Below are 53,582 nucleotides of genomic sequence, written 5' to 3'. Positions count from 1 at the left end.
AAAAGTCGTCTGGCAATGGAAGAGGCAGGCGGCTTTGTTTTTTTAAACGTGTTAAAAAAAGCGTTTTTTATTGAATAAAAAATAATAAATGGACCATACTGACGGATACAGGTGGTGAAACGATGATAACAAACAGCCGCATGATGCTGTCCGGGCACATTATGTTAATTGAAATTTTAAACCGTCCGTTTTACCGTTTTGCCATTGTGGCAGAACAAAGAGACCGGGATCAGCCTTTTATCAAGCCAGTGCCTATTTATGGGACTATTACATTTAATAAAAATAAACGTGAAGTTGTCGCAGATAGTTTAAACACTTCATTTGGCAATCTAGAGAGCAGCACCCGGCAATGGATTGAAAAAAAGCTCATGAAAGAAATTGATGAATACCATGAGCGGCAGCTGCTCGTTCAGCAGAAGCACTCGTAATAAAAAGAGCATCCATTCGGATGCTCTTGCTCTCAGCCTGCCTTCTAACTTTGCCTATACAAGCTTGAAGCTTCCTTATAAAAAAGGAAGCTTTTTTGTGCGGCTGATCGGCTTTATTACTGGTTATTAAAAGCGGAAATGAAACATTAAGTGATAGAGAAAGTGAAAAACAATGAAACAAAAGGAGGGGTTGATCCGTAGAAAAAAATGAAACAAAGAGAAGGAGACTGGTTATTATGCAATCAGGAAAATCATTAATTACGTCTCATGTGCTGCCGAGGTTTTTCAGTACGCTTTTGCTTTCGTTTATCGGTACATTAGTTGGCGGGATGTTTATTCCAGAAACAGTAGCACTTGCTTTAGGCCTGGTTCCGATCCTTGTACTGCTGCTACTTTTAATAAAATCATTTTCAGCGGGAAGAAAAAGAAAGAAAGGACTCAGTACGTATGGATTAAGGCTTCCTATGTGGCTCGTGTACGTGTTTACGCTGCTGGTTGGAATTTCTATTTATCCGGCTATCGATCTATATGTCGATGCGATGGGGATGGCGCTCGTCGTAGCAGCGTTCGGTATTGCTTCCGCTTTATTCGGCGGGTTGTTTGTTTACACATACTTTACGAAAAAAGATTTCTCCTTTTTAGGCGGTATGCTCTTTTTTGCACTGCTTACACTGATCCTGCTTAGCATTGCCAACATTTTTATTGGTTCCAGCTTTATGGACCTTGGTCTTGCTTTTGCTGGAATCCTTATTTTCTCCGGATATATGCTATATGATATTTCCCGGATGAAGGAGTCAGGGTTTAAAGAAGCGGACGTGCCAGCAGCAGTCTTTGATTTATATTTGAATTTTATTAATATCTTCCTGGATATTTTGCGGGTGCTGAACTTTTTCACTTCAAGAGACTAAGACACCCTTTGGAAAAAGAAAATCCCGGCCGCATACAGGCCGGGACTTTTTATGTTATTGATTGTTTTCCGTTGGATCATTTTCAGGGTCCAGCTGGTCATCTTTTGTTCCATCATCAATACCGTTATCCTGATCTTTTCCGTTATTGATATCGTTAGCATCCTCTGGGTTATTTTCAGGGTCCAGCTGGTCATCTTTTGTTCCATCATCGATACCGTTATCCTGATCTTTTCCGTCATTGATACCGTTAGCATCTTCGTTGTTGCCGCCGCTTTCTTGATCCGTCCCATCATTGACGCCATTTCCTTTGTCGTTTTCATCTCTTAGTTCGGTATCTAAATCGCCTTCTGTTTCATCTTGTTCAGTTTGATTTTGGGTATCGGTATTGTTTTGTTCTTCCATTTGATCCTGCTCATTATTGGTGTCGTCGTTTTGTCCGCCGCCGCAGCCAGCCAGCCCGAGTATGAGCAAAGCCGTTAGTCCGCTGACAAGAAGTTCTTTTGTGCCGGTCAATTTCATGTGTGCATTCTCCTTTAAGTAAGGTTGTCGTCAATGGTAGCATGCCCAGTGTATGAAGAAGTAAACAAAAAGAGCAGGGCGACCAAAAAATTTTTGGCAGGCAAAACGAATCCGCTATTTATCGCTAACCAGAACAGGTTAAGGCAGACGGCGATTGAGTCAAAAGGTTGAATAGTATATAGGTATAAAAAGCTAATCGGGTTTGGGATATAGTTCATTTCGGCTTGACTTGACATAATTCGACATGATTTAATGGGACTAAAGATAAAGGCAAACTTCTCCGAAAGGGAAGGACGCAAAGCCACGGGTCTACTTTTCAGCCAGTGAAAAACGACAGCCGGGTTGCCAAATAGGGAAGTTTCTCCGTATTTGGTTGAATAGCTGTTTAAAGCAGGAGGAAACATGCGGAGAAAATCGAACGACGTAAAAGCACATGTAGAAAAATTTTTTGTTTTATTGAAAAACTATCCGGACAGTACAGATTCAGCTTTAGTTTTTGTGCGGTTTTTACGCTCTTTTTTAAGGGATCGCTCCCAGCCGGAAGTACTGCCTACGATTGAAATTATGACACTTTTAAAAGAACATAAGCCGATCGCGTTTCACTCTATGAGAAAGCTTTCAGAACGGGATGACCTATTGGCTTTTTTAACGGGTTTATCGATGAGTCCCCAGGAAGCCGAAAATAAGCTTCAAGCCATATATGAAAGCCGGGAATATAAAACAAAGAAAAGCTCCTGATGAAGGGAGCTTTTTTTGTTTAAAAGCGGGGGTTTTCCTTTAATTGTAGAAATATGTGGTTGGATTTTATTTGAAAAAGAAACGCTTGTTCGTTACAATAAAAAAGGAGGAGATTAAGCAGATTATATAACCATGTATCGCTTTACATTTTAAGAAGTAAAAACATTTTTGTCCTGCTATTTGAGTGTCAGCCGAAGAAATCCTGCGAAAAGGAGGAAAAACCATATGCTTAATCAGCTTTCCGTCCGCCAGCAGAAAATGCTTCTTTATATAAATGAGTTTGTCCGCACGAAAAATTATCCGCCTACGATACGTGAGATTGGCGAAGCGGTAGAACTAAAATCTGCTTCAACTGTAAAAGGTCATTTAGACCGCTTGAAAGAATCTGGCTATGTAACCTGGGAAGATAGAAAGCCACGAACCCTGCGTGTAACCGAAAAATTTGTTCAGTAAAGGATATCACCAGGACGGCAAACCAAAAGCGAACCGGGAATGATCGGTCCGCTTTTATAAAAATGCAGATGATACAAGCCACGTGTGAGCTTCAAGGATTCTTTGAAGGCTGATTTTCCGATAACCACCAGTCAATATGATTTAAGTCAAAGATCATCGCCCCGTTCATCAGCTTTCGGTGAGGAAATTGTCTTTTTCGGATTAAATCCTCAACCTCTTCATGTGTGAGCGAATAATGATGGGTATTAAGATATGTGAGTAAGCTGGGAATGCCTTGAACTCTCCTCATATGATCACCTCCCACCCTTTATTCTCTGTTATCTGAAAAAGTGGAGAAATGTGTTGGAAAAAGCAGATAAGAGAATGTATATCCAGCGTACCCGTTTTTTGAAAGACGCAAACGACTTAATTGGAAGAAGGCATCGGCCGTCCGTTGGGCAGATGGTCTGCTTTCTAGTTTTGTTTCTCTGGTGCATTTAATTTGCTGTTTGGGCTGAAGCCTTCATAAAAAAGCGGGCCGATCATGGTGATAGCGGCCGCAAAATAAACAAACGCAGTTATACATGCAGGATGACCTTTTGAAAGAAGTTTATACACAATCGAACCAAAAAACCTGAAAGTGTCCAGTTTCAGGTTTTTTGGTTCGATTGTGCCATGCTGAAAGAAATAATATGCGGATATCGAATGTGATGGTGAACATCATTGATGGTTAACTGAAGATGATCAATGGCCACTCCAGTCAGCTTTCCGGTCAATAACCCGCCGGTTGTGGCTACTTGAATCGTTTTACCGCTATGCATTAGAAGGTGGTCGAGAAAGACGGGTTCTGCTGTCACGGTATAAACCGGTGATAATTGCTGCATAATGGCTGGAAATTGGGGAGAATACAAATAATGTCCTGGCGGCAACAGCGAGTGTTGAGGCGGATTTGGATATTCCTGTACCATCGATTTCACTCCTTTATATAGTTACAGTATGCGTTCATTGGCGGAGTGACACTTTGCCTCCGTGTACTTTCCGGCTTAGCTCGCTCATAATGTTAGGACAAGCAGAAAAAAGGAGGATGCTGTAATGAAAAAATGGATCGCAGCGGCTTCAGCGGCTATCGTATTAAGTGCCTGTTCAGCAGAAGAAGAAATGGTTCAAAGCACGTTTTCAGAAGGGACGGAATCAATTATTGAAGAGCCGTCAGAGGAAGAGCTGGCCGAACAGATGAAAGAGGAAGCCGTGCCGGCGAAATTTACGGAGTTAACTGCTGACGAGCCGCCAGTCGGTAAAAAAGTGGCTGCGACAGGACGCGTTACGGAAGTGATCGAACCCGGCTTAACGGGCTCATTTTTCCTTCAGGCATCGGATGGCACATATGTGATTATGAATGCCACGCAGACGGAAATCGAAATAAATGAGAGCGTTACGGTGTATGGAACAGTGGCAGTGGAAAAAGCGAAAGATGGGACACCGGCTATCAATGCAGTGATTATTGAGAAGTAGAAAACGCTTTTAAAAAGCAGTTGCAGTTCCAGCGAAGGATCGATTATTCTTAAAGAAATAACATGAATGAGCCGATTTTATACATTCAAGAATGGTCGGTGCCTTGATGGAGCTTATCATAAAAGATTTACTCATTAATTTTTTATTTGTTCTTCTTCCGATCTTTTTTATGCAAATGCTTTACCTCGTTTCCTACTTATACCGTTTTGAAAAAGTAAAGGCATCATGGTTTGTTGTGTTTCCGATTATATCTTTTGTTTTATGTATGCTGTTTCCTTTTTCATTTGGAGACGGATTTAACTTTGACTTGCGCCGGGTTCCTTTTCTGCTGGGGATTTTATATGGAGGGCCGGGATTCGCTGCATGGCTGCTTCCGGCTCTGCTTGCTGCCCGCTTTTTTATAGGAGGATCCGGCTTTTTTATAACCCTTTTTACCTTTACGCCTATTGCCGTGCTGGCGATGTTTTTCTCGAAGTACTATTTAAAGATGCCGTTAAAACAAAAACTCCCTTCAGTGGGCGTGCTTACTCTTTTTTCTTTGCTGCTTACAACGTACGTGGCCGGGCAAATATATGATATGCATATGACGGTAAGTATGTGGGTGATTTTTTACATGCTTAATATTGTTTGTATCCTGATTGCTGCCGTTTTGTTAGAGGTGATTAAAACCAATTTTGATGTATTGCAAAAGCTGATGAAAGCAGAGAAATTAGAGATTGTCAGCAACCTTGCCGCCAGCATTTCACATGAAGTGCGAAATCCGCTGACGGCCAGCCGGGGATTTATGCAGCTTTCCTATGAAAGTGACATACCATCGGAAACAAAAGAGCAAATTCTGATTTCCATTCAGGAACTGGACCGGGCTACTGGCATTATTAATGATTATTTAACATTTGCAAAACCCGCTCCCGATGAGGCAGAAGCCATTATTCTTCACGAAACAATAAATCATGCTGTGAACGTGTTAATGCCGCTGGCCAATATGAACAGTATAGAGCTCGACGTGTCTGTAGAAAAAAAAGAGCACTGTTATATTCTTGGCGAACGAAAAAAGCTCGAGCAGGCTTTAATCAATATCATTAAAAATGCCATCGAAGCCATGCCGAACGGCGGTAAAATAAGGATCAAAACAACATATGAACATCATCTTGCTAAAATCCGTATTTGCGATCAGGGAAAAGGAATGACACAAAAGCAAATAGATCGTCTTGGTGAACCGTACTTTACAACGAAAGAAAATGGAACCGGTCTCGGGACGATGGTTTCTTTTAGCATTATTCAAAGTTTAGGCGGAAGAACCCAGGTTACAAGTAAAGTCAATAAAGGAACGTGTTTTGTAATCGAGCTTCCGACCGTCCATGAATAACAAATGAACATCACCTGAAAAAGCCTGGCTTACAAGCCGGGCTTTTTCAGTTCAGTATCCTAAGGCCGAATGGATACAGGAGTCCCGATAGGAATCGTCCGGGACAGCTCTTCCACATCCTTATTGTGCATTCGAACACAGCCTCTAGAAACATACTTTCCGATAGAAGAAGGATCATTTGTACCGTGAATGCCATAACTTTTCTTCGACAAACTCATCCACATCGTTCCGTACGGCCCCCCCGGGTTGGGTGCTTTATTAATAATGATAAAATCTCCTACAGGTGTTTCATGCAGCATTCTGCCAACACCAATCGGGTATACTTTTCTGACTTGGTCCCGGTAAAATAACGTTAAAGTCCGATTCGAAAGAGAGACCACAATGGAAAAAGGAAGGCTTGCGGGAGAAGGAAAGCCTGGAATGGTAATGCGCTGTCCCACATAAATCAAATTGGGCGTAATACCCGGATTGCTGGCAATGAGAGCAGCTAATGAAATCCGGTAGTCTCCTGCAATTGAGGAAAGTGTTTCCCCGCGTTTTACAGTATGAATCACGTGATTCCTCCTTTTTTGCTTTGACCCTTTAGTTTATTCAAGGCCGCTGCAAAATGGGAGAAATCGTACTAATATTCATACTAATATAAGTAACAGTATGAACATCAGCTGGCGCTCAGCCCTTTTTCCAAATGTTGAATCAGCCGGCTGACTGCTTTTTCTCCTGCTTCTTCCCATTTATTTTTTTGATTGATGGGCGCGTCAGAAGAAACGGGATCTTGAAATTGGTTCCAGCCGGATGCTGTCAGTAAAGAATGCTCGTCTTTTTCTAAGCCGGTATTGATCACATGTTTAATAATAAAAGGGGATTTAAACGAAATAAAAGCATCATACTCATCAAGCATACCGTCGAGTACCGTAAATGGAAGGCGAATATAAATGGTTTCGCTTTTACTGTTCCATAATGTGTGATCAAAGCTGCCAGCGTCATACTCCCAATTTCCGCCCAAGTCGTATCCAAGCTCATTCATTTTGTCTCTTATATCACCAAAGCGGGCCGTTTTTCCTTCCAGCTCTGTTTGCAGCTTTAACATATTTCTTCACTCCTGTTCCGAAAGTTCGTTTACAGTTTTGACGGTAAATCTGTATTCAATACGTACAGTGACTGAACGAAGTAAAAAAGCACCTACACCCCGAGTCTGTGTGACCCGGGGTGTAGGTGTATGATGGACTAAGCGTTTAAGTCGTTTGTTCCTGGACTGTGTTCATTTGGCATCTCCGGCATGAGGGGAACAGGGAAGCCGGCCGGCGGATCGACAACCGAAAGCGTACCATCATTCCGGCTTGGAGACTCGCCTTGGAAAATTTGGGCTATTTTTGTTTCGTCCATTCTGAAGTTAAACAGCGCATTATGGTAGCCCATTTCTACGTACTTCCGGCATTCTGGGTATTTATTGATATCGTAATTTGGAACCGGGAACAGCTTGCCCCAATCAACTCCCAGTGTTTCAAGTGCTTTGGCAAATGCATTTTGATGGGCATTATCCCGGACAATTAGGAAAGCCAGCGTTTCACGAAATGTTTGGTTGCTGCTCATTTCGTAAATACGTGTTTTTTGCAGAACACCCGTTGATTCGAGAACGAGGTTATCAAGCAAATCCCCGATCAGGTTTCCGTGGCTGTACACCCAGGAGCCATTCCACGGATTTCCTGCTGCGTCTACTGGAAGAGAAGCCTGGGCGCCGATAATATAATGATGCGGATTCGCATGCTTGACTACGTCACCGAGCGGCGCTCCATCTGCTCCGGAATTGCCTGGCATAGGGGACTCACCGGAACCATTGAGCAGCTGGTTAATGGTGTTTTGTACAAGCTCTACATGGGCAATTTCTTCAAGAAAAATACCGCGAAGAAGATCCCGGTATTGAACGGCCTTGCCTCTGAAATTGGAGCTTTGAAAGAAAAACTGCATCATTGTCCGCATTTCCCCGAAATGTCCGCCTAATATTTCCTGCAACACTTTTGCAGCAGCGGGATCGGGCTGGTCTGGTGCTACAATATTGATTAATTCTTCCTTGTAATAATACATATATCCCTGCCTCATTTCTTCATATTGGTTGTTCAGTCGTTATCATGGCAGAGACCAGTTCGTTTTATTCACAAGGCAGGGATTTCTCTCGCAGAAAACGAGTCATGTAATGGAAGGATTTCGAGGAGGAAAGTACATTCGGTAAACCTAAGGAGCCGCCTCAAATAAAAAAGTGATAAAGGGGATGAAGGATAACAAATAGTACACGGGTGTTTTATGACGGATTATCAATCGCCGCCTCATCAGGAGATGAGGACAGCGATGAGCCGCAATCAATCTGTTTTTAAACGTGAATAAAGAGCAAGGTCAATAAATGTTCCTTTTGACTTTTCGCTTTTTCGAAGGATGCCTTCAAATGAAAAACCTGTTTTTTGCAGCACTCTAATAGAAGAAAGGTTTTCAGGCTCTGCTTTTGCTTCCACCCTCATCAATTGTAAATGATGAAATGCGTAATCAATCAAACACAATACCGCTTCTCCCGCATATCCGTTTCCCCAATAAGGCCGGCCAAGATCATATCCAATTTCAGCTTTTGCATTTTCGAAATCAAGGCTGTTAAACCCGCATGAGCCAATGACTTGCTCCGTTTTTTTCTCGGTTAAAGTATACCGGACAGCTCTGTTTTCGTCTGCCAATTGGTTTAAAAAATGAATCATTTGCTCCGCTTGTTCCACATTAGTAAAAGTATCAATGTTCATAAACCTTGTAACGGCTGGATCAGACCAGACTGAAAATAGGGAAGCAGCATCCGCTTCTGTTACTTTGCGGAGTATGAGCCGTCTCGTTTCAAAGAAATCGATCAACAATCTTTTTCCCCCTCCACATGCAAGATGAGTTATTGAATAAAAGTGTTGGTTTCTCTGTGCATTGTCCAGCTCCTTTGCAGCATAAGCTTTTTTTATTATAACGTGTAAAAATAATTGTGGAAATAAAAACCAGCTGTCTCATGAACAGCTGGCAAACAAGAAGTTTATTTTCGTTCTGTGTACGGGTCTTTTTCCGCCGGAGGAAGATCGCCTAAAGAAGACATTAAGTCTTCATCATCAAGCACTTCTTCATACAATTTATGCTCTCTGCTTGGATAAACGTCCACTCTGTTTCCGTGAATATCAACGGCCGCAAAGTTTTCATAATCCTCTACATAACCTTTATTTTCCTGTGATTCCACGTACATGTCTCCGTATTCCTCTGGCGCATTCATAAAGTCCGCCGGTGTCTCAGAAGTACCGTATTGGGCGACATCCTGCCAGGCGTCTTCTGCATCGTAGGCAACATTTTCTGATTTATCATCAAAATCAAACTGTCCAAATGGCGGCGCAAGAACAGCTTCTTCAACGGGCCGGTCATTTGAAATGTTTTGGTCCTGTGAATGCTTCAGACAAAACAAAGTGGTTGGCACGGCTTCTAAACGCTCTACAGGAATTTCTTCTTTACAGGTCTTACAAATACCATACGTTCCATTTTGAATCGCTTCTAGTGCTGTATTGATTCCTTCCAATTCAAACCGGCTATGTTCATTCAACGCTATATCTTTTTCCCGCTCATATAACTCTGTCCCCACATCACCCGGATGATTATCATAAACGGACAATTCCCTCGTCGAGTCAGACAAGCTTCTTTGCAATTGGAAGTGATCCGTACCCTCAAAACGGGATTCCAATTCCTTTTTTCTGTTCGTTAACTCTGTTTGAAAATCGGCTAATTGGGTTTTGTTCAGCATAAGGTTCAGTCCTTTACAGTCCATTTTTAACGTCTTTCAGCATATTCATGTTGAAAAGGGCAAGCTCTTTTAAAGTATGATTCCCAAAGCAGCCGTTTTGACTCCTGCAGCGTGCAATTGTATATTTTGGCACATAAAAAAAGCGCCTTAAGCGCTTAATGTTCCTTTTTTATTTCTTTTTTAATGGGAATACTCTTTGAAAAGACCTCATCCGATTCCTCTTCGGAGTCTATGTTTTTTGGAAGGAAAATAATTGAAGCAATAAAGCTAATGGTTAACAATACACATAACAGCCATCCGAACATATCAATGGGAGCCATTTGCAAAACCTCCTTTGTTGAAAAAACACGATATTATAAATAAGATATGCGCTAGTTTGGACACTTAGCACTATAAATATGCAAGAGAGATGTAAGCTGTCCCACCTTTTCGATAAAAAAATAAATAGAGGTTTTAAAAATAGAAAAGCAGGGAATAAAACATTATTTGATATGGAGTGAAAGACAGACGGATGAAACAGATTATAGATATTTCCCATCACCAAGGCGTCATTGACTGGAAAACAGCTCATGGCCATATAGAGCTGGCCATTCTGCGGGTGCAGGATGGCAGCACAACAAGGGACCGCTGTTATGCAGCTAATGCTGCAGCATGTAACGAGTATGATGTTCCATTCGGCAATTATGCGTTCTGCCGGTTTGTTTCAGTTAATGATGCGATCATCGAAGCGCGCGACTTTTGGAAACGGGGTGATCAAAGAGCCGCTTTTTGGGCGGCAGATGTGGAAGTGAAAACGATGAATGATATGCGTGCCGGTACACAAGCGTTTATTGATGAGCTTCGGCGTTTAGGGGCCAAAAAAGTTGGCTTGTATGTCGGCCATCATACATACAAGGCATTTGAAGCAGAAAAAGTAAGGGCTGATTTTGTCTGGATTCCGCGGTACAGCCAGAAACAGCCGGACTTTCCGTGTGACATATGGCAGTATACAGACAGGGGGAAAATTGAAGGAATTAAGGGACCAGTTGATTTAAATCGATTAACTGGAACAAAATCATTGGAATGGTTTCTTAACAGCCCGTCTGAAGCCGTAACGAAAACAAAAGCGGAGAGTATAATCGATCTCGCTGTTTCATTTGTGAATAAAATAACAGGGGATAAATGACAAAAAGCCCCAGCCGCTAAAGAGCGGCTTTGGAGCTTTTTCAGGTTTCAAGTGTATGGCATCCATGGTCATAAAGCAAAAAGGAGCTCACTTAAACTCCCCAGTTGTTGATTTTCCGGTTTGCTCAACAAAAACATTCAACAGTTATCGGCTGTGGTTTTGTCTGTTTTCACGATCATGCTTTCGTGAGGAGCTGTACTCAGATTCGGAAAACAATTTTGGTTTTCTCGACATGAAAAAAAGTGAACCAGCGAAGCCGGCTGTCAGCAAAGTGGATAAAGACCATCCGAAAAGTTCAATTGGTGTCATCTTGTAGAAAACCTCCTTGTTTTATCGTAATGAATTACTTCTTTACCCATCTTAAGAAAAATAAAACATATTCAGTCCAAAAATAAAAAATACTGTAGCTGCTGCCTGTTTTTGATTGTCTATATGTTTTTTAAAAGAAAAAGGCTGCTTATGCAGAGAGGCCGTGCAAGGATAACTTATTTTACAAAAATCGTTTAAAATAACAAATGTTCATTTATTCAGCCGCAGGAGGAAAAAATATGAAGCCAGCTCAAGAAATCCGTGAGTTTTTATTAGATAAAGCAAAGCAGATCACTGAAGAGTGGTACGCTTCTTTGGATAAAAATGATCCAAGCGGCGTTTATTCCACAACAGATCCCCATGCTATTGAACTGCTTAAAAAGCAAAATTACGAATTCCATCTGCAATTCTGCGAGTTGTTCGTAAAAGAAGAAAGTGTTTTTTTAAAGGACCTGGAACAATGGATTATTCAAGTCGCAAAAGATGAGCAGCACTTAAATACACCGATGCATTTTATTGTGAGGGAATTTTTTAGAACACGCGACCAGTACCTCCAGTTTTTAGGAGAGTTTTTTCCTGCGCATCGGTCCGCTTTTCCACAGGAGACTGTTGACCTATGGAATCAGCGGGTCAGCCGGGGCATTGACAGCGTCGTGATCTGGTTTATGGAAGAGCACCATAAATTCTCTGTGAAACGGCTTCAATGCCAGCAGGAAATGATTAACGAGCTGAGTTCTCCTGTTATTACATTAAATCGCGGAACGGGACTTCTGCCGCTGGTAGGGGATATTGATACTGCACGCGCCAAGCTGATTCTCGAAAAAACGCTCGAGCAGTGCGCGGAAAAACGAGTGGATTGTCTGTTCATTGATTTGTCAGGTGTGATTATGATTGATACAATGGTGGCCCAGCAGCTGTTCCATCTTGTAGAAGCGCTAGGCTTAATCGGCGTCAAAACCACGCTGTCAGGCATCCGTCCGGAGCTTGCGCAAACAGCCGTGCAGCTGGGTCTTAACTTTGACAAGCTGTCGATTTCTTCCACGCTGTCACATGCGATGGCTGCCAGTGAAATGTAATAGAATATCAGCACAGAAAACCAGTTAAAGAGATGCCTATCAAAGGGGCCATTCTTTAACTGGTTTTCTTTTTAATCGGTTTCAAATAAAATACGGCCTGTTTGTGAACAGTCATAATTCCCGAGAGATCCGATTTCAGTCTGGAACAACGGAGAAGATACGATTTTTTGAACCGTTTGAACGAGCTCTTCTGTTTCGGGCGTTTTTAATAGAACAAGATCATAGCATTCTGTAATAAGCGGAATAAAATCAACACCCACCATTTGTGCGGCTTTTTCAATGCCGACGCCTGCATCGGCTGTTCCGCTTAAAACCGCCGATGCAACGCGCAAGTGGCTGTTTTCTTCCCGCTCATAGCCGTTTATAAATCGGGGAGAGAGGTTATGAATTCTTAGCTGCTCATCAAGCAGAATTCTGGCTCCAGATCCTTTTTCACGGTTGATAATGGTTACATGTTCCTGCCTTAAATCCGTCCATGCGCGGATGTGCAGTGGATTCCCTTTTTGAACGTACAGCCCGGCTTTCCTTGCTAAAAGGTGAATGACAGTATACGAGTACCCGCTCAAAATTCTTTTCACATAAGGCAGATTATAGTCACCGGTATCTCCATCATACATATGAAGGCTGACAATATCACACTTCCCCTGATACATCGAAATGAGGCTGTTCAAGCTTCCGGCATGTGAACGCAGCGCCTTGTAAGAAGACTCTTTTTCAATATGCTGGGCAAGGATATCAAGCGCAATATCCTGTCCGCTGATCACAATACTGGCTTTGTGTTCTGAATTACTGTGGGAAGGGACCGCTGTCGGGGCAGTAGTGGTCTGCTTTTTTACATAACGGTCTAAATCTGCTGCAGACATGCGTATCTGCCGGCCAACTCGAAAAACCGGAAGCTCTCCTTTTTTAACAAGATCATATATGGTTAATTTCGATACTTTTAATAAATTAGCGACTTCTTCGATCGTATATGAGTGTTCTATCGTCATTTTCATCCCTCCACCTTTTATTTTACTCGAGCCTTTCTTCAAAGGAAATATTCCTTCCCGGCCAAGGATAAATTATAATTAGTTATAATGAGTTATAACCAATTATAACTAGGAGGGGGAAGCATGAAGAAAAAAAGAATGTTTGCTTGCCTGCTGCTTGTATTGATCATTGGCTGTGCAGCCTGCTCATCAGCAGAACAAAGCAAACAGGCGAAGAACAACGGGCAGGAAGAGGAAACCGTAACCATTACAGTGTCAGCCGCGGCCAGCCTTCAGGATGCACTCGGTGAAATAAAAAAATCATTCGAAAAAAAGTATTCCAATGTAGACGTTACATACAATTTTGGTTCTTCAGGAACACTGGCACAGCAAATTTCGCAGGGAGCGCCAGTTGATTTGTTTTTTTCAGCAGCAGAGGACAAATTTGATGCTTTAGTAAAAGACGGATCCATTAAGCAGGAAAACAGTGCCGACCTTGTAGGCAATGATCTTGTTCTCATCGTACCGAAAGAAGGGGATGCCGCTGTCCAATCGTTTGAAGAGCTTCCAGCAGCACAGAAGGTCGCCATCGGTACGCCCGAATCGGTTCCAGCGGGTCAATATGCAAAAGAAACGCTGCAGCATCTCTATATTTGGGATAAAGTGAGCGAAAAATTAATATATGCAAAAGACGTACGGCAGGTGCTTACATACGTAGAAACAGGAAATGTCGATGCGGGACTGGTCTACAAAACCGATGCACTCATTTCTTCGAAAATAAAGATAGCGGCGGCAGCCGAGGAAAAAAGCCATGCACCGATCATTTATCCGGCAGGCATTATTGAAAGCAGCAAGCAGAAAAAGGAAGCAGCGCTTTTTTATCAATATCTGCAGAGTGAAGAAGCGATGAACATTTTTGAGAAGTACGGATTCAAAGGGTTGCGCTGACACGATGGAGTATTCATTCTGGCCGCCGCTCCGTCTTTCGGTTGAGATCGCTTTTGTGTCCAGCTTCATCGTCTTAATCACCGGTCTTTTTTTCGGCAGAGTGATGGCAAATGTGTCGTTTAAAGGAAAAGCGGCTGTAGAAACTCTTTTTTTACTGCCGCTCGTCCTGCCGCCGACGGTCGTCGGGTTTCTATTAATTGTGCTGTTTGGACAAAACAGCCCGGTCGGCAGACTTATTCAATTAGTATGGGGCCAGGGCATTATGTTTACGTGGTGGGCTGCCGTCATTGCGTCAACGGTGGTGGCTTTCCCCCTTATGTATCAATCATGCAAAACCGGCTTCCAATCTGTTGATCGGGACATTGAACATGCGGCACGTGTGGATGGAGCGGGTGAGTTCGCCCTGTTTTTATTTGTAACCGCACCGCTCGCAACTAAATCCATTGTTTCGGGATTTTTATTAAGCTTTGCACGGGCATTGGGCGAATTTGGCGCAACGCTTATGTTTGCCGGAAACATTCCCGGAAAAACACAAACGGCTTCGACAGCTATTTACATGGCGATTGATTCGGGAAATATGGGAATGGCCTGGATGTGGGTGGGCAGTATGATTGGCATTTCGTTTCTGATGTTAGCCTGTATTCAGCTTATTAAATCCTAAAGAAAAGAGCTCACAAAAAAAGCCGAGGAGTTTCCTCGGCAAACGAATAACCAGCTGAAATAGGAGTTGGAGGGATGAAGTTCCCAACACCTACAGCTTATCCAACTTTTCTCAACAATATGCAATAGAAAGTAAAAAAGAATCCGATTAAAGGAGAGCGCTTGAAAAAATGCTTTTTTTTATGGCTGCTTTTTTTGTGCAGTAAATTTTTTAGCATGGTCCTCCTCTTTTATCATATAAATAAAACAAAAAAGAAGTCTATTAACATAGTATAGTGCATACATTCAAATCAAATGAAATCATAAAAGGCCGCCAAACAAATCGGCAGTGAAGCTGAACATGATATATGGATGGTTTATTTCCCTCAAGGGCGTGAAAAAGGATCTCTAAACAAAAAACATAGGGAGGCGTTTAAAATGAATATAGGAGAGTGGAAAATGATCGAAATTGGAGGTTCAACAGCCATCGGCTATGTGAGCAGTATCAAAAATCACAGCTGGCATAGAGAATGCGTTGAATTTACAAAAGTAGGATGGATCACAAACAATACGATCCAGTGGCGCAAACCGACTCAGGGAATTTATGAATCGAGCCGTTTCCACTCTGCTGCACAGCTACTCGACTTTTATCAAGATAAAACAGCGCTGATTGATTTGGCATTGCTGACAAGAGACAAAGAATGGTTTGAGGAATTAACAGTAGATATTTTTTAACCCCCGCTGTTTGCGGACAGACGTTCGATTTTCGGTTGCTTTTTGAACGTTTGTTCGGTATAATAGAAGAAGAAAGGGAGGTTAAAAAATGAATGGATTGTTTCAAATGTCCCTTGAAGAAAAAAAGCCAATTGTGATTATGTACATGACGGACGATCGGGTTATTACCGACCGCAGCATTATTGTAAGGAAAATTCATCCTGACTATATTCGGGCTTACTGCTTTAAACGTGGAACATTACGCACGTTTAAGCGTGACAATATTTTGGCGGCCTCTAAGCCGTTTCGAAAAAAGAAATACAGCCAGTTTAAAACTGCTTTATAAGTACCTTTTAAAGGGCAGGATACCAAGCGCAGAAATATCGCCGCCGGGCGGCATTTCTGTGCTTTTTTGTTTGTGAAAAATCCAAAAGCGGAGAGCTCAGAACGGCCATAGGATACACGGCATGAATTTGTTTATGATAAAACATATGGGCGTTCAAACGATAAAGGAGGAAATCGTGTAAACGATGAATGGAGTCTATTAGGCGGAGCTATTATAAACAAAAAAAGAGCAGAGCGGAAGCCGTTCATCGGGTTAAATATGGATGGGCTTTAAGTGAAAGCCCGTCTTTATCAGGCATTTGAAGATATCCGCCTGCTGAAAATAGAACAGGCGAGTACTGGTCAAAAAAGGTGGTACTCGGAATCGAACCGAGGATAAAAGTTTTGCAGACCTTTGCCTTACCGATTGGTGATACTACTATTCTGTTAAACTGGTTTATGCAGCAGAAATAAAACACATTCCTTTCGAAAATAAAAAAGCGCCTCTTTTAAAAGAGGCGCTTTTTTAACCATTACTCGTTTGACTCATTCTTTTTTTCTTTTATGTTCTTCTTCAATCTGGCTGCGGATGGGTGAATGATCGATAACTGCCTGCGCCTGCTCGGCCGTCATGCCGCGCACTTTTTGCAGCCAATTGGACATATGTTCTTGTTCGCTTTGGAATTCATCAAGCTCAAGCTGTCTTGTTCTTTCTTCTTTTGCAATCAAATAATCTTCATAAAGACGCTGATAATCAATGTGCATGCTGCATCGCTCCTTTTTACATGCTCTACCCAAAAAAGGGAAAAGGAAAAACCTTTTCTTTTTCGGTTTCTCTACTTGCGCATAATCTTGATGCCTGTACATACACATAGGAAAAGAACAAGAGATAGGAGGACAAAGTATGAGCAGCCAGCCGCAATCTTTTTCATCTTTGAAGTCTTATGTACCACGACATGGGCCGTTTGATCCTTGTCCGCCGATCGGATGTAAGTATTACAGTACGCCTCCGAATTTGTACGTGGGCTTTCAGCCGCCGGGCCTTCCACAATTTTCTCCTAGAGAGGCGCTGAAAAAAGGGACTCTTTGGAAAGTATTTTACGATTACTATGATAATCCGTACCGAAAAGGAGGACGAAGCCGTGGCTAATCCTCTGCCAAAGGAATATTACCAGCAGCTCGAAGAAATTCAAGCGGCTGACTTTGTTGTGCTTGAATTAATTCTTTATTTAGACACGCATCCTCATGATCCGCAGGCTCTTGTGCAGTATAAACAGTTTGCTCAGTACAGTAAACAGCTGAAGCAGGCTTTTGAAGCGCAGTTTGGCCCGCTCCAGCAGAACAGTCCAAATACATCTACGGCTGAATGGACGTGGAGCACTTCTCCCTGGCCGTGGCAGGTCTAAAAAATGAAAAGGTGGCTATCGAATGTGGATTTATGAAAAAAAGCTGCAATATCCCGTGAAAGTAAGTACATGCAACCCAACGCTTGCCAAATATTTAATGGAACAGTACGGAGGAGCAGATGGAGAGCTTGCCGCTGCACTCCGCTACATGAATCAGCGCTATACAATTCCGGATAAGGTAGTTGGGCTTTTAAACGATATTGCCACAGAGGAATTTGCTCATCTTGAAATGATTGCCACCATGATTTACAAGCTGACAAAAGATGCCACGCCCGAGCAGCTCCGTGAAGCCGGGCTCGCTGAGCATTATGTCAGCCATGACAGTGCTCTTTTCTATAATAATGCAGCTGGTGTGCCGTTTACCGCTGCGTACATTCAAGCAAAAGGGGATCCGATTGCGGATTTATACGAAGATATCGCCGCTGAAGAAAAAGCCCGGGCCACCTATCAGTGGCTTATTGATATATCCGATGACCCGGACTTAAACGATTCCCTCCGTTTCCTGCGGGAAAGGGAAGTTGTACATTCCCAGCGTTTCCGGGAAGCTGTTGAAATCGTGAAGGAAGACCGCAGCCAGAAAAAAATATTTTAAACGAGAAAAAGCCAGAGCCGCCGGCTCAGGCTTTTTTGTTTGTCCATACATTAAACAAACGCTGTACCGATAATAATGAGGAGAATAAACAAAACGACAACAAGTGCGAAACCTGATCCATACCCCCAGCTGTTTCCTTCCTGTTTAGCACCCATTTTTTCCACCTCCACATAGTAGTATATGCGGCAGAAAAAAACATTCCTGGACAAATCGGCAGACAAGGGTATTTCTTAGGGACAGCTTCGAATTGGAAGCATACCGTATAAAGAATGAAACTGATTTTTGAAGGAGGGGGAAAATGAGCTCTCAAAAGTTTAATGGTATCATTCAAATTCCCTATTCGCAGGCCGTTTCGAAAATTCAAACCGGCGATCTCTTATTTTGCAGTGGAACTTCTTTGATCTCTGAATTTATTAAAAAAGCATCCAATTCTCTTATGAGCCATGTCGCTTTTTTAGTGCGCTGGCACGGCCGGATTCTCGTATTTGAAAGTGTAGAAAGTGCCGGGGTGCGTGTGATTCCGCTGGCTGAATACGTAAAGGGAAATCGGCAGACAGGTGAAAAGTATAAAGGGGCGCTGTACATAGCGCGCCACAAAACCCTCATTGATTCTTCATTTGATAGAAGAAAGCTGCACTATATGATTGGAAAAGCACTTGATTTGCTTCATCAAAATTATGACCAGGCAGAGCTGGTCCGAATTTTAACGAGAATTAAACTGGGTATTGGACGGCATAAAGAAAATGAAGAATATATTTGTTCGGAGTTTGTAGATTTATGTTTTAAACAAATAGGCGTTGAGTTTCCGCGGACAAAAGAAGGTTTTATTTACCCCGAACATATTGCGGCAGATCCCAATGTTTACCCGATGTTTCAAATGGTTCCGGACTTATCAGGCGAAAGGGTGAACGCCACCGCCAAAACAATCAATCCGTACACACACAGATAAATAAAATTGCGCTGGTCTGTTTGCTTCATAACAAAACGCTCCTTTTTCATAAGCTGCTCATTCTTAGTATGGATGGTCTTTTAAAAAATATTCTTATTTATTACATTATGTGCTAAATTCAAATAAATTATAAAAAAAGGCTTATAATAAAGCAGGAAAGGGAAAAGAATGTTATCGACAAAGAAAAAAGGAAGTGACCAGCCATGCAAATTGAAAAACGCGCATTAGATTTGCTAAATATCATGAAAAACGGCCAAAAGCCAAGACAGGAAGGAACAAGCCTTCAGTCATTCGGAGAAGCGCTGCATTTTCTTGATTCCAATAACCTTGCAACAGGCATTACAGTGAACCGGTCCGATGAAGGAGACATTGTCAGCTGCACGATTGAAGATGAATGCTCCGTTACAGAGTCGGGATATGAATTTCTTGAAAAAAATGCGGGACGAACGGAATAAACACATGGAGAAGCTGCTGAAGGCCGGTAACAGCCGGTAAAAGCAGCTTCTTTTTTATGCCAAATAAACAAAGAATTTAAATGGTAAAAAGGAGCGCATTCATGTGCGTGTATGCATCTAATATAAATAGCAGTGGCGGCAAGGAGGGGGACATATGCTTAAACCGGGTGATTGGGTTATTATTGCGAATGGGCAGGAACGAATTATCGGCTTCATACGTGATTTTTCCAGGCTGCGGAATGAAGTATATATTGTGCAGGTATCAACGTATATGGATAAACGAATTACACCTATGAAACCAGTCCTTGAAGTAGTGGAAAGCAAAAAAATTATGGCTGTCGGCTTAACCCTTGCAAAAGAAGATTGGGACGCAATGATTGATCTGGCCATCATGACCGATGATGAGCAATGGTTTCGACAATTATCCAAAAGAAAACCGGGATAAAAACACATATTTACCGCCAGGCTTAAAAATGATATATTCACAGTAAATGGATGATGAAAAGAGGATAAAGCATGATTGACCATATTGTACTCGTTAAATTTGCAGAAACGACGACTGTCGAACAGCTTGAGGAAGTAGTCAAGCGCTTTAAAGCACTTGAACAGCACCTTGAGGGTGTCATTGATATTCAAGCTGGAATTAACTTTTCAGAAAAAAATCAAGGCTACCAGGTTGTCCTTACCACGCGTTTTGAAAATAAAGCAGCTCTTGAAGCATACGGTCCTCATCCGGAGCATCAAGCTGTCGCTGCTTTTATTCGTGAAGTTGGCCGTCTCGACAGTATCGTCGTTGATATTGAAATTTAACAGTTTTGACTCCTTGAGCGATCAAGGAGTTTTTTTATATCAACGCCATAACAATTATTAAAAATGGGTTATATCAGGATCAGACGTTTTAATAGGGTTAAAAGAGGTAAACTCCTTACGAATGTTTATTTAAAAGGGGTTTTTGCATGTTTAGTTTAGACGATATGGGTGCGTTTATATGGGCATTTTTCATTACGCTTCCGCTGACGCTGCTCATTCATACAGCAGGCCATGCGTTTTTTGCCCGCTTGTTTGGCAGCAAAACCTCTCTTGTGATTGGACGGGGAGCCAAACTGTGCCGGGTAAAAAACCTGGAAATCCGAAGATTTTATTTTATTGATTCTGCATGCCATTACAATGACCTGAAACATGACCGCCGCTGGAAGCATGCGCTTATTTATGCAGGAGGCTCCATTTTTAATCTTTTATCGATTTTTGTTGTGAACGGCTTGATTTATCATGGCATTTTGCCTCCACATCTCTTTTTTTATCAGTTTGTTTATTTTTCGATTTATCTTGTGTTTTTTTCTATCCTTCCGGTCGATTATGGAAGGGAAAGACCGAGTGATGGAAAAGCGATTTACGATGTGCTTAAATTTGGAAAAGTATATAAGGAATTTGATTAACACCCTCATGAAGTCCTTCATGGGGGTAAACTTCTTTCCTTTAGGCCAGCAGCAAAGCGGCAGAGCGAAAAAAATGCTAAAATAAGAATAGAAAAAATTGGCCGTTATGTAATCCATGTGCAATCAAAAAATGACAGCGGTTGGAGAGGGAGGTGAGCACATGGCGGGCTTTTATCCGAAAAATGGCCGTGTGATTTTTCATATCGATGCGAATGCGTTTTTTGCCAGTGTAGAGATAGCTGAAAATCCGGCATTAAAAGATAAGCCGGTCATCATCGCCGGAAACCCGCAGGAGCGGAGAGGCATTGTGGTGGCAGCCAACTATTTATGTAAACATAAAGGGGTTTATACAACGATGGCGCTGCGGGAAGCGCTGAAGCTTGTGCCGGAAGCGGTTGTGATCAAACCGAATCATGCGTTATATAAAATGTACTCAAAGCGGATTTTTGCGCAAATAGCCGAGATCTCTCCCTTGATTGAGTATGCTTCTATTGATGAAGCGTATCTTGATATTACAGCTTGTGAACACCTGGGCTCACCAATTGATATTGCGACGGGCATTCAGAAGAAAATAATGGATGAGTTTTCCATTCCGCTTTCTATTGGTATTGCTCCGAATAAATTTTTAGCTAAAATGGCAAGCGACATGAAAAAGCCGCTTGGCATTACTGTATTAAGAAAACGGGATGTTGAGCGTGTGCTTTGGAGCAGGCCGGTGGTGGAAGCACACGGGATCGGGGCCAAAACAGCTGCAAAGCTGATGGAACATGGAATTGCCACGATGGGCGACCTGGCAAAAGCAGATGTGAAAAAACTCCAGTCTATCATGGGCGTACGAGGGATACGGATGCGGGAGCGGGTCAACGGAATAGATGACCGGCCAGTGGATCCGGAAGCAAATACGTCGTATAAGAGCATTGGAAACTCCACGACTTTCCCCGAGAATCTTACCGAGCCGGCCATTATTTATGCTAAGCTTCGTCTGCTCGCCCGCTCGGTCAGCGAAAGGATGAAAGCGAAGAGGGCGGTTTCGCGCACCATTCAAGTGATGATCCGTTACAGTGATTTTAAAACAATCACTAGAAGCCAGACGCTGCCGGCTGAAATTCAGGAAGAAGAAGAGCTCCTCTCAGCGGCAGAAGCGATTTTTTTCAAGCACTGGACAGGAGAGCCGGTCCGCCTGCTGGGCATTACCGCACAAAATGCCGTCCATAAGCAGACGCTCGAAACCCAAATGGATTTATTTTCTTTTCAGGAAGAAGCGGACAAGCTTGAACCGCTTGTAACGACAGTAGAAGCATTAAAGCGGAAATTTGGAGAGGGTATTATTAAAAAGGGGTGGGTACAATGAAAAGAGACACACAAATGTCGTTTAGTGAACCTGCGGCGGCTGTTATTGAAAGCCTGCAGCAGCGTCAAAATGTCCTATGGGTAAACCAAAATCGGCATAACCGGGTTCCGCCCCTGTTTTCACTCCAGGACGTGGAAGAAGCAGAAAGAAGGCTTCAGCGGTTTGCCCCTTATCTGGAAGTCCTTTTTCCTGAGCTGGAGAAAGAAAAAGGATTTATTGAATCGCCCGTCGTGCCAATCCCGGGGATGAAAGCATGGCTGGAGACGGCAGCAGACCGGCAGATCGAAGGCGGTTTATGGCTAAAAGAAGATCACAAGCTTCCAATTTCCGGTTCGATCAAGGCGCGCGGCGGGATTTATGAAGTATTAACATATGCCGAAGAGCTGGCACTGAAAGAAGGCCTGATCACAGAAGAAGATGATTACCGTGCTTTTAATAGCCCGGCTTTTAAAGCTCTTTTCTCATCGCATCGAATTATCGTCGGCTCCACGGGGAATCTCGGACTCAGCATTGGCATAATGGGTGCCAAGATGGGGTTTCAAGTAACCGTGCATATGTCGGCAGACGCAAAGAAATGGAAAAAAGAGCTGCTTCGTCAAAAAGGCGCCCTTGTTGTGGAACATAAAGCGGATTATGAAAAAGCCGTTGCCGAAGGAAGAGAAGAAGCTGCACAGGATTCGCGTGCATACTTTATAGATGATGAACATTCGCATCGGCTGTTTTTAGGCTACGCAGTGGCAGGACTTCGGCTGAAGCGCCGGTTTGATGAAAAAGGAATCCTTGTGAACGAACAGCAGCCTCTTTATGTTTATTTGCCGTGCGGCATTGGGGGAGGCCCGGGCGGTGTGGCATTCGGCCTTCATCTTGCTTTTGGCCCGCACGTTCACTGTTTTTTCGCCGAGCCGGCAGAAAGCGCCAGTATGCTGCTCGGGCTTGCCACCGGACTGCATGATCATATTTCGGTACAGGATATCGGCTTAACGAATCAAACGGAAGCTGACGGCCTTGCCGTCGGCCGTCCGTCCGGATTTGTCGGAAAGCTTGTTGAACCTTTTATAGCCGGCAGCTGCACGGTGCATGATGATCAATTGTTTGCCATGTTGAACGGGCTTGCCGAAGCAGAAGGGATCAAGCTTGAACCGTCCGCTTTAGCCGGCATGATCGGGCCTGTACTATTGGCAGGAGAAAAGGAGACAGGCGGCCAGCCGATTCATCTTGTATGGGCGACCGGCGGCAGCATGGTCCCAGATGAAAATATGGACGCATACATTCAAAAAGGACGCACGGTTCTAACTGATTGCCTGAACATCAAAAAATAAATACAATCTGCCATTTTCTATGGAGAAAATGGCTTTTTTATTTGGAAGCAGAGTTTTAGTATTCAAGAAAAATTATTTGTGTCTCTCTGTGCTCTCCGGTAAACTATTGAAGGTGTAAAAGAAGAGGAGACGTGTATCGTGGAAAATATGATTGAAGTAAAAGATTTGCGCAAAGAGTTTAAATCGCATTCGAGCCGCTCCGGATTAAAAGGAGCTTTTCGTGATTTATTCACGCGCCAGTATAAAGTGGTTCCGGCTGTAAACGATATTTCCTTTACCGTAAAACGGGGAGAAATGGTCGGCTATATCGGAGAAAATGGGGCGGGAAAATCAACAAGCATCAAAATGCTGACAGGCATTTTAACACCGACATCCGGCATTGTCCGCGTGAACGGAATGGACCCGCATAAAGAGCGGGAACAGTTTGTTCGTTCGATTGGTGTTGTTTTCGGCCAGAGGTCACAGCTTTGGTGGGATATTGCCGTGCAGGAATCATTCCGCCTGCTGAAAAAAGTATACAATGTGCCGGATGATGTATATAAGAAGCATATGGGTCATGTAATCGAATCTCTTGATATTGGCCCGCTTTTAGACAAGCCGGTCCGCAAGCTGTCACTTGGCCAGCGAATGCGGTGTGAGCTGGCGGCAGCACTGCTGCATAACCCGCCGCTGTTGTTTTTGGACGAGCCGACAATTGGGCTTGATGTATTGGTGAAACTAAAGATTCGCGAATTTTTAAAAGAGATGAATGCCACATACAACACAACCGTGCTGCTGACTACACATGATTTAAGTGATATTGAAGCACTGTGTGAGCGGGTTGTCATGCTTGATGAAGGCAAAATTATTTATGATGGCCAGCTCGAAAGCCTGCGTTCTAACTGGGGAGAAGGCAAACAAATTGAATTTCAGTTTGCCAATGCCGGTGTTACAAAAGAAGAGCTTCAGCCGCTTTTGGCCGAACTGGACGGAGCATGGACACCGGGAGACCGTCAAAATGTCTGGATTGCCAATGTACTCAATGAAGAGCATGTGATTTCTGAAGTGATCGGCCGCGTGGCGGCTGCCCATAAAATTACTGATTTAAAAGTGCACGAGATTTCGATTGAAGATATTATTCGCAATATTTACGAAGAAGGCGTGACAAATGGGTAAATACATCGAAATGATCCGGATTCGCTTTTTAATGATGCTGGCATACCGGACTAATTATTACAGCGGCATTTTGATTTACAGCATTAATATTGGCGCGTATTACTTTCTTTGGAACGCCATTTACGGTGAAAAAGGGTCGATTGAAGGCATGAGTGCGTTGCAGATGACGTCTTATATAGCCATTGCCTGGATGGCACGGGCGTTTTATTTTAACAATATCGACCGGGAAATTGCACAGGAAATTAAAGAAGGAAAAGTAGCGGTTGAGCTTATACGTCCCTATAACTACCTGCTGATGAAAACGATGCAGGGACTTGGAGAAGGGATTTTTCGCCTGTCATTTTTTTCATTGCCGGGCATGATTATTGTTGCACTTGTTTTTCCGATTGCTTTTTCCGCCAACCCGGCAACATGGCTGCTTTTTGCCGTTTCGCTCGTCTTCAGCTTTTTGATTAACATGCAAATCAATCTGCTCACCGGTATTTTAACATTTTTCTTTTATAACAATACCGGGCTTATTCGGGCAAAACGCGTGGTAATTGACTTGTTTTCCGGCCTGCTGCTGCCCATCAGCTTTTTTCCTGCTTGGGCTCAGCAGGTGATGAATTATTTGCCGTTTCAAGGGATCAGTTATGTGCCGAGCATGATTTTTACAGAAAGCTTTACGCAGCCCCAAATTATTCATGCTGTTCTGTTCCAGATTATCTGGGTGCTTATTTTAATTCTCCCTATTCAAATGATTTGGCTGATCGCCAGAAAACAGCTTGTTGTACAGGGGGGATAAAGAATGAAATATATAGGGCTCTTTTTTCAATATGCCGCCCAATACATGAAAACGCGGCTTACCTACCGGACAGATATGATTGTCGAAATTGGATCAGATTTAATGTCCCAGGCAGTTAATTTTATTTTTATTTTGCTTGTTTTCGGCCATACAACGATGATCAGCGGCTGGAGCCGGGATGAAATTATTTTTATTTACGGCTTTTTCCTTGTGCCTTTTGCGATATTCGGTGCTTTCTTTAATATTTGGGATTTTAATGATCGATATATCGTAAAAGGAGAAATGGATCGTATTTTAACCCGCCCGATTCACAGTCTTTTTCAAATTGTGCTCGAGCGGATGGAGCTTGAATCGCTGTTTGGCGTCGTCACGGGAACTGCTGTTATGATTTATGCGGGAAGCCGGCTTGACTTGTCATTTGCCTGGTACGATCCTTTTGTGATGGTCCTGCTTGTACTTGGCGGAACGCTCGTGTACGCGTCTATTTTCGTTTTGATTGCCAGTATCAGTTTTTGGTCGGACAGCCCGACGAGTATTATGCCGATGATGTACAATATCGGGAATTATGGCCGTTATCCGGTCAACATTTACAACAATATGATCCGGTTCGTTCTCACCTGGATTTTGCCGTTTGCATTTGTAGGTGTATACCCGGCCGCTTATTTTTTAGGGCGGGAAGAATGGTATACGTATGCATTTTTAACACCGGTTATCGGTCTTGTGTTCTTTCTGTTTTCTATTTTTATGTGGAATGTGGGAGTGACAAAATACCGGGGAGCCGGAAACTAAAAAACGCCAGCCGTTATCGGGCTGGCGTTTTCTTTATGCTTTTATCCTTGTGTAATAGACTTGGCCACTTTGGCAGTGGTACTCCGCGGCAGAAACTTGGCTGCAAAAGCGCCGGCTTTGTTTTTGCTGCCTGTAATGACTACTCGTTTATTTTTCAAAAGACCCTCCACACCTTCTCTGGCCACCTGTGCAGCTGACATAGGCTGGCTGAACATCTTCGTTTCTTCCACGCTTGCCACTGTCCCAAAGTTTGTTTTTGTCGGGCCTGGACAAAGCGCAGTTACCGTAATGTTGGTGGCGCTTAATTCCTCGGCGAGTGCTTCTGAAAAAGACAAAACAAATGCTTTTGTTGCAAAATAAACGGCCATCAGCGGTCCAGGCTGAAATGCGGCTGTGCTGGCTACGTTTAAAATGCGGCCGGAATTTTGTTCGCGCATGCCGGGAAGAAAACAGTGGGTAAGTTCGGTGAGTGTAATCACGTTCAGCTGCATCATTTCTGTTTGCTTTTCTAAACTAAGCTCGTCAAAAGGGCCAAACAGGCCAAACCCAGCGTTATTAATAAGTACATCAATATGAATGCCGGATCGATGCACTTCATCTGCTACTTCCTTAGCGGCTCCCGGCCGGCCAAGATCTTTTACGATTAATTTCATTTCTGTATCTGGGTACGCATCGGCGAAAGCCTCCAGCTTTTCCCGGCTGCGGGCCACAAGAACAAGGTTATATTCGGCCTCCGCAAATATTTTGGCAAATTCCAGCCCCAGGCCGCCTGAGGCGCCTGTGATCAAAGCTGTTTTATTCATTCTCTTCAGCTCCTTTTCTTTGCTACTATAACAATAAGAGAAGAAAAGGCATTTTGCAAAAACAAGCCTGTCTCTTTTTTCATTTTGATAAATGAAAGAGAATTTTGTACAATGAATATCATTGGGAATAGGAAAAAAGAACGATATAAAGAAAAGAGAATGCATATGACATTATTGCGTCTTCCTGCAGGACTGCCCGCGGAAGAGAAAAAAAAGCTGGAACATAAACTGTTCAAAGAAAACATGCAGCGGACAAAGCTGTTCGCCAAACTAGTCCTTTTTTTCGAAATGCTTTTGATTGTGTTTAACCTTTCAACTGCTGTCTCAGAAGGAAGAAACATTTTTTCATTTGACTTTTATTTAACCATGTATCTTGTGCTGACCGGTTTAAGTATCGCGCACTTAATCATGGTCCGATTCTTTGAAAAAGGTGGCAGTGCCGATTCGATCCACACTCGCTGGTACCGAAAAGGGCTGCTGGCTGTCGTTGTTCTTTTTCTTACATGGGGAGGCGTTGTGACACTTGAAGACCAGCGGCATTACGGCCATGTGATGGCATTTGCCGTGAATGTTATGTGTGTGTCGATTTTATTTCATGCCACAAATCGGGCGATGCTTTGGATCTACAGCCTGCCTGTTTTGGTTGTATATGGCGGCCTGCCTTTTTTTCAGTCATCTGCCGATGTTTTAGCCGGCCATTATATTAATTTAACGGTCTTTTTATTTTTTTGCTGGCTTACTTCACGAATGCTTTATGCCCATTACTATAAAGATTTTTACCAAAACTGGCTGCTGCATAACGCAAATAAAGATTTAGAAGAGCAAATCCAAAAAAATATCCAGATGAATGTTCAGCTCGAAGAAGCCAATAAACAGCTGCAGGTACTTATGCTGACAGATGACCTGACAGGCATTCCAAATCGCAGAGGCTTCAGGGACCGTTTAACAGAAGAACAAAAACGTTCAGCTGAAACGCGCCCTGTTGCTTTTATGATGATTGATATTGACTGCTTTAAGCAATACAACGATTTTTATGGCCATGTGAGAGGAGATGCCGTGATCCGGTCCACTGCCCAAACTATTCATCAGCATATTCCTTCTCACGTTGGCTTTGCAGCGCGCTATGGCGGCGAAGAATTTGTCGTTGTGTTGTTTGATCAAACAGAAGAATGGGTGAGAGAGCTGGGCAATACGATTTGCCGAAAGGTTCGGGAGCTGCAAATCGAGCATGCTCGTTCAACAGCTGCCTATTATGTAACGATCAGCGTGGGCATTCAAACAGGGCATGTTGAGGAAGGAATAGACAGCCTGCTGGCTCTGGCAGATGATGCGCTGTATCAGGCAAAAGAAAATGGGCGGAATCAAGTGGCCATAAATAAAAATAAAGTTGACATATTACACAATAGCGTGTAATATAGTTTATGCGATGAGCTCGTTTGCGTAAGACGATCAAGCATTCCTTTATAGGAGCATGTTGTGGAGCATGGCTTGAACGCCGCAAATTTTCGAGAAACACCCTGTTTTCGAACAGGGTGTTTTTATATACCAAAAAATCCCCTAAAATTTTTTAGGGGATTTTTTCATGCTGCGCACTTTTGTTACATAGGATGAACAAGCTTAATGAACTTGGCGATATACACCAATGACTTTTCCTAGAACAGTCACATTCGGCAGTAAAATAGGCTCCATTGAAGAGTTTTCCGGCTGCAGGCGAATATGGTCAGCTTCTTTGTAGAAACGCTTCACGGTTGCTTCGTCGTCTTCAGTCATAGCCACAACAATATCACCATTTTTCGCCGTTTGTTGCTGTCTGACCACTACATAGTCGCCGTCTAAAATACCAGCTTCACGCATACTTTCACCCACGATTTCCAGCATAAATACCTGCTCATCCGGTGGAGCAAGACGTTCCGGAAGAGGAAAGTACTCTTCTACATTTTCGATCGCTGTGATAGGAAGACCAGCCGTTACTTTTCCGACAACCGGTACATTAACAGGGTGCTGTTTAGGCACTGAGCTGTCTGTATCTAAAATCTCGATTGCACGAGGTTTTGTCGGGTCCCGCCGAATATAATTTTTTGCTTCAAGGCGGGCAAGGTGTCCGTGGACCGTTGAACTTGATGCGAGTCCAACAGCTTCTCCAATTTCACGAACAGATGGCGGATAGCCCTTTTGACGAACCTCATCTTTAATGAAATCGAGAATATCCTGCTGGCGTTTTGATAACTTAGTCAATGTTTGCACCTCACTTAGGAAATATTTACGTATAGTATAACATGTGTTCTGAATTTTCACAAACGTAAGTTCGAATTATCGCTTGACTGAAACAATCGTTCGCCTTAGAATGGATTATATCACGAACGAGTATTCGAGGAAAGGGTGTTCTTAGTGGGAAAAGCAAAAAACTATTCATTTATGTTATTATTAGCGGTGATGATGGCCTCAGCGGCGTTATACTTTAGCTTTTCAGGATCCGGTGAACCCAATTATCAAGCGATAAAAGTGGCAAAGGGAGATTCACTCTGGAGCTTAGCAGAAGATTATAAAAACCTACATAACATGGACCAAATCGAGTTTATAAAATGGGTCCAGGATAAAAACGATTTAATTACAACAAAAATAGTGCCAGGAGAAGAGTTAACGATTCCAGTCCCAGCGGATGAAAAGAACAGCGGGCTTCAACTGGCAGACGGGAAATGATCATGATGAAGAAAGCGGCTATTTACTGCCGGGTGAGCACAGAAAAAGAAGCGCAGGAAACATCACTGGAACGTCAGGAGGAAGAACTTCTGGCGCTTGCGCATGAAAAGGGATTCGAAGCGGTTAGCGTGATCCGGGACCGGGCAAGCGGATACGAGCTGAACCGGCCGGGTATGCTTGATCTGCTTGACCTTGTAAAACAGGAAGAAATTGATGCGGTACTGATTCAGGATGAAACAAGAATTGGACGGGGCAATGCGAAAATCGCACTGATTCACTGTTTGTGGAAAGAAGGTGTCTCGGTTTTAAGCATCGCTGATGACGGCGAGCTGCAATTGTCCGAGTCGGATTCAATGGTTCTTCAAATTGTCAGTATGGTGGAAGAGTACCAGCGTAAAATTCATAATTTAAAAATTAAACGCGGCATGAAGCGGGCAGTTCAAAAAGGATACCGTCCCGAAAAAAATTTAAAAAACAGGGGCAACGAAATGGGACGTGTCCGGAAGGAAGTGCCGCTTTCTGAAATTGTCCGCCTTCGTGAAAACGGACTTACATATGAAGAAATTGCGGCAACACTCCGGGGATTCGGCTATGAAATTTCCCGCGCGACTGTCCATCGCCGTTATATGGAGCATGCAGAAAGCCAGGCTGTTGACCAATAAGCTTTTTTCTTGTCAACTCTTGTGCATTTCTGTACGATAACGGTATTGGAAGTATCGGAAAGGAGCGGGAAACGATGTTATCATCTGATAAGATTGCACGTATAAATGAACTGGCCCAAAAAGCAAAAAGAACGGCGCTGACAGACGAAGAGCTGCAGGAACAAACTGCGCTTCGGCAGGAATATTTACGTGTTTTCCGTACGTCAATGCGGGACACAGTGGAACACGTCCGGGTGTTTGATCCAAACGGCAATGAAGTAACACCGAAAAAAGTGCGAGATATTCAAAAACGCAGAAAAATGAATTAATGGAAAAAAAGAGACAGTGAAAGCTGTCTCTTTTTTCACATTGTTCTGTGTTTTTGTTGTATATTGTGACAAAGACATTTAATATATAAGGGTAAATCCCCTTTTGAAAGGATGAATCTGATGTTTGATAAAACAGATCAGCTTGCGGTCACAACGATCCGTACGCTGTCAATCGACGCAATTGAAAAAGCAAATTCCGGCCACCCGGGTTTGCCAATGGGTGCAGCGCCAATGGCGTACGCGCTTTGGACAAAAGTAATGAATCACAATCCAAAAAATCCAGAATGGTTCAACCGGGATCGATTCGTACTTTCAGCAGGTCACGGTTCCATGTTGTTATACAGCTTGCTTCATCTTGCGGGCTACGGTCTTTCGCTTGATGAAATCAAAAATTTCCGTCAATGGGGAAGTAAAACTCCAGGACACCCTGAATACAAACATACACCTGGCGTAGAAGCGACAACCGGTCCGCTTGGACAGGGTATTGCGATGGCAGTGGGTATGGCAATGGCTGAACGCCACCTGGCATCTGTGTACAACAAAGAAGGACATGAAGTGATCGGCCACCATACATATGCGCTATGTGGTGATGGTGACTTAATGGAAGGTGTAGCATCAGAAGCAGCATCACTTGCGGCGCACTTGAAATTAAGCCGTCTTGTTGTTCTTTATGATTCGAATGATATTTCACTGGATGGAGACCTTGATAAGTCATTCTCTGAAAGTGTGGAAGGCCGCTTTAAAGCATACGGCTGGAACTACATTCGTGTTGAGGACGGCAATGATCTCGAAGCTGTTACAAAAGCGCTTGAATCAGCGAAACAAAACGAGAACGCGCCAACCATGATTGAAGTAAAAACAGTGATCGGCTATGGTTCTCCAAACAAATCCGGTAAATCAGCTTCTCACGGTGCACCGCTTGGTGAAGATGAAATGAAGCTGACGAAAGAATACTACAAGTGGACATTTGAAGAAGACTTCTATGTTCCTGAAGAAGTAAAAGAGCGTTTTGAACAGGAAACGGTTCAGCGTGGTGCTCATGCGCAAGATGAGTGGGACAAATTATTTGCTTCGTATAAAGAAAGTTATCCCGAATTGGCAGCACAGCTTGAAAAAGCGATCAACGGCGAGCTGCCAGAAGGCTGGGAAGATGGTCTTCCTGTTTATGAAGAAGGAACATCAAACGCAACGCGTAACACATCTGGTGAAGCGTTAAATGCGATTGCAAAAGCTGTGCCGACATTTATCGGTGGTTCTGCTGACCTGGCTGGATCAAACAAAACAACGATCAAAAACACAGCAGACTTTTTGCCAGGCAGCTATGAAGGCCGCAACATCTGGTTTGGTGTCCGCGAATTTGCGATGGGTGCTGCAATGAACGGAATGGCCCTTCACGGCGGTCTGCAAGTGTTTGGCGGAACATTCTTCGTGTTCTCTGACTACCTGCGTCCAGCAATTCGTCTTGCAGCGCTGATGGGTCTTCCTGTCACATACGTGTTTACACATGACAGTATCGCAGTCGGTGAAGACGGTCCTACACATGAGCCGGTCGAACATCTTTCTTCATTCCGCAGCATGCCAAACCTGTCTGTAATTCGTCCGGCAGACGGTAATGAAACAGCAGCAGCCTGGAAAGTGGCGCTTCAAAGCAAATCAACACCAACAGCTCTTGTGTTGACCCGCCAAAATCTTCCGGTTCTTCCGGGTTCAAAAGAGCAGGCGCATGAAGGTGTCCAAAAAGGTGCTTACACGGTCGTAAAAGCCGAAAAAACACCAGATGTTCTTCTTTTGGCAACGGGTTCAGAAGTCGGTCTTGCTGTAGAAGCACAAAAAGTTCTTCAAGGTGAAGGTATTCACGCAAATGTTGTCAGCATGCCGTCATTTGACCGCTTTGAACAGCAGGATGCTGCGTACAAAGAATCCGTTATCCCGAAATCAGTGAAAAAACGTCTTGCCGTTGAAGTTGGTTCTTCATTTGGCTGGCACAAATACACAGGTGATGAAGGAGACATTTTGGCAATCGATCAATTTGGCGCTTCTGGACCTGGTGATCTTGTGATGAAAGAATTCGGCTTTACCGTGGAAAACGTTGTGGCCCGCGTAAAAGCTCTTTTAGAAAAGTAAATAAAAAAGCTGTCCGGAACCTCGGTTCCGGACTTTTTTTGTCACGATTCTGCAAAAATTTACAGCCTCTAGTTGTATAATGGGCGCTGGTTTAGTACACTTTGAATAGATAACTTGAAGGAGGAACACGTTTATGTTTGGGTATGTGCTTACGGCTGTCCTGGCGCTTGCTGCTGGTGTAGCCCTCGGATTTTTCATCGCACGCCGTTACATGATGGATTACTTAAAGAAAAATCCACCGATTAACGAACAAATGCTGCGTATGATGATGATGCAAATGGGTATGAAACCATCACAAAAGAAAATCAACCAAATGATGGCACAAATGAACAAGATGGAGAAGAAGTAATTTGCCTTTAAACCTTGATACATCAAGGATTTGGGCTATTTTCGAACTTTTTTAAGCCATTGTTCATTTGGATGTTTTTGTTGAAAAGGTTAATCCTTCTCCACAAATTCAGCCGTATTTCGGTTAATTTCTCTTTTAGATAACGATAACCACCTTTTCTTGTGAAAGATTAACCAAGGAAGGTGGTTTTTTTATGGAGTTAGAAGATGTAATTGAGGAATACATCTATTACTGTTTAGCAAAAGGCTTTACGAAAAAGACTTTGATTAATAAGAAACAGGAACTCAAGAACCTTAAACTATACCTGAAAGAGAAGCGGGGAATTTCACAGCTTCAAAATATTCACTTAGATGATTTGAGAGCCTATATCCGCTTCAAGTATCAGTCGGGGCTACAGCCGCAAAGTGTTGTCTCTATGTATAAGATGGTTTCAGCGTTTTTTAATTGGTGTGTCCGTGAAGGATATTCGGAAGAAAATTTAATGAAGAAGGTTGAGACATCCAAAGTACCGAAGAAAGTCTTGAAGGGCTTTAACGTAGACGACATATACAGCATGATAGAGGCATTTAGCTATAAGTCCTATCAAGAAGCCAGGAACAAGGCAATCATCGCCATGCTGGCGGACTGTGGGCTTAGGGCGATGGAAATAAGGACATTGCCTTATGAGAATGTAGGAGAAACGTCGATTCTTGTATATGGGAAAGGGAATAAGGAGCGTACTGCCTATATTAGTCCTGCTTTGAAGAAAGTGTTAGTGAAGTATGAGAGAATCCGTAGAGAGTATGTAAAGGATAAGATACTTAAGGAGGATACGTACTTTTTATCTTATCAAGGACGAGGACTTTCTCATGTGTCTTTAGATAAAGTGATAAAGGAAGCAGGGGGACGGGCAGGAGTCAAAGGGAAACGAATTTCGCCTCATACGTTCCGTCATTACTTTGCCTTAACGTTATTAATGAATGGAATTGATATTTATTCCCTGTCACGCCTGCTAGGACATACGAGCATTTTAACTACTCAGAGGTATCTAGAATCATTGACAGATGAAACTTGTAGTTTTATATGTTAAAAGACAGCTAAATTTAAACAGCTGCCTTTTTACTTTGGCTTGCTATATGATAAAATAAGGGGGAAAAGTAGGGCACTGCTAAAGGATAGCTGCGAGACAAAAGAACAAAAACAAGACAGAGCAAATCCAACAAACCTATATATATCAACTGAATTTTTGTCCCAGTAGCTCAGCAGGATAGAGCAACAGCCTCCTAAGCTGTAGGTCGTAGGTTCGATTCCTATCTGGGACGTTTTTGGAAAAAAGGTGATATATCGATGATCTCAGATTAATGATAATTTGAGATCATCCGCATATATTAACCTTTTTTTGTGTTTTTAGAGTGAGCGTCAGACCATGTTAATTCAATAGAATATTTAATATAAAATGAAAAACATCAATACATGTACGTGGTTTAGGAGGAAGTAAGTTGAACAGTTTTATCGTTATGCAAGGTCGTACTTACCAAGAAGAAAAAGATTTAGGAATCATTTGGTCACCACAGCAAGGTAAGGGAAACACTGTACCACATTCATGGCTGCGAATGAAAGAAGTAAAAAAGGGAGATCAAGTATTTCATTATGTAAAAGGAAACATTGTGGCTGTGAGTATTGCCAAAGAAGACTGTAAGGCAGCCAGTAAACCAGATACTTTGCAAGGTCATAGTGAATGGGAAAATGATGGGTATTTAGTGAATTTAGAATATCATGAATTAGATAGAGCGGTTAATGTGCGTGACAAGTTTGAGGAAATCCTACCGTTGCTGCCTGTCAAATACTCACCATTCCAGGATGATGCAAATGGCAATCAAGGCTACTTATATCCATGTAATGAGGAATTAGCCATCAAATTACTTGAGCTAATTAGCGAGTTGAATATTTATCAAGTAGATAAAGAACAATTGGAATTGTCCATTGATGATGTAAGAAGAACAGAACACAATACATTAATTCCAGTGATTGCTGAGACTGAATCTGAAGTGAAAACGAAAATTCGATTGGGTCAGCAAAAGTTCAGAAAGGACTTAATGCCGTTATGGGAAAGTAAGTGTGCCCTATGCGGTATAAACTTATCAGAATTACTAAGAGCCAGCCATTCAAAACCTTGGAAAGACAGTACAAATGCAGAACGTGTAAACCCGTATAACGGCGTTCTACTTTGTTGTAATCATGATGCTCTTTATGATAGAGGCTTAATTGCTTTTGATGGTCAAGGACGTTTGCACATTTCCTCAGTGATCTGTGAGGAAGACTATCCACTGTATGGCTTGATACCATTAACTAAGATACGGATTCACTCTGAAAATAAGGTGTTTTTTAAATGGCATAAGAAGAACATATTTGAAGCGAATCAAGCTCTTGTCCGAGAGAGCCATATAACAGATGTGGAAGAGACAGAACAACCAATGAATTCAGATGAGTGATTAACCACTTTCCATTGGAAATCCTGCTTAATCGTAGACAAAGAAGTCAATTTAAGGTATATTTTTCGTACACAACTTAAGGAGTTATCGTTAGCTGGTGAAGCCCGCTACATCAACGTTTACGTATGATGATGCAAATGGGTATGAAACCATCACAATGAGCGAAATTTGATTAATTTTTCATAAAAACTAAGATAACCGCCTTTTTCTGGTGAAAGATACACCATAAGAGGCGGTTTTTTGTGTTGTTAGAAATACTATGGGAGAGTGTGACTTTCACTGTGTCCTTAAAGGCTATACGAAAAAAAGATGATAAACAAACGCCAGGAATAAAAGCAGCTAAAGGGATTTCTCGAGAAAAGGCGTGGGATACAACAACTCAATAAATAGCATCCACACAGACGATTTGAGGGCATACATTCGTTTTAAGTAGCAGGGAGGCTTACAACCGCAAAGTGTGGAATCAATGGCTAAGATGATTGCGGCTTTTTTTAATTGGTACATTAATAAGGGTATTAAAATGAAAATCAATGCGGAAAATGGAGCTGCCAAAAGTAACGAAGAAAATAATGGAAGAGTTCAGCGCTGATGAAGTTTTCGGTATGATTTAGGCGTTTGATTACTTTTTTTACCAAAACAAAAGGCGAGAAATAAAACTTTTATGCTATGCTGGCTTAGGACAATGGAGATCAGAACACTCCCTTGTTTAAATGTAAGATGATATGGTACTATTAAAGTTTAATAGAAATTTTGAAGCGAAATGAGGAAACGATAATTGAGCATCCTAACCGTAACAGATTTAAGTCATGATTTTGGCGATCGCGTTATTTTTCAAAACGTATCTTTTCGTTTGTTAAAAGGGGAACATATTGGATTAGTTGGCGCTAATGGCGAAGGCAAATCGACGTTTATGAATATTATTACCGGACAAATTCAGGCGGATGATGGAAAAATTGAATGGTCCAAAAATCAGCGGGTCGGTTATCTTGACCAGCATGCCGTTTTAGAAAAAGGAAAAACGATTCGTAATGTCCTGAAAACAGCTTTTCAATATTTATTTGACATGGAAGCAACTATTAATCATATTTACGGCCAAATGGCCGATGTAAGTCCAGAAGAAATGGAAAAAATGCTCGATGAAGTTGGAACCCTTCAAGATATACTGACAACCAATGATTTTTACACCATTGATGCAAAAGTGGAAGAAGTCGCGAGAGGACTCGGCTTAGATGGGATAGGGCTTGAAAAAGATGTGTATGATTTAAGCGGAGGGCAGCGGACAAAAGTTCTTCTGGCTAAGCTTCTTCTTGAAAAACCTGATATTTTACTCCTCGATGAGCCAACCAACTATTTGGATGAAGTGCATATTGAATGGTTAAAACGCTATTTGCTGGACTATGAAAATGCGTTCCTTCTAATCTCCCATGATATCCCTTTTTTAAACAGCGTTGTGAATATTATTTATCATTTGGAAAACAAAGAATTAACCCGCTATGTCGGAGATTACCATAACTTTTTAAAAGTTTATGAGGCAAAAAAACTTCAAGTAGAGGCAGCCGCTAAAAAGCAGCAACAGGAAATCGCCAACTTAAAAGATTTTGTAGCGAGAAACAAAGCACGTGCTTCAACAAGCAGCCTGGCGATGTCCCGGCAAAAAAAGCTGGATAAAATGGATATTATTGAAGTGGCAGGAGACCGGCCAAAGCCTGATTTCCGTTTTAAAGAAGCAAGAACATCTGGGAAGCTAATTTTCCAAACGGAAAAGTTAGTGATCGGCTACGATAACCCACTTTCCAAGCCGCTTGACCTTTCGATGGACCGTGGCCAAAAAATTGCTTTGGTCGGGGCAAACGGAATTGGAAAAACTACTTTGTTAAAAAGCATACTCGGTGAAATCAACCCTCTTTCCGGAAGCGTAGAGCGGGGAGACTATCAGTATATCGGTTATTTTGAGCAAGAAGTAAAAAAAGAAAACAATAACACATGCATTGAAGAAGTGCTGAATGAATTTCCGAGTTTAACGCAAGGCGAAGTCCGGGCGGCATTAGCAAGATGCGGATTAACAAGAAAACACATTGAAAGTAAAATATCCGTACTGAGCGGCGGCGAAAAAGCAAAAGTACGGCTTTGTAAACTGATGAACCGGGAAAGCAATGTTCTCGTTTTTGACGAACCGACCAACCATTTGGATGTTGATGCAAAAAATGAATTAAAACGGTCGCTTAAAGAGTATAAAGGAAGCATCCTCTTGATTTCCCATGAGCCTGAGTTTTATCAGGACATCGCTACAGACATTTGGAATGTGGAATCCTGGACAACAAAACAAGTGCAAAATACGTAACAGCAGTGCAGCTTTCTTTATTACAAAAGGCCAGATCAGCTTCTATACTGATTCGGTCTTTTTTAAAGTAAACTCCTTGCTCCGCTCGCCTCAAATGAAATTGCTATATTGGTTTCAGCGAGTACTGCCAAAAAGTGCCGGCTGCAGCGGTATTTGACACAGCGTTCCATCAAACAATGCTTGAAAATCATTTCTGTAAAGCCTGCCTTGCCGTATGAGTATTGTCAACAGCTTCCAAACCTGTAGGTAGCAGTTTTTGTTTTTATCTAGGATTGTTATTAAAGAGAGATAATTCTGACACGCCTCTAGGGGCGTGTTTTTTGTTTTGTAATTAAAGCCCTTTTAAATAGAAAGTTTCATCATTTTAAACTTCTTTTCTGGTTTTTACATAGACAATTATCATTTATCGTGGTATATTTTCGAATAATAGATTAAGCATTTTCTTGTCTGGATAAAGCCCGTTGTATCAACGTTTGCGTATGATGATGATGCAAATGGGTATGAAACCATCACAAAAGAAAATCAACCAAATGATGGCACAAATGAACAAGATGGAGAAGAAGTAAGAATCCACTTGTATCAATGGTTCAAACTGTATATAAGTCAGTATTGATCCATTGTTCATTTGTTTGAATCGTGGAAAAGGTTAATCCTTCACCACAAATTCAGTCATATTTCGGTTAATTTCTTATGTAAATAACGATAACCATCTTTACTTGTTAATTGATTAACTTGGAAAGGTGGTTTTTTTGCGTGGACTTAGCAGAAGGCTGAATTCTCTCGCTTTCAACGTGACCACGGTGGACGTGGAAGAAGACATGGAGCCGTTTGAAATCGCTCCTGGAACTCAGTGAGACGATGGCAGCGAGTTTGAGAGTGAAATGTTCCCTGATAAGGAGCTGTATGCCCGATATGAAGAGCGGGCTGAACAGAAAATGCCCAAAATGGGGGATATTTCAGTACGTTCGGCACTCACCATTCACCGGGGAACATTTAAACTTTCCACTTATTCGGATCCGTTCCGACGAATGGCGAAAAGGCATAGACCTTTGGAGCAGAATTACCAACACCTAAAGAGAAACCCGCTGGAACAGTCGTTTTCTATTGAACAGGAGAAAAAGCTGGAAACCGAATCTTTAACAGGGTAGTACCATGGATGTACAGTGTATTATTCCTAAAAGAACTCCTTAGAGAAGCAGGAGTTCTTTTTTGTTTTCGTTTTCTAGCTAACTAAAAAATGAAAGAATGCAGTCATTTGTTCATTACTTTTATTGATTTTGATGCTTCTGCAATTCAAGTTATAAACGATACAGAGCTACTTATCATGTTTGGGACATTTGCCTTGCAGCGAATGGCTATTTTAGCAACAGGAAAGAAGATTTATCGCATTACGGGCCAGAAGACTCCTTCAAATTGCTTCGCAATTAGTGGGAGATGAATGGCCACTTTTTTGTGTTTGCTGCTTGGTAGTTGAAACGTATGTTTCCTTTTTGATATACTGTATTTGTTAAATACTGGAGGTGAATCGAGATGATGTTGAATTACCGGTTCGAAATTTTTCCGACTGAAGAACAAAAAAGCACGCTTCACTCATGGGTCAACCTCTGCCGCCAGCAGTATAATTCCGCTCTTCTCGATAAACAAAGAGCCTACCAAAAGAATAAGAAAAACCTGGCTAAATCTGATCTCAGTACCCTGTTAACACTATCCAAGAAGCATCATCCATACCTTAAAAAAGTGCCTTCTCAGCCTCTTCAGGAAACACTGGACAGGCTGGGAAAAGCGTTTGATCAATTTTTCAAAAAAGAAGCACGCTACCCAAAGGTGAAAACACATAAAGACTACCATTCCATTACATTTACACAGTTTGGCATGAGTAAACAAAAAGATAAAAAAGGAAAGGTTCATACTGTCCGTCGGGCCGTTTCCTTCGGAAAAGGGGGAAAGCTCCTCATTTCTAAGCTAGGCTTAATAGATATCCGCCTCCACCGGAAACTAGATGGCAAAGTAAAGCAGGTGATCATTAAGCGCCAGAATGGGCGCTGGTTTGCTATTTTCTGTGTCGAAAGACAGGCAGAGCCGCCGCAGGCTGTCCATAAAGCCTCTAAAACAGCCGGTATTGATGTCGGCATCAAGAAATTTGCCGTCCTGTCGAACGGCGAAGAGATTCTAAACCCGGGCTTTCTCCGTAAGGAGGAGAAAAAGCTCAAGCGTGCTCAGAAGAAACTTTCAAGAAAGAAAAAAGGCTCCTCAAACTGGCAAAAACAAGTGGCCAGGCTGCAGAAGCTTCATGCCAGGGTAGCGAACCAGCGGAAGGATTTCCTGCATAAAGCATCGTTCCGCCTGGCAAACACCTACAGTGTCGTTTGTGTAGAAGATTTGAACATCCGCAATCTGGTGAAAAACCGGAAAGTGTCCAAATCGATTCATGATGCAGGATGGGGAATGTTCCGCCAGTTCCTTGCGTACAAATGCGAGCGCAATGGCGGCCAGCTGGTCAAAGTGAAGCCGCATTTTACCACCCAGGACTGTTCAGGCTGCGGAAAAAGGGTGAAAAAATCCCTTTCCATCCGAACACATGCCTGTCCGGATTGCGGTCTTGTGCTGGACCGTGACCACAATGCTGCCTTAAACATTGAAAAAGCCGGGCTGGTTCAGATCGGACTTATTCCGGCAATATAATTCCTTTACAAACTGTAGGTCGAGGTCCCGCCCGAACAGTATAAAACAACGCCTGTGGAGATAATGTAAGACCCTGTTCGGAAGAACAGGGCAGATATCGATGAAGCAGGAAAATCAATGAAGTCAGAGTATGTTTTTTCATGTTTCTGGCAGAGATGCTCCATCAAATTGCGCAGCAATTAGTTGGAGAGGTTCACACGATCGGTGAAACTTATGAAACGAGAGAGATGTCCGTCAAAAGCGGCGAACATCCAAAAGTTTATATAATACAAGGGTACTGGGAAACCCAGTTTCATAGAATTGACCTAAAAGATACAAACTTAAACCTGGCCATTTTACCAACGTCAAAAAAGTTGTCACAAGGTGCAACAATCAAATAGGCAAAGCCGCATCAATAGCTGGTGAACCTCTCCACCTAAATCAAAGATTTTGATGGAGCATCCCTTGTCTTGAATACGGTACAACATCAGCCAGTTAAGCTTCCTGCGGAAGCCCGAGTGCATGATGGAGACTAATGAACGAAGACAAGGTCTGGGATGTCCTTATTGCCAGATCAGGAACTTTTGCCTGAAGAGACAACCATTTCGTTTCCGAAGTGAATTTTTGAAAAGCCCGAATGAAGTAGCGGGCGCCGATATTATACGAAGCAGATAAATCCGCGTGATAGACTTTGCCCGTTGAAAACACGACAAGGTCTTTTTTGGGGTTCCGTTCCACCTTTCCAGAGCCATCGAACGCCAGGGCGCTGGTGTTCCGCGGATTGATCCGGGAAATGCGCATGCCAAGGTAGTGCACCATTTCCTCCACTTTGTTCTGGATGCCTATTTTTCGCCACCCGTGAAGCTTGAAACGAAGTTTCCTGGCTCCATAAAACCCCTTTGGGATTTTCATTCTGCCCAAGTACTCGAATACGATAACGTCACAGCCATGTTTTGCCGCGAACTTTACAATTTCATGGCTTGTGTGACGGACAATATGCTGCTGGTACCCATTGATCTGCCGCCAAAAATTCGGCGCCTGAATACGGCCGCTTGCCCGCTGGGCTTTCCGCAGTTTGTTCGTTAACGTCTGCAGACGGTCTTTTTCTTTAGGCTGGTTAATAAATGTCCGGCCTAAGACAGTGCCTGTTGCATCGATAACCGAACAAACCGCAGAGTTCGTCAGTCCGAGGTCTACTGCACAAACTTTTTGTTTTTGAATAGGTGTTTTCGTTAAAGTGACTTTATTTTCATAGCTGATGGAAAGAAAGAATTTCTTTCCCCGCTTAATTAGCTTAGGGTTGTTCTCTTTCCACTCCCAGACACCACGCTTATAATGATCCTGCTCTTTAAATTCGATATCCATCCATACCCAGTCATTCTGATGGAATACCTTTATTTGCGCGGTCGTATTAGATGTTCTATTGAACATGTTTCCGCGATAAAAAACGGGGAATTCTTTATGTTCCAACTGCAGACGCGGAGGCTGTTTCTTAAATTTCTTCCCTTCGGAAAGAGCATACTTCTGCTCTTTTTCCCAGTTTTGATAGTTAGAGCGGAAGCTCTTTACTTTGCCAAAAGCAGAAGCAATGGCACTTCTGCGGAAGTAAGACGGAAACTTATAAAAACGTTCGTTAAACTCTTTGTATTTAGGTTGAGGGTTTGATTTAGTTGCGTGAATCAGTTTTTCTACTGCCGGCACAATCGACTTTGTTGTCAGGTCGTCTGTATTATCAAACTCTTTGTCGATAACCCTAATGATGAAGGACAGGGCGTCATTGTAAATATCCAGCGTAGCATGGAAGATTTCCGTCTGGTTTGTAATTTTGTGCAGCAGCGACTTCGCAACTTTCATGGCCAAACCCTCCTTTCCATTTTTTAGTCCTTATGATACATTGATCGTATCAAAATGGAAATCACTTGTGAAACGAAAAGAGAATCAGTATGAATGATGATAAGTAGGAAGTGGCAATCGGTATAATAAAAAGATAGAAGAACAAGAAGAATAAAGACCTTAGCGCCTAACCCCACTAAATCGGAGATTTTGAAGGGGAATGCGGCGCTAATTTTTTGTTCAATTCATTGAGTGAACCGCTGGTCCATCAGTGGATAGTAGCAGTGCGATAAACAGGATAGCTTTTACCCGCATAGTAGATTGTACCGGTCTGTACCATTCCAAAACGTTGGGCCACACGAACGCCATTGTCAGAAATAAAGATGCCGCCAATTTCCACTATGTTAATTCCCCTTTCTTGTAAACTCTTTAAATAGAGGGGGATGTCATTCAACAAGCATTTGGAGAATTGCGAACGATTTGTGTCTTCAGTATCGACCATTACAGTTGTCCAATACAAGTATATGTCTTTTGGTTCTTTGTAATCTACTATATAATCAGCAAGTTCTTTTTCATCCAATGTACCGTGCAGAACTTTTTCATAGACATCCTTTTCTAAAGGTAAAAATGCGTAGTGTCCTTTTAAAGCACCGTTCGTTTCAAGGACTCGAATCACTTCCTCATTACGGGCCAAAACCTTCCTTATAATTTCTTCAGGGACATGCCACTGCTCTGGATAGAGACGATACTCCAGTTGGAGTACCTCCCGAATGTCTGAATTCAATCCTTTTCTAACTTTCATATATCCTCCGAATTTATAATAATATGACATGTTATCGCTAACATGGATTTTAAAGACTTGTATTTTCAGTGTTTGCCTAATTCCATATTAAGGGTGATCTCCCTAATTATAAATATATATTTGTTTATACTAAAAAGTACAGTATAAATAATAGGTTAAGAATAGCGGAATAAAGGTAGAAGATGTGTTGTCTCCAATGTATTATAAGTTTCTAAGATCTATAACATATACAGAGAATAGGGATTTGAGTCAATCAGTTGGAGACAAAAAGAATAGGGATTATGCTGCCTTTTAAGTTTGACTAGCGAAAGCTTTGGGAGTCAGCTTTTAGTAAGATGGATGGGAATTCTAACTGAGGTAGGGATGGAATGGATTTTCAACACTAAATCAGACAGCTTTTTTAAGGGACGATCGTTTGTATTCAATCGGGCTTACATAGCCTAGTGTTCCATGAATTCGCAGCTTGTTAAACCAGTTAATATAATCACTAAATTCAAGCGTAAGGTGCTCCAGGCTATCCAACTTCATTTGGCTGATAAATTCTGTTTTGATGATTTTAAATGTGGCTTCCGCCACGGCATTATCATATGGACAGCCCTTCATGCTAAAGAGCGGCAATCTGGAAGGCGGCTAATGTCTCATCGATTAGCGATTTTTAAACTCGCTGCCACGGTCGGTATGAAACATCGCGCTTTAATAAAATTGTCTCCTTCTTTCACTGGAACTTTGATGATTATCTTTTAAATAATCATGGTCGGATCTTGATAATAACAAGGGCTTTCTTGATACGAATACTAGTGAACCAATAAAGCCGACCAACAAAAGCAGGGACAAAATCCATCCGAAAAGTTCAATTGGTACCATACGTGAACACCTCCTTTTTTATTCGAATTGTTGAATTGTAGTATAACGGATGCGAAAAAAATTAAATATTAGTTTGTTAGTTTATTTTACATAAAAAAGTGTAGCTAAAGGCTTGGTAACCTTGATAAAAAGCAAAGAATAGTACAAAGAGGTTATCTTACAGAAAGAGGAAAACGAGCAGCACGGAGTTGCTTGATTAATATGGGAGGGGCTCTTCCTCTTTCAGATTACCGCAAACAGCTTAGTCTCTTTTCTCCCAATAGTAGCTGAAAGTGATAACAGTTGAAAAAAGGAGGAACATAAAAATCCATAAAAACAAGGGATAGCTCATAGTATCAGCTCCTTGCAAGTATTTGGGTATTCTTATGTCTGGCTAAGCGAAAACTTCGAACTAGCAGATTGATTGATAGATAAAATAGTTCGTCTAAATTAAATAGAAGGCGTGGCAGCTTTATTAAAGATTGAAGAGTGGATAAGAAGTGACAGTAGCGAAAATAAAAAATGTGTGAAGTGCTTTAAGAAATTTGTTCATTGAATTATTCATTTACCCAGTAAAAAGAAAATGAATCACTATTTTCTAACTTTAGGTAAAAGAAAAAGTTTAAGTGAAGGGGTGGGAGCCTTGATAAGAATAAGAGTGTTCGAAGGGATTATTACACAAAATGAGTAAGATAAGCAGTATGGCGCTGCTTAATCACTATGGTGGGATTCCCCTCCTTAATAGTAGACCGGTAAGGTGAAACAAAGGAATTTCATTTTTTCCCTTTGCTTTTGTTATTAGTGGCGAATATTGCGATAAAGGTACCTGAAAAAATAGGAATTCATAAAATGATCCCCATTTTATTAGCTCCTAACTTTAGTTTAATAAATATATATATGTCGGAGAATGACAAAAAATTCTTTAAAGATAAACACCGAAAAAATCGAAGTCAAAAGCGAAGAAGTTTGGTGTGCAGTACGGCCAAAAAATTGAATAAAAGGGGTGGCAGTCTTGAGATTTTTCAGAGAGATTAGGTTATTTTTGATGTTGAAGGTGAGCCAACTTCCCAGGATTTCTGACTTCGAAGAAAGCTTCTATAGCAGGGGATCGGGCAGGAAGCAGTGGTAATAAAATATAAAAAGGGGAGTGGAGGCGGAAGCGTTGACCTTAAGTTTAAAGCAATAGGAGTGAAAATTTGAAAGGTGAAACAGTAGAAACTTGAGGGGCATTGCTAGGTGAAAAAAGTAACTATTCCAACCAAGAATAATTACTTCAAAAATTCCTGAATATGGGCAAAAAGGTATATGGGTAAATTTGGTATGTATAGCGATGATAAAGAAAGTAAAATACAACTTGCCGAATAGTGAACTTTCATATATTATTCACGTCCCACTTTTTTTAGGTAAGACACATATAATAGAGTCCAAAAATTTTGCGTGTATTGCAGGAGAATCCATGAGTTTATCGCCTTTTTCCTCCCTAATATAGCTTGTATTTTTGCTTATTAAAAAAGGGGGAAACAGCCTTGGAGATCGGAGAGTGGAAAAAAGCCAAAATTGGGGAGGTTACAGTCATCGGATACGTCAGTCGAATTGATTATTACGAAAGTCAAATTGAAATAGCGATAGTGGGCAGAATCAAAAACGGCATAATGAAATGGGGAACGCCAACAAGGTTGCTATTTAGGGAGCATCGTCTAGAACCCCTTGGCACACTGCTGGATAATATTCAGGATAAAACAGCACTCATTGATCTAGCACTTATGACAAAGGACAAGAAATGGTTTGAAGAATTGACGGGAGGATTAAAAAACGGCATATCAAGGAGTAGTAACAGTGCAACAATGGACACCTGAGAAAGTAAAACTTATTGTGATAAAAAGTTCGGATCAAAGCGTCCGATACATGTAAAGAAGGCAGAGGAAGAAGATGCTCTTCGTTTTTCTAAAAAGGGTGAACGCAAAAGAAATGATTTGTGTCTGACAAGGCCAAATAAGCAGCAATACGAGAGGTATCTGAAACAAGGTCTTACGGAAGAAAACATTATTAATCAGTATCCTCAGCTGACAATTGTATGGTTACAGGAAGGAAGAAGCGGTGGGGATTTGCATAAAAAAGACAGCCAGGTTGAGGTCTGACTGTAGACAAGGTTACGAGTTATAGGAGTAGAGGTTGGGTTGTAACAATACCATTATGTCCCGTAAGATGAAATTTCATACAAGAAAATAAAAAAGCCAAGAAGCTTACCAGGCTCCAAGGCCAAAATAGGAGCATCGAGAACGCTAATTATAGGGGATCTCCTTAACGCCTTGATATTGGTTATTTTCCACATTTTAAGAAAAATATGAAAAAAGCCGAAGAGCCCCTCGATTTAAGAAGAACATCTATTTTGAAATTGATATTGAAGAATCAGCTCATCTAATTGTTCACTGTAATGTAATGTTTCTTGGCTACCAAGGCCATATATCTTAGCATTTAAAATCATTAGTCGACGAAGTTTGTTAATTTGGACAGCCAACACCAAGCTAGATTGATTGTTTATCATACTGTATCCCCTGACTCATTTTTTATTAAAAACAGAACGGAAAGAGCATAAAATAATTCAGCAATAATAACAATACATTCGACAAACGTTCTAAAAATATGCTTTTTTAAGCCAAATAAAAAGCCGAGAAAAGTCCCGGCTCTTTAAAGGGACTGACCCCATAGAGTGAGACAAATAAAAACACCTTAAAGTTGAAAAATGGGTATGTAAGTATCTAAAAAGCCAACTTGGAGGTGTTTTTCTTTATGGGGACGAGAGTAAGTTATCCGGCAGAAATAAAAATGAAAGCTGTACAGATGAGACTAGCTGGAGTGGCTGTTAAAGAAGTGATGAAAGAATTAAATATTCGAAACTATACACCGCTTAAAACATGGATGAAATGTACAAAGCAGGTGAACTTCATCGGTTTGAACAGCCGGTGGGCAAGCAGTATTTCTTAGGAAAAGGGCCTGAATATAAAAGTGAAACAGAGAAATTACAGAGAGAAAGTCGGTATCTGAAACAGCAGATTGAAGTCTTAAAAAAGTACGAAGAATTGGAGAGGAAGTGGTGTAAACATAGAAAAGTCCGTTCGGAGCGATTCTAGCAGGTTTCTATCAATTATTTAAAAAATATTTGAAAATAGTTAATCCAATTAAGCTGCTTGCCTTCTTTGCCATAGTATAAGGAAAGGAGGTAGATAAATGGTTAATTTTTTTGAAGAAATTAATATCTCGTTGGAGATTTCTAACCCTTATAATGACGAATCCATTACTTTTAGCGGAAGAGTATTGAATTGGTTTATGGAAAGATCGAATCCTGAAGGACTAAAACAACTCTTCTTCTATCAAGCAGTACATGGTGAAGGTACTGGAGATCTAGGAAACAACTATGATTTTGCTGGGGTTGCCAGTGAGATTATAAATCTAAACTATCGAGAAATAGAGGTAGCTGAGATTGAAGCAAGGAGCAAGGTAATTTCTGAAGACCCTGCACCAGGTTTCACATTAGTAATTAACAATAAAATAACTATTAATCCAGATGAAGATATAGCTATGGATACTAACTTTTATTCTGGGTATTGGTGATACACAAAAAAGCCCGGCGACTTGTTCCTGCAAAATTCGATCGCTCTGCAGTCGTTAGAGCGATCGATCGGCTCAGAGTTTATGGAACACGCAAACAAGCCGCATTATTACGTGGAATTAACAGCAAAAGCAGAGTAATTCACCTGCGCGGTTGAAAGGCGGTTGAATGAAAAATAACAAACGTAAACAGTCCTAGCCTCAGCACCAGGTGAATATCTTGTAGTAGACCGGCATGTCCAGCTCAAACGCAGCATCGGAAGTGGGATATGTTCAGCCGGAATCCGAAAGTACGGAAGGAGGGCTGGGGCATGAAACAACGTTGGAAGAGCTATGGATTGTGGATCGCAGTTGCAGCGCTTGTCGGTATGGTGCTGCAGGATTTTGGTGTAGTGATCCCATCGGAAAGGTACGATGCTTACGTAGATATCTTACTAACGATCGCAGTACTGGCCGGAATCATCAACAACCCATCAGGAACCAATGAAGAAAAGAAATAGCGAGCGGCCTCCGGGCGGCTCATTTTTATTTTATCCCGAAAGGCTGGCGATAAAAAAAACGATCAAATCGGGAAATTAAAGGCGCTGTTCGGTGCTGTTGATAATGTCGTAAAAAACATAGGCAGCAAGGGCCTTAGATCATCTCCACATGCGTTTTTTATACTGTTCGGGCGGGAACTCGACCTACAGGTTACAGGTGTAAAAGAATTATTTTGCCGGAATGAACTCTGTCTGGGCCAGCCCGGCTTTTTCAATGTTTAAGGCGGCAGTATGGTCGCGCTCCAGCACAAGACCGCAATCCGGACAGGCATGTGTTCGGACGGAAAGAGATTTTTTTACTCTTTTTCCAAAGTCCGAACAGTCCTGGGTTGTAAAATGCGGCTTCAATTCGACCAGCTGGCCGCCATTGAGCTCGCACTTATACGCCAGAAACTGGCGGAACATTCCCCATCCTGTATCATGAATCGATTTGGACACTTTCCGGTTTCTCACCAAAGTCTGCAAAGGCTGGAAAAGGTAATGTGAAGGCTTCTAAGCCTAAGGATAGGAATAGCAAGGGTATAATACAACACAATCAGCTTGCCACTTTAATGATGATAAGTTATTTGAATCAGATCTTAGCAGACCGGAGACTCTATCATCATTACACTCACTTTTAATGCATTAACTCATACAGTTCGTGCTACATTATTGGCGGGTCAAGCCAGGTAAGGGAGGATAAAACAATGTTTACATTTGAAATTGAGCAGTTTGAACAAGTAAAGGAGGAAGTTGCTGTATGATTCGAGTTGCCTTTTTGCTGAATGTTATCCGGCCAGTGTATATCGCGGATTTTAAAGAAGATGGCACTTTGGTACGGAATCTTGATGGAGAAATTCTAGATCCTGGGCTTTCAGAAGAAGAGCTGGAGGTAACGTTTGAAGATAAAACTGTCATTTTAGTCATTAAGCATTTTGAAAAGGAAAAAGAATTGTGGACTGAAAGGGCTCGACTGGCAAAAGAGCACAGGGTTTATAAAAGCCGCATTCAACTTCTTTTCCTCGATCCGAATAAAAAGCCTGTTTTACCGCCGGAGGAGGAAGTGGACCAAGAATAGTAACAAACTGCTACAAACAGTATACTCCACCATATTATTATCAAAAAGGAGTTGGTGCTTATAGCAACAGCTCCTTTTTACATAATTTAAGCTGGTTATTCAGAAGTCGTTTTACCTTCAACTGTTAAAAAGTTTTTACTTTCATTCCCAAATGCATCTATTGCGGTGACCTTAATGACATAAGTGGTATCAGGTTTTAATTCTTGAACCGGAAGTGTCATTGTTTTTGGTACAGGATCCACATAATAGTCGGAAAAGGCTTTAAACTCTGAGACAGTTTTCCCCGTTTCCTTCTCTTTTGTGACTACTTTATAAGAATGAAGAAGTAAGTTGTCATGAGCTTGGTCAAACTTCATTTCCAGACTTCCCGCAGTACTCTTTTCCTCTATTAAAGTAATAGTGTCCTTCTTATTAAATGACGGTTTGATTTGATCTCTTGAGTCGGTGTATTCAAACTTGTGATCCTTTATTGGCAATTTAATGACCCATGGTTCACTGGTCCAGTCATTGTTATGAAAATCACGACGCTTAATGACGACTTTGTTTTTATACGCTTCTACAACTAGGCCTTGGCTTATCTTTTCATTCCCAGGTGGCAGCTCTCCTTGAAGATAACCCGCCTCTGTCCACATATAGTTCACGGAAGAGGTACCAACCGTCGTGAAATCTTTTTGATCTATCGTTCTCGGATCATCTAATGGGTAATGGGTATGGCCGGAAAAATGGATTACTTGTGGATATTTTTTTAATGTATCATAAATCAGCTGGCCATTTGCCTCGGTACCCCACTCACTGCCGAACACCGTATTTTTCATCGGGTGATGCATTAAGACGAATATAGGTTTTTGAGGGTCATCTTTTGCGGCCTTCTTCAACTGCTCCCCGAGCCATGTAATTTGCTGTTTTGAATAATATCCTTCTGTTAAATCATCTTCTGGTGCAAGAATTATAAAATGGTAACCTTTAACGACCTTGTGAGAGTAAATAGATTCCATTCCCGTTTGTGCGAGAAACCTTTTTTGGGCATCACTAAAAGATAACCCGTTCCAGTAATCATGATTGCCAATCGCGGACAGGGAAACCGCTTCTGATTGTTTATTCTTATTATAAATTGAGAAGAAACGGTCGTATTGTTCCAGTGTTCCGGAATCTGTTAAATCTCCGACTATAGCAAAAGAATCTTGTTTTGGAGCTTGCTCATTCAACTGGTTAAAAGCATTCTGGAACTTTTCTAAGTCGTCAGTGCCGTTGTCTTTGATATGTACATCACTAATTACAGGAAACACCAGGTCAGGTGTCTTTTCGTTCGAGTCCTTAGCAGAATGCTCCGAAGCTTGAACTGCCGGGGAGAAGCAGCTTGCAACATATCCAGTCGCAATGAGAGCAAATCCGCACACTTTCATTTTACCGAGAAATTGCTTTTTCATAACATCACTCCTATTCGCTAGTTTCTCTCTTATGGTAACGATGATTTGTTAAGTAAATTAAAGTTTTTCGTAAATTGCGCCAACCGACTTCGAAATAAGGGAAAAGACCTATGGGCCGACAACTACCTTAGTATGAATACAGCCAAACCCTTGTGAGCTCAATTAAATAATTGGTGCGCTTACTGTATTTAGTTTGATAACAGCATTAATCGTGTTTGTATCTGCGAAAGAGTCGGCACAAGAATATCCTAGTACGGTAGACGAAGCTTTATCGGAGAAATTTACTCAAACATTCCGGTCAAATTTTGCAAGCAACGATGGCATTGTGTTGTTTGACCGGGTTGAAATCGTGCTGAACCAGCATGTCGCAAAGATATACTCGACTGTAGTGTCAACAGACGATGATGCAGTGCGCCAATTGGCGGTTAATAAACTTGGCTCGATGGTAGTCAATCATTATTACTAATACGCGGAATATTATGCTTTTACCGACTTGAATAACATTCGTATTTATGGGAGTGAACGGTAAAAATCTTGGTTATACATTCAGCGATTCGCTTTTGTCGGCGGCTTTTTTGTGCGCAATATTTTTACTCCGGTCTTATAACGTACTTACTGCCGCCCCATTTGACTCGATTGTTGCCGGGTTAACATTGCCTTGTACAATCGTTAATGAGCCGAGGTGTGACGCTGTTTTAGAAAAGTGTTAAATAAAATAACCCCGCCGGACTAAACCGGACGGGGCTTTTCATGCGCCTGAGTGATCGCCTTGCTTTCCGCAATTAGTTTTATCAAGTCGCTGCGGTCGATTAATCTCACGTTAAGCCGTTCCGCGCAGTTGCAGGCGTTTTTGGTGAACGTATTATTCGTTATGACCCATGCCTCGTCTGTTCGATAATACCCTTTAGCACCGCTTACTTCCTGGACAGCTTTAACTCCAACAGCACTATTATATCGCTTCGCTTGGACTGCGATGGTCCGGTTTTCCTTGCGCAGCAACAAATCGGCACCATAGTCGCCGGTTGCGGGAGTATATTGCACTGTATAACCATTAACCGTGAACAAAGCGCCTAAGTATTGCTCGAAATGGATACCGTCCATACGGTCGATTTCATCTAATCCTGCCTGCAGTAATTTTCGTTTCTCCTCATTCTTTACATACCAGCAAAGTAAAAAATACGGTATCGCTAAAAGAACGGCGAGCAGGGCATAGCCGATAAATACTTTAATGTTTCGCAGGATGAATAAAAGAATGATGGCGTAAAGCATGTAAATTGACATTTTGTCATATCTAAGTCTTTTGCTGCGCCTTTTTGCCACTATCTCAGCTCCCTAAAGGATGTTTAACCCGTATTATTTGCGCTTTTATACAGCTTTATTCCAAAAATAAAAACGCCTGCTCCTCGAGGGGCGTCTTTTTGTGTTTATATAGAAGTTATGCCGAAGCAAATTCAGTTGAACAATTTGTTGACTAGCGAAAACTAAATAACGTAACTCTACGGGCGGTCCCACGGGGGCGGCTCGTTTTTGTGTTCAAAACGAATAAAGAGCACGTTTGAAGGGCTAAGAAAAAAGAAAACAGTCGCAGCCTCAACGCTGGGCGAATATCATGTAATGAACGGTACGCTCGGTTTAGGCGCAACGGTGGCTATCGGTAAAAAGTTTGACTGGAGTCGAAGTACAGAAGGAGTGCTAACACATGACAAACCGATTTAAAAACTACGGATTGTGGGTCGCAGTGGCGGCGCTTGGAGGTATGGTGCTACAGGACGCTGGAATTGTGACTGCGCCGGAAAAGTATGATGCCTACGTAAACATAGGACTGACGATACTGATTGCGGCTGGCATTATCAATAATCCGTCAAATGGAAGCGGTTACAAAGATGAAGAAAAATAATGAGCGACCCCACGCGGGTGGCTCTTTTTTTATTGCGAAAATGGAAGAAAACGTGCGACAAACCGATTGACTTAACGTCTGACATACCGGTGACTTGACGCTGGGGGAAATGGAAGAAATAACGGAATGGGAGAGCGTTTCCTTGACAGAGTAGAAGTCGCTGGTTCGAACCTAGTAGTCATCCTGCTGTTGTTCTGGAATTAGTATGAGGCATGCTTCGTTCCTATGATGCAACAACCCGTTAAAGGGAAAATTAACAATAACAGAGGATCAATTACCTGCTGCTAGTTTCCCATAGATTATCTGGGAAAAGAAGTGGCGGTTTCTGTTGATACATACATGATATATATATACGGAACGGTTTGGTTATAGCAGCTGCTTCTTGTCTATGGAGACCTGGTAGTTTTAAGAAGTTGAACATCCTTTGATTTAGGAATAAATATGAAGTACATACAGCTACATGTCATTAGTGTATGGAACATGATGAAATCTAGAGGTCAATGAGAAGGACTCAAACACTTTTTAACCAAACTTTTACAATCTTAACATTCATTCCTTGTTACAATAAAACCGATAAAAGAAAGGGGAGAGCATTTATGTCAGCAGAAGACAAAGCCTTAAACAGAAGCACACGCCTTTTTGTTGATCCATTCATCGATATTCATTTATCAATGACGGGCGATAAGGATGTAATTGATGGAACCGACGCTCAAATTAGTGCGATCAAGATGTTACTGGGGAACCTAGATTTCGAAGCTGAATACAATGATGATCCAGAAGCCATCCTAAAAGGATACCTTTCTGTTTTAGACGAGATCGGCAGGCTGCTGAAGACTCGTATGGACGTTTTCCCAAAAGAGCAGCGTAATATTGAGGTGGTTCGTAACTTTTTGAATGGAATGTTGTTGAGTAGAATTTATGAGCAGGAATCATACCAAGGAAGTTTGGATTGTCAACACTAAATCAGACAGCCTTTTTAAGGGACGATTGCTTGTATTCAATTGGGCTTACATAGCCTAGTGTTCCGTGAATTCGTAGCTTGTTAAACCAGTTGACATAGTCACTAAATTCG

At 42.0% G+C, this 53,582-nt stretch carries 67 protein-coding genes, 1 tRNA gene, 2 pseudogenes and 1 riboswitch; of the genes and pseudogenes, 47 read left to right on the top strand and 23 right to left on the bottom strand.

Annotated features, from left to right (window positions below):
* The first annotated feature begins 122 nt into the window (after positions 1 to 122).
* Together M3221_RS20730 and M3221_RS20725 are read left to right on the top strand one after the other, a co-directional pair.
* Entirely contained in the window at positions 123 to 428 is a 306-nt protein-coding gene (locus M3221_RS20730; RefSeq protein WP_242233074.1) for a hypothetical protein, read from the top strand.
* Between the two features lie 236 nt (positions 429 to 664).
* On the top strand, positions 665 to 1,336 hold the full coding sequence (locus M3221_RS20725) for a Bax inhibitor-1/YccA family protein (protein WP_251273579.1): 672 nt from the start codon (positions 665 to 667) through the stop codon (positions 1,334 to 1,336).
* Positions 1,337 to 1,390: 54 nt separating this feature from the next.
* Here M3221_RS20725 and M3221_RS20720 read toward each other — a convergent pair whose 3' ends face one another.
* Positions 1,391 to 1,855 (bottom strand): hypothetical protein, encoded by a 465-nt coding sequence (locus M3221_RS20720; RefSeq protein ID WP_251273578.1) that lies wholly within the window; start codon positions 1,853 to 1,855, stop codon positions 1,391 to 1,393.
* A gap of 259 nt (positions 1,856 to 2,114) precedes the next feature.
* A riboswitch (cyclic di-GMP riboswitch) is annotated at positions 2,115 to 2,205 on the top strand.
* A gap of 52 nt (positions 2,206 to 2,257) precedes the next feature.
* Here M3221_RS20720 and M3221_RS20715 point away from each other — a divergent pair.
* Positions 2,258 to 2,593 carry a hypothetical protein gene (locus M3221_RS20715; protein ID WP_251273577.1) on the top strand — a complete coding sequence of 112 codons (336 nt, stop codon included), beginning with the start codon at positions 2,258 to 2,260 and terminating at the stop codon, positions 2,591 to 2,593.
* Positions 2,594 to 2,818: 225 nt separating this feature from the next.
* Entirely contained in the window at positions 2,819 to 3,046 is a 228-nt protein-coding gene (locus M3221_RS20710) for a LexA family protein (protein ID WP_251273576.1), read from the top strand.
* A gap of 91 nt (positions 3,047 to 3,137) precedes the next feature.
* Here M3221_RS20710 and M3221_RS20705 read toward each other — a convergent pair whose 3' ends face one another.
* Both M3221_RS20705 and M3221_RS20700 read right to left on the bottom strand, forming a co-directional pair.
* The gene (locus M3221_RS20705; RefSeq protein WP_251273575.1) at positions 3,138 to 3,335 is read right to left on the bottom strand and encodes a hypothetical protein; all 198 of its coding nucleotides are present in this window, start codon (positions 3,333 to 3,335) and stop codon (positions 3,138 to 3,140) included.
* A gap of 340 nt (positions 3,336 to 3,675) precedes the next feature.
* A complete protein-coding gene (locus M3221_RS20700; RefSeq protein ID WP_251273574.1) occupies positions 3,676 to 3,993 on the bottom strand; it encodes a DUF2642 domain-containing protein in 318 nt (105 codons plus the stop codon).
* Between the two features lie 124 nt (positions 3,994 to 4,117).
* Between M3221_RS20700 and M3221_RS20695 the strand changes: the two genes are divergently transcribed.
* A complete protein-coding gene (locus M3221_RS20695; RefSeq protein WP_251273573.1) occupies positions 4,118 to 4,537 on the top strand; it encodes a hypothetical protein in 420 nt (139 codons plus the stop codon).
* A 106-nt stretch (positions 4,538 to 4,643) separates the two neighbouring features.
* Complete coding sequence (locus tag M3221_RS20690) at positions 4,644 to 5,903, top strand: ATP-binding protein (RefSeq protein WP_251273572.1); 1,260 nt, start codon at positions 4,644 to 4,646, stop codon at positions 5,901 to 5,903.
* Positions 5,904 to 5,962: 59 nt separating this feature from the next.
* Here M3221_RS20690 and M3221_RS20685 read toward each other — a convergent pair whose 3' ends face one another.
* From M3221_RS20685 to M3221_RS20660, 6 genes are all read right to left on the bottom strand, one after another.
* On the bottom strand, positions 5,963 to 6,457 hold the full coding sequence (locus M3221_RS20685; protein ID WP_251273571.1) for a L,D-transpeptidase family protein: 495 nt from the start codon (positions 6,455 to 6,457) through the stop codon (positions 5,963 to 5,965).
* A gap of 104 nt (positions 6,458 to 6,561) precedes the next feature.
* Positions 6,562 to 6,990, bottom strand: a complete 429-nt coding sequence (locus M3221_RS20680) for a YugN family protein (protein WP_251273570.1) — start codon at positions 6,988 to 6,990, stop codon at positions 6,562 to 6,564.
* A 137-nt stretch (positions 6,991 to 7,127) separates the two neighbouring features.
* Complete coding sequence (locus M3221_RS20675; RefSeq protein ID WP_242233061.1) at positions 7,128 to 7,985, bottom strand: manganese catalase family protein; 858 nt, start codon at positions 7,983 to 7,985, stop codon at positions 7,128 to 7,130.
* A gap of 272 nt (positions 7,986 to 8,257) precedes the next feature.
* Positions 8,258 to 8,788, bottom strand: a complete 531-nt coding sequence (locus M3221_RS20670) for a GNAT family N-acetyltransferase (protein WP_251273596.1) — start codon at positions 8,786 to 8,788, stop codon at positions 8,258 to 8,260.
* Between the two features lie 167 nt (positions 8,789 to 8,955).
* Positions 8,956 to 9,705 carry a TraR/DksA C4-type zinc finger protein gene (locus M3221_RS20665; RefSeq protein ID WP_251273569.1) on the bottom strand — a complete coding sequence of 250 codons (750 nt, stop codon included), beginning with the start codon at positions 9,703 to 9,705 and terminating at the stop codon, positions 8,956 to 8,958.
* A 155-nt stretch (positions 9,706 to 9,860) separates the two neighbouring features.
* Positions 9,861 to 10,025, bottom strand: a complete 165-nt coding sequence (locus tag M3221_RS20660) for a hypothetical protein (RefSeq protein ID WP_251273568.1) — start codon at positions 10,023 to 10,025, stop codon at positions 9,861 to 9,863.
* Positions 10,026 to 10,216: 191 nt separating this feature from the next.
* Between M3221_RS20660 and M3221_RS20655 the strand changes: the two genes are divergently transcribed.
* Together M3221_RS20655 and M3221_RS20650 are read left to right on the top strand one after the other, a co-directional pair.
* Positions 10,217 to 10,870 carry a glycoside hydrolase family 25 protein gene (locus M3221_RS20655; RefSeq protein WP_396395158.1) on the top strand — a complete coding sequence of 218 codons (654 nt, stop codon included), beginning with the start codon at positions 10,217 to 10,219 and terminating at the stop codon, positions 10,868 to 10,870.
* A 548-nt stretch (positions 10,871 to 11,418) separates the two neighbouring features.
* Positions 11,419 to 12,255 carry an STAS domain-containing protein gene (locus M3221_RS20650; RefSeq protein WP_251273567.1) on the top strand — a complete coding sequence of 279 codons (837 nt, stop codon included), beginning with the start codon at positions 11,419 to 11,421 and terminating at the stop codon, positions 12,253 to 12,255.
* A 71-nt stretch (positions 12,256 to 12,326) separates the two neighbouring features.
* Here M3221_RS20650 and M3221_RS20645 read toward each other — a convergent pair whose 3' ends face one another.
* Positions 12,327 to 13,244 (bottom strand): helix-turn-helix transcriptional regulator, encoded by a 918-nt coding sequence (locus M3221_RS20645; RefSeq protein WP_251273566.1) that lies wholly within the window; start codon positions 13,242 to 13,244, stop codon positions 12,327 to 12,329.
* A gap of 123 nt (positions 13,245 to 13,367) precedes the next feature.
* Here M3221_RS20645 and modA point away from each other — a divergent pair, with 123 nt between their 5' ends.
* The 4 genes from modA to M3221_RS20625 all read left to right on the top strand — a co-directional run bounded on the left by modA (position 13,368) and on the right by M3221_RS20625 (position 15,870).
* Positions 13,368 to 14,171: a molybdate ABC transporter substrate-binding protein gene (gene modA, locus M3221_RS20640; RefSeq protein ID WP_251273565.1), complete on the top strand. Its 804-nt coding sequence runs from the start codon at positions 13,368 to 13,370 to the stop codon at positions 14,169 to 14,171.
* A 4-nt stretch (positions 14,172 to 14,175) separates the two neighbouring features.
* Complete coding sequence (gene modB, locus M3221_RS20635) at positions 14,176 to 14,832, top strand: molybdate ABC transporter permease subunit (RefSeq protein WP_251273564.1); 657 nt, start codon at positions 14,176 to 14,178, stop codon at positions 14,830 to 14,832.
* A gap of 416 nt (positions 14,833 to 15,248) precedes the next feature.
* Complete coding sequence (locus M3221_RS20630; protein WP_251273563.1) at positions 15,249 to 15,545, top strand: IDEAL domain-containing protein; 297 nt, start codon at positions 15,249 to 15,251, stop codon at positions 15,543 to 15,545.
* Between the two features lie 88 nt (positions 15,546 to 15,633).
* Positions 15,634 to 15,870 carry a hypothetical protein gene (locus tag M3221_RS20625; RefSeq protein WP_242233053.1) on the top strand — a complete coding sequence of 79 codons (237 nt, stop codon included), beginning with the start codon at positions 15,634 to 15,636 and terminating at the stop codon, positions 15,868 to 15,870.
* A 524-nt stretch (positions 15,871 to 16,394) separates the two neighbouring features.
* Here M3221_RS20625 and M3221_RS20620 read toward each other — a convergent pair.
* Positions 16,395 to 16,613, bottom strand: coding sequence for a hypothetical protein (locus tag M3221_RS20620; RefSeq protein WP_251273562.1), 219 nt, complete (start codon positions 16,611 to 16,613; stop codon positions 16,395 to 16,397).
* Between the two features lie 139 nt (positions 16,614 to 16,752).
* Here M3221_RS20620 and M3221_RS20615 point away from each other — a divergent pair, with 139 nt between their 5' ends.
* The 3 genes from M3221_RS20615 to cotJC are packed head-to-tail and all read left to right on the top strand — an operon-like array spanning position 16,753 to position 17,846.
* On the top strand, positions 16,753 to 16,998 hold the full coding sequence (locus tag M3221_RS20615) for a spore coat associated protein CotJA (protein WP_242233051.1): 246 nt from the start codon (positions 16,753 to 16,755) through the stop codon (positions 16,996 to 16,998).
* Positions 16,991 to 17,254, top strand: coding sequence for a spore coat protein CotJB (locus M3221_RS20610; protein WP_251273561.1), 264 nt, complete (start codon positions 16,991 to 16,993; stop codon positions 17,252 to 17,254). Before M3221_RS20615 ends, M3221_RS20610 begins: the two co-directional genes overlap by 8 nt.
* 22 nt (positions 17,255 to 17,276) lie before the next feature.
* Positions 17,277 to 17,846, top strand: a complete 570-nt coding sequence (gene cotJC, locus M3221_RS20605; RefSeq protein ID WP_251273560.1) for a spore coat protein CotJC — start codon at positions 17,277 to 17,279, stop codon at positions 17,844 to 17,846.
* A gap of 50 nt (positions 17,847 to 17,896) precedes the next feature.
* Here cotJC and M3221_RS20600 read toward each other — a convergent pair whose 3' ends face one another.
* Entirely contained in the window at positions 17,897 to 18,001 is a 105-nt protein-coding gene (locus tag M3221_RS20600) for a YjcZ family sporulation protein (protein ID WP_251273559.1), read from the bottom strand.
* A 143-nt stretch (positions 18,002 to 18,144) separates the two neighbouring features.
* Here M3221_RS20600 and M3221_RS20595 point away from each other — a divergent pair, with 143 nt between their 5' ends.
* The 10 genes from M3221_RS20595 to M3221_RS20550 all read left to right on the top strand — a co-directional run bounded on the left by M3221_RS20595 (position 18,145) and on the right by M3221_RS20550 (position 26,084).
* Positions 18,145 to 18,795 carry a YiiX/YebB-like N1pC/P60 family cysteine hydrolase gene (locus M3221_RS20595; protein WP_251273558.1) on the top strand — a complete coding sequence of 217 codons (651 nt, stop codon included), beginning with the start codon at positions 18,145 to 18,147 and terminating at the stop codon, positions 18,793 to 18,795.
* A gap of 203 nt (positions 18,796 to 18,998) precedes the next feature.
* Positions 18,999 to 19,250, top strand: a complete 252-nt coding sequence (locus M3221_RS20590; RefSeq protein ID WP_251273557.1) for a hypothetical protein — start codon at positions 18,999 to 19,001, stop codon at positions 19,248 to 19,250.
* Positions 19,251 to 19,404: 154 nt separating this feature from the next.
* The gene (locus M3221_RS20585; protein ID WP_242233045.1) at positions 19,405 to 19,695 is read left to right on the top strand and encodes a hypothetical protein; all 291 of its coding nucleotides are present in this window, start codon (positions 19,405 to 19,407) and stop codon (positions 19,693 to 19,695) included.
* A 71-nt stretch (positions 19,696 to 19,766) separates the two neighbouring features.
* A complete protein-coding gene (locus tag M3221_RS20580; RefSeq protein ID WP_050182798.1) occupies positions 19,767 to 20,060 on the top strand; it encodes a Dabb family protein in 294 nt (97 codons plus the stop codon).
* A gap of 146 nt (positions 20,061 to 20,206) precedes the next feature.
* Positions 20,207 to 20,686 carry a site-2 protease family protein gene (locus M3221_RS20575; RefSeq protein ID WP_251273556.1) on the top strand — a complete coding sequence of 160 codons (480 nt, stop codon included), beginning with the start codon at positions 20,207 to 20,209 and terminating at the stop codon, positions 20,684 to 20,686.
* Positions 20,687 to 20,846: 160 nt separating this feature from the next.
* Positions 20,847 to 22,037: a DNA polymerase IV gene (locus tag M3221_RS20570; RefSeq protein WP_251273555.1), complete on the top strand. Its 1,191-nt coding sequence runs from the start codon at positions 20,847 to 20,849 to the stop codon at positions 22,035 to 22,037.
* Positions 22,034 to 23,356: a D-serine ammonia-lyase gene (locus tag M3221_RS20565; protein WP_251273554.1), complete on the top strand. Its 1,323-nt coding sequence runs from the start codon at positions 22,034 to 22,036 to the stop codon at positions 23,354 to 23,356. Before M3221_RS20570 ends, M3221_RS20565 begins: the two co-directional genes overlap by 4 nt.
* Positions 23,357 to 23,494: 138 nt before the next feature.
* Positions 23,495 to 24,511 (top strand): ABC transporter ATP-binding protein, encoded by a 1,017-nt coding sequence (locus M3221_RS20560; RefSeq protein WP_242233041.1) that lies wholly within the window; start codon positions 23,495 to 23,497, stop codon positions 24,509 to 24,511.
* Positions 24,504 to 25,295 (top strand): ABC transporter permease, encoded by a 792-nt coding sequence (locus M3221_RS20555; protein ID WP_251273553.1) that lies wholly within the window; start codon positions 24,504 to 24,506, stop codon positions 25,293 to 25,295. Before M3221_RS20560 ends, M3221_RS20555 begins: the two co-directional genes overlap by 8 nt.
* 3 nt (positions 25,296 to 25,298) lie before the next feature.
* Positions 25,299 to 26,084, top strand: a complete 786-nt coding sequence (locus M3221_RS20550; RefSeq protein ID WP_251273552.1) for an ABC transporter permease — start codon at positions 25,299 to 25,301, stop codon at positions 26,082 to 26,084.
* A gap of 41 nt (positions 26,085 to 26,125) precedes the next feature.
* Here the strand turns inward: M3221_RS20550 and M3221_RS20545 are convergent, their stop codons facing one another.
* A complete protein-coding gene (locus M3221_RS20545) occupies positions 26,126 to 26,887 on the bottom strand; it encodes an SDR family NAD(P)-dependent oxidoreductase (RefSeq protein ID WP_251273551.1) in 762 nt (253 codons plus the stop codon).
* Between the two features lie 165 nt (positions 26,888 to 27,052).
* Here M3221_RS20545 and M3221_RS20540 point away from each other — a divergent pair, with 165 nt between their 5' ends.
* On the top strand, positions 27,053 to 28,300 hold the full coding sequence (locus M3221_RS20540; protein ID WP_251273550.1) for a GGDEF domain-containing protein: 1,248 nt from the start codon (positions 27,053 to 27,055) through the stop codon (positions 28,298 to 28,300).
* A gap of 204 nt (positions 28,301 to 28,504) precedes the next feature.
* Here M3221_RS20540 and lexA read toward each other — a convergent pair whose 3' ends face one another.
* Positions 28,505 to 29,122 carry a transcriptional repressor LexA gene (gene lexA / locus M3221_RS20535; protein ID WP_242233037.1) on the bottom strand — a complete coding sequence of 206 codons (618 nt, stop codon included), beginning with the start codon at positions 29,120 to 29,122 and terminating at the stop codon, positions 28,505 to 28,507.
* A gap of 153 nt (positions 29,123 to 29,275) precedes the next feature.
* On the opposite strand from lexA, the gene yneA reads away from it, so the two are divergent.
* The 12 genes and pseudogenes from yneA to M3221_RS20480 all read left to right on the top strand — a co-directional run bounded on the left by yneA (position 29,276) and on the right by M3221_RS20480 (position 40,524).
* A complete protein-coding gene (yneA, locus tag M3221_RS20530; RefSeq protein ID WP_251273549.1) occupies positions 29,276 to 29,587 on the top strand; it encodes a cell division suppressor protein YneA in 312 nt (103 codons plus the stop codon).
* A gap of 5 nt (positions 29,588 to 29,592) precedes the next feature.
* Positions 29,593 to 30,249, top strand: a complete 657-nt coding sequence (locus M3221_RS20525) for a YneB family resolvase-like protein (protein ID WP_251273595.1) — start codon at positions 29,593 to 29,595, stop codon at positions 30,247 to 30,249.
* A 74-nt stretch (positions 30,250 to 30,323) separates the two neighbouring features.
* A complete protein-coding gene (locus M3221_RS20520; RefSeq protein WP_242233035.1) occupies positions 30,324 to 30,557 on the top strand; it encodes a DUF896 domain-containing protein in 234 nt (77 codons plus the stop codon).
* Positions 30,558 to 30,677: 120 nt separating this feature from the next.
* A complete protein-coding gene (gene tkt / locus M3221_RS20515; protein ID WP_251273548.1) occupies positions 30,678 to 32,681 on the top strand; it encodes a transketolase in 2,004 nt (667 codons plus the stop codon).
* 133 nt (positions 32,682 to 32,814) lie between these two features.
* Positions 32,815 to 33,030: a YneF family protein gene (locus tag M3221_RS20510; RefSeq protein ID WP_050182786.1), complete on the top strand. Its 216-nt coding sequence runs from the start codon at positions 32,815 to 32,817 to the stop codon at positions 33,028 to 33,030.
* 193 nt (positions 33,031 to 33,223) lie between these two features.
* Positions 33,224 to 34,099, top strand: a complete 876-nt coding sequence (locus M3221_RS20505) for a tyrosine-type recombinase/integrase (protein ID WP_251273547.1) — start codon at positions 33,224 to 33,226, stop codon at positions 34,097 to 34,099.
* A gap of 158 nt (positions 34,100 to 34,257) precedes the next feature.
* A tRNA-Arg gene (locus tag M3221_RS20500) sits at positions 34,258 to 34,331 on the top strand.
* Between the two features lie 177 nt (positions 34,332 to 34,508).
* Complete coding sequence (locus M3221_RS20495) at positions 34,509 to 35,501, top strand: HNH endonuclease (RefSeq protein WP_251273546.1); 993 nt, start codon at positions 34,509 to 34,511, stop codon at positions 35,499 to 35,501.
* Positions 35,502 to 35,967: 466 nt separating this feature from the next.
* Positions 35,968 to 36,090 carry a hypothetical protein gene (locus tag M3221_RS26400; protein ID WP_285881526.1) on the top strand — a complete coding sequence of 41 codons (123 nt, stop codon included), beginning with the start codon at positions 35,968 to 35,970 and terminating at the stop codon, positions 36,088 to 36,090.
* A 186-nt stretch (positions 36,091 to 36,276) separates the two neighbouring features.
* On the top strand, positions 36,277 to 37,842 hold the full coding sequence (locus M3221_RS20490) for an ABC-F family ATP-binding cassette domain-containing protein (protein ID WP_251273545.1): 1,566 nt from the start codon (positions 36,277 to 36,279) through the stop codon (positions 37,840 to 37,842).
* Positions 37,843 to 38,309: 467 nt separating this feature from the next.
* Positions 38,310 to 38,408, top strand: a pseudogene (locus tag M3221_RS20485) (YneF family protein); the annotation flags it as partial.
* A gap of 964 nt (positions 38,409 to 39,372) precedes the next feature.
* Positions 39,373 to 40,524, top strand: a complete 1,152-nt coding sequence (locus M3221_RS20480) for an RNA-guided endonuclease InsQ/TnpB family protein (protein ID WP_251273544.1) — start codon at positions 39,373 to 39,375, stop codon at positions 40,522 to 40,524.
* A 474-nt stretch (positions 40,525 to 40,998) separates the two neighbouring features.
* Here the strand turns inward: M3221_RS20480 and M3221_RS20475 are convergent, their stop codons facing one another.
* The 4 genes from M3221_RS20475 to M3221_RS20460 form a co-directional block, all read right to left on the bottom strand.
* Positions 40,999 to 42,357 carry an RNA-guided endonuclease TnpB family protein gene (locus M3221_RS20475; RefSeq protein ID WP_251273543.1) on the bottom strand — a complete coding sequence of 453 codons (1,359 nt, stop codon included), beginning with the start codon at positions 42,355 to 42,357 and terminating at the stop codon, positions 40,999 to 41,001.
* 247 nt (positions 42,358 to 42,604) lie between these two features.
* A complete protein-coding gene (locus M3221_RS20470; protein WP_251273542.1) occupies positions 42,605 to 43,138 on the bottom strand; it encodes a hypothetical protein in 534 nt (177 codons plus the stop codon).
* Between the two features lie 387 nt (positions 43,139 to 43,525).
* Positions 43,526 to 43,741 (bottom strand): IS3 family transposase, encoded by a 216-nt coding sequence (locus M3221_RS20465; protein WP_285881556.1) that lies wholly within the window; start codon positions 43,739 to 43,741, stop codon positions 43,526 to 43,528.
* A gap of 90 nt (positions 43,742 to 43,831) precedes the next feature.
* A complete protein-coding gene (locus M3221_RS20460) occupies positions 43,832 to 44,002 on the bottom strand; it encodes a hypothetical protein (protein ID WP_251273540.1) in 171 nt (56 codons plus the stop codon).
* 1,505 nt (positions 44,003 to 45,507) lie between these two features.
* Here M3221_RS20460 and M3221_RS20455 point away from each other — a divergent pair.
* Positions 45,508 to 45,837, top strand: coding sequence for an IDEAL domain-containing protein (locus tag M3221_RS20455; protein ID WP_251273539.1), 330 nt, complete (start codon positions 45,508 to 45,510; stop codon positions 45,835 to 45,837).
* Between the two features lie 515 nt (positions 45,838 to 46,352).
* Here the strand turns inward: M3221_RS20455 and M3221_RS20450 are convergent.
* Positions 46,353 to 46,526 (bottom strand): aspartyl-phosphate phosphatase Spo0E family protein, encoded by a 174-nt coding sequence (locus M3221_RS20450; RefSeq protein ID WP_251273538.1) that lies wholly within the window; start codon positions 46,524 to 46,526, stop codon positions 46,353 to 46,355.
* Positions 46,527 to 46,771: 245 nt separating this feature from the next.
* Between M3221_RS20450 and M3221_RS20445 the strand changes: the two are divergent.
* The 3 genes and pseudogenes from M3221_RS20445 to M3221_RS20435 form a co-directional block, all read left to right on the top strand.
* A pseudogene (locus tag M3221_RS20445) lies at positions 46,772 to 47,073 on the top strand (IS3 family transposase); the annotation flags it as partial.
* Positions 47,074 to 47,209: 136 nt separating this feature from the next.
* Positions 47,210 to 47,593 carry a hypothetical protein gene (locus M3221_RS20440; RefSeq protein ID WP_251273537.1) on the top strand — a complete coding sequence of 128 codons (384 nt, stop codon included), beginning with the start codon at positions 47,210 to 47,212 and terminating at the stop codon, positions 47,591 to 47,593.
* Positions 47,594 to 47,901: 308 nt separating this feature from the next.
* Positions 47,902 to 48,090: a holin gene (locus tag M3221_RS20435; protein WP_251273536.1), complete on the top strand. Its 189-nt coding sequence runs from the start codon at positions 47,902 to 47,904 to the stop codon at positions 48,088 to 48,090.
* Between the two features lie 207 nt (positions 48,091 to 48,297).
* Here the strand turns inward: M3221_RS20435 and M3221_RS20430 are convergent, their stop codons facing one another.
* On the bottom strand, positions 48,298 to 48,567 hold the full coding sequence (locus M3221_RS20430; RefSeq protein ID WP_396395143.1) for a zinc ribbon domain-containing protein: 270 nt from the start codon (positions 48,565 to 48,567) through the stop codon (positions 48,298 to 48,300).
* A 301-nt stretch (positions 48,568 to 48,868) separates the two neighbouring features.
* Between M3221_RS20430 and M3221_RS20425 the strand changes: the two genes are divergently transcribed.
* Positions 48,869 to 49,186: a hypothetical protein gene (locus tag M3221_RS20425; RefSeq protein WP_251273535.1), complete on the top strand. Its 318-nt coding sequence runs from the start codon at positions 48,869 to 48,871 to the stop codon at positions 49,184 to 49,186.
* A gap of 95 nt (positions 49,187 to 49,281) precedes the next feature.
* Here M3221_RS20425 and M3221_RS20420 read toward each other — a convergent pair whose 3' ends face one another.
* Positions 49,282 to 50,613, bottom strand: a complete 1,332-nt coding sequence (locus M3221_RS20420; RefSeq protein ID WP_251273534.1) for a metallophosphoesterase — start codon at positions 50,611 to 50,613, stop codon at positions 49,282 to 49,284.
* Between the two features lie 211 nt (positions 50,614 to 50,824).
* Here M3221_RS20420 and M3221_RS20415 point away from each other — a divergent pair, with 211 nt between their 5' ends.
* Entirely contained in the window at positions 50,825 to 51,079 is a 255-nt protein-coding gene (locus M3221_RS20415; protein ID WP_251273533.1) for a hypothetical protein, read from the top strand.
* 263 nt (positions 51,080 to 51,342) lie between these two features.
* On the opposite strand, the gene M3221_RS20410 is transcribed toward M3221_RS20415, so the two are convergent.
* Complete coding sequence (locus tag M3221_RS20410; RefSeq protein WP_251273532.1) at positions 51,343 to 51,894, bottom strand: restriction endonuclease; 552 nt, start codon at positions 51,892 to 51,894, stop codon at positions 51,343 to 51,345.
* 246 nt (positions 51,895 to 52,140) lie between these two features.
* Here M3221_RS20410 and M3221_RS20405 point away from each other — a divergent pair, with 246 nt between their 5' ends.
* The 3 genes from M3221_RS20405 (at position 52,141) to M3221_RS20395 (ending at position 53,472) form a co-directional block, all read left to right on the top strand.
* Complete coding sequence (locus M3221_RS20405; RefSeq protein WP_251273531.1) at positions 52,141 to 52,329, top strand: hypothetical protein; 189 nt, start codon at positions 52,141 to 52,143, stop codon at positions 52,327 to 52,329.
* Positions 52,313 to 52,510: a holin gene (locus tag M3221_RS20400; protein WP_251273530.1), complete on the top strand. Its 198-nt coding sequence runs from the start codon at positions 52,313 to 52,315 to the stop codon at positions 52,508 to 52,510. Before M3221_RS20405 ends, M3221_RS20400 begins: the two co-directional genes overlap by 17 nt.
* Positions 52,511 to 53,106: 596 nt before the next feature.
* Positions 53,107 to 53,472, top strand: a complete 366-nt coding sequence (locus M3221_RS20395) for a hypothetical protein (RefSeq protein ID WP_251273529.1) — start codon at positions 53,107 to 53,109, stop codon at positions 53,470 to 53,472.
* 1 nt (position 53,473) lies between these two features.
* Here M3221_RS20395 and M3221_RS26905 read toward each other — a convergent pair.
* On the bottom strand, positions 53,474 to 53,582 hold a 109-nt coding region (locus M3221_RS26905; RefSeq protein ID WP_396120282.1), incomplete at its 5' end, for an IS3 family transposase.

The sequence above is a fragment of the Domibacillus indicus genome (assembly GCF_023715895.1).
In the GTDB taxonomy this organism is placed as follows: Bacteria; Bacillota; Bacilli; order Bacillales; family Domibacillaceae; genus Domibacillus; species Domibacillus indicus_A.
The sequence above is the reverse complement of the archived record's forward strand: the minus strand, read 5'-3'. Positions and strand labels throughout refer to the sequence as shown.

What these genes read in the sequence shown, in the direction of transcription:
- M3221_RS20715 (WP_251273577.1), top strand. Translation starts at nt 2,258, where the DNA reads ATGCGGAGAAAATCGAACGACGTAAAAGCACATGTAGAAAAATTTTTT.
- M3221_RS20400 (WP_251273530.1), top strand. Translation starts at nt 52,313, where the DNA reads ATGACAAACCGATTTAAAAACTACGGATTGTGGGTCGCAGTGGCGGCG.
- M3221_RS20520 (WP_242233035.1), top strand. Translation starts at nt 30,324, where the DNA reads ATGTTATCATCTGATAAGATTGCACGTATAAATGAACTGGCCCAAAAA.
- M3221_RS20450 (WP_251273538.1), bottom strand. Translation starts at nt 46,526, where the DNA reads ATGATAAACAATCAATCTAGCTTGGTGTTGGCTGTCCAAATTAACAAA.
- M3221_RS20505 (WP_251273547.1), top strand. Translation starts at nt 33,224, where the DNA reads ATGGAGTTAGAAGATGTAATTGAGGAATACATCTATTACTGTTTAGCA.
- M3221_RS20510 (WP_050182786.1), top strand. Translation starts at nt 32,815, where the DNA reads ATGTTTGGGTATGTGCTTACGGCTGTCCTGGCGCTTGCTGCTGGTGTA.
- M3221_RS20700 (WP_251273574.1), bottom strand. Translation starts at nt 3,993, where the DNA reads ATGGTACAGGAATATCCAAATCCGCCTCAACACTCGCTGTTGCCGCCA.
- M3221_RS20480 (WP_251273544.1), top strand. Translation starts at nt 39,373, where the DNA reads ATGATGTTGAATTACCGGTTCGAAATTTTTCCGACTGAAGAACAAAAA.
- M3221_RS20675 (WP_242233061.1), bottom strand. Translation starts at nt 7,985, where the DNA reads ATGTATTATTACAAGGAAGAATTAATCAATATTGTAGCACCAGACCAG.
- M3221_RS20595 (WP_251273558.1), top strand. Translation starts at nt 18,145, where the DNA reads ATGAGCTCTCAAAAGTTTAATGGTATCATTCAAATTCCCTATTCGCAG.
- M3221_RS20660 (WP_251273568.1), bottom strand. Translation starts at nt 10,025, where the DNA reads ATGGCTCCCATTGATATGTTCGGATGGCTGTTATGTGTATTGTTAACC.
- M3221_RS20425 (WP_251273535.1), top strand. Translation starts at nt 48,869, where the DNA reads ATGATTCGAGTTGCCTTTTTGCTGAATGTTATCCGGCCAGTGTATATC.
- M3221_RS26400 (WP_285881526.1), top strand. Translation starts at nt 35,968, where the DNA reads ATGGCTAAGATGATTGCGGCTTTTTTTAATTGGTACATTAATAAGGGT.
- M3221_RS20625 (WP_242233053.1), top strand. Translation starts at nt 15,634, where the DNA reads ATGAATGGATTGTTTCAAATGTCCCTTGAAGAAAAAAAGCCAATTGTG.
- modB (WP_251273564.1), top strand. Translation starts at nt 14,176, where the DNA reads ATGGAGTATTCATTCTGGCCGCCGCTCCGTCTTTCGGTTGAGATCGCT.
- M3221_RS20705 (WP_251273575.1), bottom strand. Translation starts at nt 3,335, where the DNA reads ATGAGGAGAGTTCAAGGCATTCCCAGCTTACTCACATATCTTAATACC.
- M3221_RS20710 (WP_251273576.1), top strand. Translation starts at nt 2,819, where the DNA reads ATGCTTAATCAGCTTTCCGTCCGCCAGCAGAAAATGCTTCTTTATATA.
- M3221_RS20695 (WP_251273573.1), top strand. Translation starts at nt 4,118, where the DNA reads ATGAAAAAATGGATCGCAGCGGCTTCAGCGGCTATCGTATTAAGTGCC.
- modA (WP_251273565.1), top strand. Translation starts at nt 13,368, where the DNA reads ATGAAGAAAAAAAGAATGTTTGCTTGCCTGCTGCTTGTATTGATCATT.
- M3221_RS20720 (WP_251273578.1), bottom strand. Translation starts at nt 1,855, where the DNA reads ATGAAATTGACCGGCACAAAAGAACTTCTTGTCAGCGGACTAACGGCT.
- M3221_RS20585 (WP_242233045.1), top strand. Translation starts at nt 19,405, where the DNA reads ATGCTTAAACCGGGTGATTGGGTTATTATTGCGAATGGGCAGGAACGA.
- M3221_RS20395 (WP_251273529.1), top strand. Translation starts at nt 53,107, where the DNA reads ATGTCAGCAGAAGACAAAGCCTTAAACAGAAGCACACGCCTTTTTGTT.
- M3221_RS20460 (WP_251273540.1), bottom strand. Translation starts at nt 44,002, where the DNA reads ATGGTACCAATTGAACTTTTCGGATGGATTTTGTCCCTGCTTTTGTTG.
- M3221_RS20645 (WP_251273566.1), bottom strand. Translation starts at nt 13,244, where the DNA reads ATGACGATAGAACACTCATATACGATCGAAGAAGTCGCTAATTTATTA.
- M3221_RS20620 (WP_251273562.1), bottom strand. Translation starts at nt 16,613, where the DNA reads ATGCACATTGATTATCAGCGTCTTTATGAAGATTATTTGATTGCAAAA.
- M3221_RS20690 (WP_251273572.1), top strand. Translation starts at nt 4,644, where the DNA reads ATGGAGCTTATCATAAAAGATTTACTCATTAATTTTTTATTTGTTCTT.
- M3221_RS20590 (WP_251273557.1), top strand. Translation starts at nt 18,999, where the DNA reads ATGCAAATTGAAAAACGCGCATTAGATTTGCTAAATATCATGAAAAAC.
- M3221_RS20600 (WP_251273559.1), bottom strand. Translation starts at nt 18,001, where the DNA reads ATGGGTGCTAAACAGGAAGGAAACAGCTGGGGGTATGGATCAGGTTTC.
- M3221_RS20580 (WP_050182798.1), top strand. Translation starts at nt 19,767, where the DNA reads ATGATTGACCATATTGTACTCGTTAAATTTGCAGAAACGACGACTGTC.
- M3221_RS20550 (WP_251273552.1), top strand. Translation starts at nt 25,299, where the DNA reads ATGAAATATATAGGGCTCTTTTTTCAATATGCCGCCCAATACATGAAA.
- M3221_RS20570 (WP_251273555.1), top strand. Translation starts at nt 20,847, where the DNA reads ATGGCGGGCTTTTATCCGAAAAATGGCCGTGTGATTTTTCATATCGAT.
- M3221_RS20575 (WP_251273556.1), top strand. Translation starts at nt 20,207, where the DNA reads ATGTTTAGTTTAGACGATATGGGTGCGTTTATATGGGCATTTTTCATT.
- M3221_RS20665 (WP_251273569.1), bottom strand. Translation starts at nt 9,705, where the DNA reads ATGCTGAACAAAACCCAATTAGCCGATTTTCAAACAGAGTTAACGAAC.
- M3221_RS20555 (WP_251273553.1), top strand. Translation starts at nt 24,504, where the DNA reads ATGGGTAAATACATCGAAATGATCCGGATTCGCTTTTTAATGATGCTG.
- M3221_RS20525 (WP_251273595.1), top strand. Translation starts at nt 29,593, where the DNA reads ATGAAGAAAGCGGCTATTTACTGCCGGGTGAGCACAGAAAAAGAAGCG.
- M3221_RS20655 (WP_396395158.1), top strand. Translation starts at nt 10,217, where the DNA reads ATGAAACAGATTATAGATATTTCCCATCACCAAGGCGTCATTGACTGG.
- M3221_RS20630 (WP_251273563.1), top strand. Translation starts at nt 15,249, where the DNA reads ATGAATATAGGAGAGTGGAAAATGATCGAAATTGGAGGTTCAACAGCC.
- M3221_RS20615 (WP_242233051.1), top strand. Translation starts at nt 16,753, where the DNA reads ATGAGCAGCCAGCCGCAATCTTTTTCATCTTTGAAGTCTTATGTACCA.
- M3221_RS20475 (WP_251273543.1), bottom strand. Translation starts at nt 42,357, where the DNA reads ATGAAAGTTGCGAAGTCGCTGCTGCACAAAATTACAAACCAGACGGAA.
- cotJC (WP_251273560.1), top strand. Translation starts at nt 17,277, where the DNA reads ATGTGGATTTATGAAAAAAAGCTGCAATATCCCGTGAAAGTAAGTACA.
- M3221_RS20410 (WP_251273532.1), bottom strand. Translation starts at nt 51,894, where the DNA reads ATGTCAATTTACATGCTTTACGCCATCATTCTTTTATTCATCCTGCGA.
- M3221_RS20725 (WP_251273579.1), top strand. Translation starts at nt 665, where the DNA reads ATGCAATCAGGAAAATCATTAATTACGTCTCATGTGCTGCCGAGGTTT.
- M3221_RS20465 (WP_285881556.1), bottom strand. Translation starts at nt 43,741, where the DNA reads ATGAAGGGCTGTCCATATGATAATGCCGTGGCGGAAGCCACATTTAAA.
- M3221_RS20420 (WP_251273534.1), bottom strand. Translation starts at nt 50,613, where the DNA reads ATGAAAAAGCAATTTCTCGGTAAAATGAAAGTGTGCGGATTTGCTCTC.
- M3221_RS20680 (WP_251273570.1), bottom strand. Translation starts at nt 6,990, where the DNA reads ATGTTAAAGCTGCAAACAGAGCTGGAAGGAAAAACGGCCCGCTTTGGT.
- M3221_RS20435 (WP_251273536.1), top strand. Translation starts at nt 47,902, where the DNA reads ATGAAACAACGTTGGAAGAGCTATGGATTGTGGATCGCAGTTGCAGCG.
- M3221_RS20730 (WP_242233074.1), top strand. Translation starts at nt 123, where the DNA reads ATGATAACAAACAGCCGCATGATGCTGTCCGGGCACATTATGTTAATT.
- M3221_RS20440 (WP_251273537.1), top strand. Translation starts at nt 47,210, where the DNA reads ATGGTTAATTTTTTTGAAGAAATTAATATCTCGTTGGAGATTTCTAAC.
- M3221_RS20540 (WP_251273550.1), top strand. Translation starts at nt 27,053, where the DNA reads ATGACATTATTGCGTCTTCCTGCAGGACTGCCCGCGGAAGAGAAAAAA.
- M3221_RS20545 (WP_251273551.1), bottom strand. Translation starts at nt 26,887, where the DNA reads ATGAATAAAACAGCTTTGATCACAGGCGCCTCAGGCGGCCTGGGGCTG.
- M3221_RS20650 (WP_251273567.1), top strand. Translation starts at nt 11,419, where the DNA reads ATGAAGCCAGCTCAAGAAATCCGTGAGTTTTTATTAGATAAAGCAAAG.
- tkt (WP_251273548.1), top strand. Translation starts at nt 30,678, where the DNA reads ATGTTTGATAAAACAGATCAGCTTGCGGTCACAACGATCCGTACGCTG.
- M3221_RS20565 (WP_251273554.1), top strand. Translation starts at nt 22,034, where the DNA reads ATGAAAAGAGACACACAAATGTCGTTTAGTGAACCTGCGGCGGCTGTT.
- M3221_RS20470 (WP_251273542.1), bottom strand. Translation starts at nt 43,138, where the DNA reads ATGAAAGTTAGAAAAGGATTGAATTCAGACATTCGGGAGGTACTCCAA.